The following is a 57,671-nucleotide window of genomic DNA, read 5'->3' on the forward strand; positions in this document are numbered from 1 at the left end:
TACATGCTGAAGAGCTTCCTTATAAAGATGAAATTAAATTTATGAAAACAAAACGTGTTTTTAATAACGCAAAAGTGGAAAGTCATAGTGCAATCATTCCAACCTATATGAAGCCGAAACGACTTTCAGCGGATGAAGGAATTGTGTATACAGCAATTAAAAACCGCTTTATTATGCAATTTATGCCAATTGCTGAATATGAGGAAACAAAGCTGACTACGAAAATTCTGGAAGTGGAATTGCCAGGTATGTTCCATTCAAAAGGAAAGGTTCAGCTTGTGGAAGGCTGGAAAAAAGTTGAGAAAATCCAATCAAAGGATACATTACTGCCTGCGTTGAACAAGGAGGAGCTTGTAGATGTAACAGGTGCTGAGGTCACTTCCCATGTAACCAAGCCGCCAAAGAATCATACGGAAAGAACCCTGCTGCGTGTCATGGAAACATGCGGAAAAAGCTACAAAGAGGATGAAAGTGAAGAGCTGCTGGGCAGTATATTAACGGGTTTTAGTATTGGTACAGCTGCAACAAGAGCGGAAACCATTAAAAAATTAAAAGATGTAGGCTATATTACAACCGAAAGCAAGCATCTGCTTTGCACAGAGCTTGGCAATCGTCTTGTTGAGATCTTTCCTGTGAAAAATCTGTTTGACTTAGAATTCACTGGACGTCTTGAAAAAGGATTATCAGATATTCAAAAAGGAAAAGCAAGTAAACAGGAGTTTCTCCGGCTTGTTTTTGATTTCACCACGGAGTCAGTTGAAACAATTAAAGATGGAGAAGACATTATTATTAATAAAGTAGCCTCCACACGGGCAACCAATGAAGTATTGGGGACATGCCCGGAATGCGGCGGCAAGGTGATAGATGGTTATAAAGCCTTTAACTGCAGTAATTGGAAAAAGGGCTGTTCCTTTGCGATTTGGAAAAATGATAAATATTTAGCGTCGATGCGGAAAAAACCGACCAAAACAATGGTGAAAAAACTATTGAAAGAGAAGAAAGTCTTTGTGAAGGGTCTGACAAGTAAAAAAGGCAAGAAATTCAATGCTTATTTAAGCTATGAGAAGAATAAGGAAAATGACTATTATAGCTGGAAAATGGAATTTTCCAAGTGAAATAACCTGTGATGGATGTGCGCATCCCCAAGTTTCCAAGCTTTTAGCCGGAATATAGTGTATAATGGAAGCAGAGGTAGCATTATTTTAATAAACGGAGATATAAAGAATTGTATTTACCATGCTAAATTTTCCTCTAGACAGGATGCCCAACATGAAAAAGGTTATCGTAAGCACAAAGGAAAATCTGGATTATGGTACATTAATATGGATTTACGCAAATAACCGTAAAGTATACCGCAGCAGTAAAAGCATTGATGCCGATACGCCATTCCACCGTTATGATTCGCATTATATGGGAATGGTTGAAGATCTGTACAGAGATCAGGAAAAACATCCCCTTTTATTTCAAAGGATGATTGAGAGATCGGACCGGATTTTTGGAGTATGCTTGAATAAACGGCGAAATAGTGATGGTACACGGGACACGATAGTTCTATTTTTTTCGGATTGGGACAGTGTGCAGGATTTTGCTGAAGATGTCTTCCCAAGGCTATTAAAAGAGGAAGTAAAGAGAAGAAAAGCAGCTAAACAAAAATGGCTGGAGAGAGGGAAGCTATTCTCTGAAAAGAAAAAAATGTCACAATAAATGTTTTGGTAATCAGATAAGCTGTCCATGAGGTGATGTCACTTCATAGGGCAGCTTTTTATCTGAATTCATATGCTCAGAAATTATGTCTCTTTTAACTGAAAATATTGCTTAATCTCTCCAAGAATATACCTTCCCGCTTCGAGGATCATAAAGAAGATCAATGAAATCGCCAGGGCTTGGCGGATATAGTAAACTGACAATCTGTTTTACCTCTCGCCGTATAAGGTCATGCTGATAGGTAAATTTGAAATACTTAAAAATGATTCCTTTTCACATAGCAGATTGTGTAAAAAGGCAGTATACTAAAAAGTAGCATTTATTATTTAAATTTTCTGGATTTCGAAAGTTTATCAGATTGTCATTCACAAAACAATAGAGGGGAGGCTATACGATTGGATAGGAAGTATAATGATTTAATTGGAGATATGATTAAAGAAAATGACTACAGCTATGAAAAAGATTTACCAGGCAAGGGGAAGCCTTTGGCTAAAGATTATATTCAAAAGGATACTTTTCAACAATTTCAAAAAATAGCGAAGGATGCCGGCTATTTGCCCCCATGGCTGAAGCTGCAAAAAGAAATCAGCTTATTAGTGCAAGAAGCGCAGACAGAAGGGGATATCAAAAAAATTAACAAGCAGATTAAAAAGCATAACCGAATTTGTCCGGCGCCATTGCAAAAGAAATTTGTCAGCTTAGCTGATCTGGAAGCAGCGAAGAAAGAGTGGTAATCATAAATTAAAACTGGACCTGCAGGATATAGCTTATCCTTACACAGGTCCAGTCGGATTTCTCTTATACTTATTCCACTTTCTTTCCTTTTTTGTAAACAATTTTATCAGCTTGGACAGCTTTTATATCTTCCATTGGGTTTTCTTCGATAATGATAAAATCAGCGAGTTTGCCTTCCTCAATAGATCCTGCATGATCGTCGATTTTTAACAGCTCTGCTGCGTTAACGGAAGCGGATTGTAATGCCTGCAATGGCGTTAAGCCGGCCTCGACCATATGTTCAAGCTCCTCGGAAGATCCATTTTCAAAATCATTATAAGCGGTTCCGGAATCAGTTCCCATTGCAATTTTAACTCCAGCTTTTGCCGCTTTGCCGATACTTACAATATGTGCTTCCTGAACAGCGAGAGATTTTTTAACCATAAAATCAGGTAATTTGTCCGGATGCTGATTAATCGCCCATGGCGCCATTAGTGTTGGCACGAGATAGGTATCGTTTTCCAGCATCATTTGTATCGCTTCATCGTCAAGATAAATTCCATGCTCAATGGAATCTACACCAGCACGGATTGCGTTCTTGATTCCTTCTGTTCCCTGGGCATGGGCACAGGCTGTATAACCTTTATGATGTGCTTCATCCACTGCAGCACGCATTTCATCAACACTCAGCTGAATATCATGCGGTGTTTCTCCATCAATACTTACGCCGCCGGTAGCCATTAATTTAATGTTTCGTGCACCATTTTTAATATTGGTACGGGCATTTTTACGAATCTCGTCAACACCATCAGATTCGAGTCCCAATTCAACACCGTGTCCGCCGGTCATCACAAGCGCGGGACCGGATCCGATAATTCCTGGTGCTGTAATTTTATTTTCTTTTTCTAATTTAGATAATTGTAAATCAATGTTGTCAGAAGAACCGACATCACGTATATATGTGACTCCATTTTTTAAAAGCTTGTTTAAGTTATCCACCGCAATATAAGTATTTACAACTGCTCCTGTTTTGACAGCATTCACGGAGGATAGACCGCCAATTTTGAAAAAAGGATCTAAAACAATATGTGTGTGGGCATTGATTAAACCTGGCATCACATATTTTCCTTTCAGGTCAATGACTTTATCTGCTGCTTTTGTTTCTTGATTGATAAATCGACCTGATTCTGTATCTACCGCAAAGTCAATTGCTTCAAAATCTGTGTTTTTACCGGTAAATACTTTAGCGTTTTTAAATAAAATCGTAGTCATTCTTGTCTCTCCTCATGATTGGTTTTTCTAATGTTGTATGAAAAATTTTAGAATACAGATAAATATATCATAAAAAAAGAGAGAATTGTGGGAATTTGTCTTAGAATTATTTTCTTGAGGAATTATTTACATGAAAATTAAAAAACAAAAGACACCCCTCAATTGGTCCACTGTAAAAGCAGTGAACCAATGAAAAGATTCCTCTATAAAAGCAGCTCTATTCTTCTCTGTCTGTCCAGTTCCAAAGTCTTGTTTCATCCAGCTGCAATGCATAGATTTCGTCATTTTCCCGCAGTTTCAGCAGTTCTTTTGTCGGCCCGGTGACAACCACACCATAATGATTGATCCCGTTCTCTTCAAAATATTGTATGGTTTCATCGATATGCAAATCATCCCAAACATATTTATTAGCCAGCTTTTCGTGGTTTGACAGGAAATGTAGTACTTTAAAAAATTGCTCATGCAGTATTTTACTGTCTCCATACTCATAAGTGGGAGAGGAGCTCGTTTCAGAAACAGTTCCTGAACCAAACCAACCTTTTTCTTCCTGTCTTTCTACGGTATGCATATCCTCCTCCAGCCAGATAGGACTGGCTGGAAATCCAAAAAAGAATGGATCGGGACTAGAAATAAAATCAATTTCATACTCATCCGACATGTCACCTTTTTGAACTCCGAACCAAAGAATTTCTAAATTATAGTTATCGAAGAGTTCATATACTTCATCTGTTTCAAGAAACTCATTGAAAGAAATATAAGCAGAGGATACTGTTCCTTCCGGTAAATTTTCAAGCTGCTCCCAATCAGAGTATTGTGCCTCTTCCTCACCAGGCAGATAAAAACCTGGCGATGCGGAATTGGCATTTGTAAATAAAGTATCATCCTGCCCTCTTAAATAAGAAAAGAAGAAGGACGATTTAGATTGACCGACTTCAAATATTTCATCTCCAACCTGTTTTCGCTTTGTTGTTTCTACATCCAATCCAAAGAATAAACCGCCCTGTGCTGAAGAATAGGACAAACTGCCATAGGGGTCTGTCAGTGCGGAAGTATAATCATTAACATTCATGATGATTTCTGATCTGTCCGGTGTCCCCCAGGAGTAATAGATGCCGGTACCTATCATGCTAATAAATAAAACACCAATAAATATAATAAAAACGAAAAAAGCTGTCTGAATCCGGGCTTTCCATTTTCCTCTCCGCAGGATTTTCTGCTCTTTTTTATTGAAAGAATTATTATTATTCTGCTTTTCTCCATTTTCAAAGATATTTTCCAGTGTATCGAGTTCCTTTTCAAATGCTTTTCTCTCTTCTTCTGTTAACTCGCCTTTTTCGTAGGCCTGTAATTTTTCTTCAAATGTTCTTTTCATTGGTTTTCATCCTTTCTCTGTCTGATTGCCTGTCTTCCTCGAAACAGCAATATTTTAAAATGACCGAGTTTTACATCCATTATCTGCGAGGCTTCTTTATAAGATAGCTCATGAATATCGTGAAGAATAATAGCGGTCCGCTGTTTATCCGGCAGCTGGTCAATGAGTGCTAAAACTTCTTGTACCTCTTCGCTTAAAATAAGCTGATGATGAATGTCTGCGTCATTTTTCTGTAGTTGCTGAAAGAAGTCCGTATCTGTAACGACATTTTTTCGATGCCTTCGATAATAATCAATATAAGTACGATAAGCTACGGTAAATAGCCAGGATTTTACGTTTTCATTATGATAAAATTCCAGATACAGATAAGCCCGCAAAAATGTTTCCTGCACCAGATCTTCAGCTGTATAATGGTCGCGGCTCAGAGAAAGAAGGAAGTGATAAACATCTCGAAAGTATAATTGATAAACCTGATCAATCGATTTCATGTGTTCCTCCTTTCCATCTACACATAACACGTTTCAAATTAAAAAAAGTTACAGATTTATTTCAAATTTAGTAAAATAAAATATATAATTGCCAGAATGGTATTATATATAGCAGCATTACCGTATTTCAACGATTGTCAGCTATTATGCGATAAATCCGTTAAAAACTTTGATACGATTAAAAGAATATATAAAATGAAAGCAGATTGAAACCTTATTACAAATAAAATTCCTATGTTTTAGGGGGAGAAAAATGAATGAACAAAGTAAAAGAAATAAAATTGCCTGGGAGTAGAGAGCTTATGAGTATTGGAATAAAAGATATGGAACGCCTCAAAAATTAGCTGGACAGATAGTGGAGAATTCGATTGCTCAATTGAAGAAGCATAAGGATTATTTTAATCATATAGAGGGGAAGAAGGTTGCCAATCTCTGCGGATCTAATGGCAAAAAAGCAGTTCCAATTGCTTTACTAGGCGCAGACGTTACTGTATTTGATATCTCGGAAGAAAATAAGCAGTATGCCTTGGAGCTTGCCGGATATGCTAAAACCACTATTGATTATATTGTGACGGATATTTATGAAATTGACTTATCTGCGTATCAGAGCTATTTTGACGTACTATATCTGGAGGGCGGGATTTTGCATTATTTTGATGATATTGAAAAATTGATGAGCATACTTTACGCACTTTTAAAAACGGATGGGAAAATGATTTTGAGTGATTTTCATCCGTTAAGAAAATGTGTCTTGGCTGATAGTAAAAAGGTAAGTTACTTTGAGAATAAGAATCTCCAATTAGGTGACTTAGCTTATAAAGATTTTTTTGATGAAGCTGAGCAGACTGATTTTCCCAATGTATCTGTCCGTTTATATACATTAAGTGACATTATTAATGCTGTTATCGGATCCGGTTTCCAACTGGAAAAATTTGATGAACACCGCAGCTGGGATGGCGAGGATATACCTTGGGAATTTACGATACTTGCGAAAAAGTATAAATAAAAAATTCATCAATCTAGAAGGGGAAACAAAATGATCATTTCTACAATTATATTAGGCTGGTCAGGTATTATATTATTTCTTATAACTGCATTTATATTTCCGAAAATGGCCAAAAATAACGAATTTGCTTTTATCCATTTTTTATTGGCATGGATGTATGCCTTTTGGCTTCCTGTTCCTTTAGTTTTAAATCAGTTGCTGGATTTTGACTATCTGCAAATAGGGATTATTTTTGGATTTATCTATTTGTTTATGCTGATTATTACAATGGTTCTTCAAACGGGTCATATTACATATATCGTAAAGAATAATACCGGACAGGCAATTACTGATAAAGAGAGTAAATATATGATGGCAACACTGTCTGACCCATTTGAAGCTTTTGCGAATGTTTTTAAAATTATATGGGCATTATTTTTAGCGATTGGTTTTTGGAATAATGGAGAATATGTGATGGGATGCCTTATGATTTTATTTAGTTTATTTGGCGTTTATTATTTATTTCTGATTCTGAATAATATCTTAGTAACCCCCGTAAAGCTATTTGCTAAAGTAAAACCGAATGTTTATGTAACTAACTTGGAGACCTTTTTCTTCTTTTTAATTTTACTGATCTATATAACCTAATTGGTTCAAAGATTTTTTTACTATTTAATTACCGCAATATCTGATTGGAGTGAACACCTATGAGTAACCCGGTTATTCTGATACTTACCAAGGAAATTGATCTTTATTATACGTTTCGCGATAATATCCGGGAGGTTTTCGGAAATGAAATCCGGCTGCGCAGCAATCATTTTTTACCGGTTCATCTGGAGGATGTGGATTTAATCCTGTCTTCGGCCCCGGATAGCCTGGTTGAGGATTTTATTGATTTTGAGAAGACAAAGGCACCTATGCTGATTGCCAATCGATCTATTGATTTTAAAAAGCTGGAAAAATTATTTGAATTGCCTAAAGCGACACGATGTCTGCTTGTCAGCAATGATGAGGCTATTGCTTATGAATCTGTAACGATGCTGAAGTATTTGGGCTTCGACTACTTAGACTTTTACGCGTACTCCCCTGATATGGAGAACCCTCCTGATATGAAAGGCATTGATGTGGCGATTACACATGGATTAGCAAACCTTGTTCCGGCAGAGCTGGAAGCAGTTATCGATTTAGGAAACAGACGTCTTGATCTGAGTACACTTTTTGATATTTCAAAAATTCTTAAGTGTAATTTTGATCATGCTCATCATATAACGATGGGCTATGTGAAAAATTTTGCCCGAATTGGCAGAGAGCTTGCTAATTCTGTCCGAAACGAGAATTATATTAACTCCAGTTTGCAAGCTGTTCTCAATGCTGTTCAGGATGGTGTTGTTTTTATTGACAGTGGAGGACATGTTTCTTTATTTAATGAAGAAGCGGGCAATATTTTAGGAATAGACGGACAGGATGCCTTACATAAGCACTATGCGGATGTGTTACATGAATTTCAAATTGATAAAGTTATGGAGACAAAACAGCCAATTCCCAGGCAACTGATTCAAGTACATGGAATGAATCTGTTAGTTACGCTAAATCCGATTTTGCTTGATGAGGCTTTTTCGGGAATTGTTCTTGTTTTTCAAGATGTAACGCATGTAGAACGGATGGAGCAGGAGATAAGGAAAAAGAAGCTGCAAACAGGATTAACCACAAAGTATTCCTTTGATGACAACATTGGCAACGGCTATATGATTACGGAGACACAGCATATAGCGAAAAGGTTAGCCAGAAGTGACTATACCATACTAATCACCGGAGAAAGCGGAACAGGAAAAGAAATTTTTGCACAATCAATTCACGAGTATTCTTCCAGAAACAAAGGTCCTTTTGTGGCAGTAAACTTCGCAGGGATTTCCGAATCACTCGCGGAAAGTGAATTATTCGGCTATGAGGAAGGGGCTTTTACAGGAGCAAGAAAAGGTGGGAAAGCTGGCCTTTTTGAGTTAGCGCAAAACGGGACAATTTTCCTGGATGAAATAGGAGACGCGCCATTAAAAATTCAAGCAGCTATTTTGAGAGTGCTGCAGGAAAGACAGGTTATGCGGGTCGGAGGAAATAAAGTTATCCCAATTAACGTCCGGATTATTGCTGCAACTAATAAAAGCTTAGAGGAGATGGTCAGAAATGGAGAGTTCCGTGATGACTTGTTTTACCGTTTAAATCAATTGCCATTAAGGATACCTTCTTTATCCGAAAGAAGGGAAGATATTCCAGATTTAATAAAGTATTTCTTAGCACAGAAAAATAGCCAGTTGAATTTTCCATCGGATGTTATGGAGCAGCTTTCCTCTTATAGATGGCCGGGAAATATCCGGGAATTGGAAAGTCTGGTTACTTATTTGTCAGTTATTGTGAACGGGCCGGAAGTGAGTCTGGCTGATTTACCATCCAAAATGAAGGATAATCTGTTTACAGATGTCCAGACGGATAAAATAATCAGACTGCTTGAGCACTCAGGAGATATAAATCTTTTTAAGAATATTCTAGAATGCTTATCTATTACAGAGAACGAGAATACAGGTATTGGCCGTTCAACATTACAGGCAATGCTTTCTGATAAAATTTCTGAGAGTAGACTGCGTACAAAATTGGAAGTGCTTAAAAAATACGGTTTAATAGAAACTGGAATAAAAAAGCAGGGAACAAGAATAACGGAGCTCGGAGCAAAAATGATAAAACTTATTTAAATTTAGGAGTGTTTATAGGGCTGTTTTGATCCTATAAATACTCCTAAATTTTGCTTGTTTTTGAAAAACAGCTGCTTGAAGCTTTATAATTTATTGGCATGTTTTTTGCATAAGGTACCTTATAGCGTTTTATTTAGAAGCAGAGCTTCTGTTAAATGTTTTTTCAGAAAATAAGTATTATTTAGCAAATGGAGGTCAGATGTATGATTACATTAATTAAAAATGCAGAAGTTTATGCTCCCGAGTCATTAGGGAAAGCATCTATTTTATTGGTTGATCAAAGAATTGCCAAAATAGGAGAAGTGGATGAGGAAGCGGTAAAAGGATTAGGTATTGACTATAAAATAGTAGATGCTGACGGCGCTTATGCTGTGCCGGGCTTTATTGATCCGCATGTTCATTTAATTGGCGGAGGCGGAGAAGGGGGCTTTGCGACCCGGACCCCGGAAATACAGCTGAGCGATATGATTCAGTCTGGAATTACAACGGTTGTCGGTCTTTTAGGTACAGATGGGACAACCCGTCATATGACTTCCCTTCTCGCAAAAGCTCGTGGACTGGAAGAGGAAGGAATGACAACATTTATTTATACAGGAAACTATGCGGTTCCTACAACGACAATAACGTCAAGTGTCAAGGAAGATATTATTCTGTTTGATAAAATTATTGGAGCTGCTGAGATTGCTATTTCTGATTCCCGCTCCGGACAGCCTTCCCTGCATGAGCTGGCTAAAATAGTAGGAGAAGCCCGTGTAGGCGGTATGCTCAGTGGGAAAGCAGGAGTAACGCATTTTCACACTGGTCCCGGGAAGGAATATTTATCACTCCTGCACCAGCTTTTAGAGGAGTATGAGCTTCCTGCTTCGAATCTTTATGCTACACATATTACCCGCAGTCAGGAGCTGCTGGATGATGCAATACGTCTGGCAAACAAAGGCAGCTATGTGGATATCACTGCTGATGATGAAACAGGTGAGTGGGTTGCGTACTATAAGAAGAATGGTGGCGATATGCAGCATTTAACGATTTCTTCAGATGGAAATGGCAGTCTGCCGAAATTTGATGAAGCAGGAAAAATGATTGGCTTTGGAGTAGCGAGTACCCAAACGTTGTACCAGCAAGTCATTGCCGCTGCGAAAAACCAAGCACTGTCTATAGAAGAAATTCTTCCGCTTGTAACGAGTAATACGGCAGAAGCATTGAAATTGAATAATAAAGGCGGCATCCAGGAAGGTAAAGATGCTGATGTACTTATTTTAGATAAAGAAACGCTGGCGCTTGAGCATGTATTTGCGAAAGGACGTCACATGCTGGAAAATAAAAAGCTTCTTGTAAAAGGAACCTTTGAAAAATAAAGAAATTTATACTGACAGATGAAGAGAGGAAGGATTTTACAGATGAGAAAACAACCCAATTTATTTGAAGCTTTTTCGCCTATTGTCGTGATGCTGCTGTTACTTGCTATCGGTTTTGGTGTGTATGGCTTCAGTCCGGAACCTCTGTTGATTTTAGCTTCTGTATATGCAGGGTTTATTGCATGGCGATTAGGATATACATGGGACGAAATGATGGAAGGTATTCAAGAAAAAATAAAGCAGGCAATGCCTGCCATCCTAATTCTGATTTCAATTGGAATATTGATTGGGACGTGGATGATTGCCGGTACGATTCCGATGATGATTTACTATGGCTTAAAAATAATTGATCCAACTTTTATTGTCCTGATTGCGTTTGTAGTTTCGGCGATTATTTCTATTGTTACGGGAACATCATGGGGGTCGGCAGGTACTGTCGGTGTGGCATTAATGGGGATTGCAACTGGGCTTGGAGCGAGTCTGCCTGCAACTGCAGGCGCAGTTGTTGCTGGAGCATATTTTGGAGATAAATTATCTCCGCTTTCAGATACAACCAATATTGCGCCGATAGCCGCCGGAAGTGAATTGTACGAGCATATTCGTCATATGCTTTGGACTACAGTCCCGGCAGCCATTCTGAGTATGATTGTATACTTTTTTGCCGGTCTTCATTTATCTTCCGGTAACGCAGCAACACCTGAAACAATGAATACGATGCTGCAAACACTCACAGAAATGTTCGATTGGAATATTTTGCTGCTGCTTCCACCGATAATTATTTTATATGGAGCCATCCGGAAAAAGCCTACGCTTCCGATGATTATCTTTTCATCTGCAGTTGCAGCAATTTTAGGAATTTTCATGCAAGGATTCAGTGCTGGTGACGTATTTGCATCTACGGTTTCAGGATTTGATGTAGCCATGGTGAATCGAGCAAATTTTGATCCTGATTCAGTTATCCCTGAAGTACTTAGCCTGGTGCATCAAGGTGGTATGCAATCAATGACCGGGGTCGTTTTAATTGCCTTTTCTGCTTTTATCTTTGCTGGTATTATCGCTAAATCAGGATCACTTGAAGTGATTATCCAAACATTGATGAAAGTGGTTAAACGAACAGGGGATTTAATTCTGACAACGGTTCTGTCTTGTATTACGATGGCCTTGGTTACAGGGAATTCATATCTTTCTATTATCGTACCCGGGGAAATTTTCAAAGATACGTATAAGAAAAAGAAATTACAGGCGAAAAACTTATCCCGTACTTTAGAGGACTCTGGTACTGTTGTAGTACCGCTTATCCCTTGGTCATCAGCAGGGGTGTTTATGGCCGGAACACTGGGCGTTTCTACACTGAGCTATGCACCATGGGCTGTATTATGCTATACAGGATTTATTTTTGCGATTATTTTAGGATATACAGGTATCGGCATCGCGAAAATACCGGATGAGGATTCTGTAGAAACTACAGAAGTTAAACCGGAACAGTAAATAAATCTTACCAGAAACATCCTCTTTTTTGAATGTTATCAGAATCAAAAAAAGAGGATGTTTTTTGTGAGTTAGTTTAAGAGATACTAGAGTCTTTGCATAGTAGTCCCAAATTCTAAGAATGAAAGAAATTACCAGTCTTGCTATGAAATTGTACTTGAGTTCCTTGCTCCCTTACTGAATTTTCGATAAACTTATGATGTAATTAAATAAAAAGCTATGAATGCATGCCAGTTCATGAAATCAGATTGTATATTCCTGGGCATTACCGTTATTTAGAGATGGCATCCGGCGATTTCAGTTCACTCCTGCTTAAAGGAATTGCTGCTGTTACAAAGGTAAAAGCTATTTCTGGAAAGACACACATCTAGGAGTATAGAGCAGTTTTCCTTATAAATATTATTGTTCGATGCATCATAATTATTACTGGTAAACTTGCTTTATAAAGAACTATTACAGGAGGTTATTTCATTGGCACAAAAAGCAATAAAAACATTGAAAAATTATGTAGGCGGAAAATGGATTGAAGCGAATACAGTAAAAACAGAAGCGGTAGTTAATCCGGCAACTGGAGAAGTGCTTGCTTATGTGCCGCTATCCTCTTTAGAGGACATAAATCATGCAATAGAAACAGCAGCAGAAGCATTTGAAACGTGGAAGGAAATCCCCGTACCAAAACGTGCACGGATTCTATTTAAATATCAGCAGCTCCTGGTAGAGAATCATAATGATCTGGCAAAGCTGATTACCCTTGAAAATGGTAAAAACTTTCCAGAAGCATACGGAGAGGTGCAGAGAGGAATTGAAAATGTAGAATTTGCGACAGGAGCACCATCATTGATGATGGGGGAGCAGCTTGCTTCGATTGCTACGGACTTAGAGTCCGGGATATATCGTTATCCAATCGGAGTCATTGGAGGAATTACACCTTTTAATTTTCCGATGATGGTCCCATGCTGGATGTTTCCAATGGCGATTGCTACTGGGAATACATTTGTTATGAAGCCTTCTGAACGTACACCGCTGCTTGCGAATCGTTTAGCCGAATTGTTGGAAGAAGCCGGCCTTCCGAGCGGCGTGTTTAATATCGTTCATGGCGCACATAATGTTGTAAATGGAATATTAGATCATCCGCAAGTAGCAGGAATATCATTTGTCGGATCGCAGCCGGTAGCAGAATATGTTTATAAACGCGGTACAAATAATTTAAAGCGGGTGCAGGCTCTGGCAGGTGCAAAGAATCATTCCATTGTGTTACATGATGCCAATCTTGATAATGCAACCACACAAATTATGAACGCTGCATTTGGTTCAGCTGGAGAGCGTTGTATGGCAGCTTCTGTAGTAGCTGTTGAGGAGAGCATTGCAGATGAATTTATTGAGCTTTTGACACAAAAAGCTAATGAAATTAAAATTGGCAATGGTTTAGATGAAGGAATTTTCCTTGGGCCGGTAATACGTGATAAGCATAAGGAGCGTACATTAAAATATATTGAAGCGGGTAAAAAAGAGGGAGCAAGCCTGGTACGGGATGGCCGTGAAGATGAGGCTGTGAAACAAAAAGGCTATTTTGTCGGTCCAACTATCTTTGATCATGTTACTTCGGAAATGAAAATATGGCAGGATGAAATTTTTGCTCCGGTTTTATCTATTGCTCGTGTGAAGAATTTAAGTGAAGCAATTGGGTTGGCCAATAAATCCCGCTTTGCTAATGGAGCATGTATCTTTACAAGGGATGGGGGAAGTGTCCGTCAATTTCGGGAAAAGATTCATGCTGGAATGCTTGGAGTTAATATTGGGGTCCCGGCACCAATGGCGTTTTTTCCTTTTTCTGGATGGAAGGATTCCTTCTATGGAGATTTACATGCCAACGGAAAAGATGGATTACATTTCTATACAAGAAAGAAAGTTATCACAACCAAATGGGTTTAAGGTAAAAGGAATTCACTGTATTTACAGTGGCTTTTCTAATTAACTGCCTATGTCATTTTCAAAAAAATGTGATGAGCTGGAATTTATGCATTTTATAAAATTCATGAGATACTGAAGCAAAGAAAATATATAAAATTTTTCAGAAGTGAGGAGAGGCAGAATATGAAAATACTATTAGTCGGAGCAACAGGATCGATCGGAGAAGTTGTATATGAAGAGCTAAAGGATGATGCGGAATTTATTCGAGCCAGCCGAAATTCTTCTGACTATCCAGTAGACATCACCTCTGAAGAGAGTATAAAAGCACTTTTTGAAAAGACAGGTCAGGTAGATGCTATTATTTGTGCAGCTGGTTCAGCACACTTTGCAACGGTGGATGAGCTGACTCCGGAGCAAAATATGATTGCTGTAAATAGTAAACAGTTAGGGCAGGTAAATCTAGTATTAATCGGTCTGCACTATCTGAAGGATAATGGAAGTATTACCCTGACAACCGGTGTCTTAATGGATGATCCATTGAAAACAGCATCCTCTTCTGCGATGGCCAATGGCGGTGTATCAGCGTTTGTGAAATCAGCAGCGATTGAAATGCCGCGTGGAATCCGGATTAATCATGTCAGCCCGTCTATGCTTGAGAAATCAAAAGAAAAGTATGGTAAGCTGTTCCAAGGATTTGAGCCTGTTTCTTCCAAACGGATTGGTTTGGCTTACAGGAAAAGCGTTTTTGGTGCGCAAACAGGGCAGGCTTATAAAGTATATTAAGTATAAAAAGCAGATCAAACAAAATGTTCGATCTGCTTTTCTCTTTTAACCCTGTATAAATAATTCTATTACATGTCCTTCGATTTCAAATGACTTCATTTCTTCCTTTTTCTCAAAATGAATGGAATCGAGAATAAGATGCTTATGCACCAGTTCAGTAAATTTTGTTAAAATACGCTGTGCAGCAGCATCCGTATGCACGAATAGTTGTACACGCTGTTCCACTGGCAGATTCAATTCTTTGCGGCAGGTCTGAACAGCACGTGCGAATTCCCTGACAAACCCTTCTTCTCTTAATTCGTCCGTTAAGCGAATATCCAGCAGCGTCATAAACATATTACCTTCAGCAAATGCAAACCCATCTATTCCTTTCTTTTCGATAAGCACATCCTCTGTAGTCAAAGTAATTGTTTCACCAGATTGCAGGGTAAACGGATATTCTTTGTCTGCAATAAATTTTTCTTTTTCTGTATTATCTAAGGCTTCTACTTTATTTTTTAATTCACCAACAGCCTTACCAACTTTGGGGCCGGCAACTGAAAAGTTTAATTTAAAAACAAATTGTAAAAGCTGATAGTCCATCTGTTTGAATAGTACATCCTTGACATTCAATTCTTCATTGATAATGGATTTGTAGTTTTCTAATGCAGACAGATCAATGTTTTCTTTTGGCATCACAATTAATTGTGATAAAGGGAGCTTTGTTTTTATTTCAACTGCATTTCGTAGAGAACGGCCTTGCTCGATAATCTGTAATACATCGCCCATATCTTTTTCAAGTTCTGTATTGATCTGTGTTTGATCAGCTTCTGGGAAATCAGATAGATGGACACTTGAGCCGTTTAAATTAGAGTAGATTTCCTCTGTCAAAAATGGTGCGTAAGGCGCCATGATTTGCGACAGCTTTGTCAGCACTTCAAATAAAGTATGGAATGCTGCCCGCTTATCGTCTGTCATTCCTTCACTCCAAAAGCGCTGTCTGGAACGTCTGACATACCAGTTGCTGACCTCATCGATAAATAACGAAATCACCCTTGCTCCTTTGGTAATATCATAGGCATCTAAGCTTTGTGTAACCTCTTGAATTACAGTATTTAAACGGGAAAGGACCCATTTGTCAAGCATAGTTGGATGGCCGGCTGCCTCTTTTTCCGGTTTAAAGTCATCAATTTTTGCATACATTTGATAGAAAGAATAAACATTTAGAAGTGTATCCAGTACTTTTGTTTTTGCCTGGCTGACTGTCTTTTTGGAAAAACGTTTATTATTCCATGGGGAGCTGTCGGCAAGTAAAGCCCATCTGAGAGCGTCCGCACCAAATTCATTGATTAAATCAATGGGTGATAGGGCATTTCCTTTACTCTTGGACATTTTCCGTCCGTTTTCATCTAAGATATGTCCTAGTGACAGCACGCGTTTGTATGGTGGTTTCCCGGTGAATAAGGTGGAAACGGCCAATAAACTGTAAAACCAGCCTCGTGTCTGATCAACACCTTCAATGACCACATCAGCAGGGTATTGGCTATCAAATAATGCTTCATTTTCAAAAGGATAATGATACTGGGCAAACGGCATGGATCCACTGTCAAACCAGACATCAATCACCTCACTGGTCCGGTGCATCTTTCCTCCGCAGTCACAGGCAAAATGGATGTTATCTACATAGGGCTTATGCAATTCAATATTCTCAGGGAGTGGATCAACTGACAGCTCTCTTAATTCTTTGATGGAGCCCGGTGATTTCTGTGCTCCGCAGTCATCACAGACCCAGACGTTAAGCGGCGTTCCCCAGTAGCGGTTTCGCCCGATATTCCAATCGACCATATTATCCAAGAAGTTGCCGAATCTGCCTTCTTTCATATGAGAAGGAAGCCACTCCGCCTTTTGGTTATTTTCTATCATCTTTTCTTTTACTGCCGTTGTCTTGATAAACCAGCCTTCCATTGCATAATAGAGAAGGGGAGTGTCACAACGCCAGCAATGCGGATAGCTGTGCTCGTATTTTTCTTTATCAAATAGAAGGCCTTTTTCAGCAAGCATTTTGATAATATCTACATCACAGTCTTTGACAAATTTACCTGCAAGCGGCGCAATCGCATCTTTATAGCGGCCTTTTGTATCGACAACATGAATAAAATCAAGATGATTATCCTGAACAGCTTTATAGTCATCCTCTCCGTGTGCCGGCGCTATATGAACAATTCCAGTACCGCTTGTATCTGTCACAAAATCTGCACCAATCACTACATGCCCGTTGGAAACATCTGCAAAATCAAATGGTGGATGATAAGAAATACCAATTAAATTATGTCCTTTGACAGCTTCTAAGACTTTATAATCTTCCTTCATCAGATCCTGGGCTAACGATTTTGCCACGATATATATTTCATTTCCCTGCTGCAAACGCACATAATCCATTTCCGGATTCACAGCGAGAGCTACATTGGCCGGCAGTGTCCACGGTGTTGTGGTCCAGCCTAACAGATACTCATTTTCTTTTCCTGTGATCTGAAACTTAGCAGTCGCAGATAAATCTGTAACATTTTTATACCCTTGAGCCACTTCATGAGAGCTTAAGGATGTCTCACAATGCGGGCAATAGGGAACAACACGATGTCCTCGGTATAAATAATTTTTCTTATGAATATGAGAAAGAATATGCCAGACTGATTCAATATAGTCATTATTCAATGTGATATAAGGATCCTCCATATCCACCCAATATCCGAGTGCTTCGGTAAATTGCTTCCACTCATTTTCGTAGGTGAAGACACTTTCTTTACATTTCGCGATGAAATTCTCAATGCCATATTTCTCAATCTGTTCCTTACCGCGGATGTTTAATTGCTTTTCAACCTCCACCTCAACCGGCAGGCCATGAGTATCCCATCCTGCTTTTCGTAAAACCTGATAGCCGGACATAGTTTTATATCTTGCTACAAAGTCCTTTATCGTTCTGCCAAGAGCGTGACCGGCATGCGGCAAGCCGTTTGCTGTTGGCGGCCCTTCGTAAAAGACAAAGGTTTCTTTTCCTTCTCTGTTGGAAATAGAACGCTCAAAAGTATGATCTTTTTCCCACTCTTTCCGGATTCTTAATTCACGTTCTGCACTTGATTCCTTCATTTTTCTCACCTCATTAAATTAAAAAATCCCGATTCTGCGCAGGAGAATCGGGATGGTTACATTCGTCATAAAAATAAAAAAACCAACATAGTAGTGGTTTCGAATGGATTTTCACTACGTACTATCATACGCGTTCCGGATATCGGTAGAATGCCGTCAAAGTTTAATGTACGGTGAAGCATTCAGGTACTTACCGTTTTCTTTTCAACTTTGCTTCTCAGGGAGGATTTTCATCATCTTTCTTAACATTGACTTTCAGCACATGGTCAACTCTCTGTAGATAAGAGGGGATAATTACTCTTTCCCGTCATCGAATTAGATTTTTAAATTAACAATAACAATAAACGATTAAAAATAAAAAGTCAACTTGTTTCAACTATTGGCTTTTTAGCAAATTGGTAAGTAGACTGTATAATAGGAAATAAAAGAAGGGGAGACCGGTTAAATGGATATTCAAAAAATAATAATCGTCAGTCCAATGATAAACGAATTAAAAGAATACATAGATCAGTATAATCTGGATCAAGAAATCCGTTACCTGACAGATGATAAATTAACAGAAGAAGACCTGGAATGGGCAGATGCTTTCTGCGGCTTTCAAATACAGAAAAATATAGACTACAGCAAAGTGAAATGGGTACATTCATTAGGTGCTGGTGTGGACGGATTTTTATCCGGCAGAAATTGGAATGAGAATGTATTATTAACACGGACGATTTGCTCGTTTGGACAACGGATTGGAGAATATTGCTTAAGCTATATTTTAAGAGATGCTCAGGCTCATCAGAAGTTTGCAGAGCAGCAAGACGAGAAAACCTGGAATGCAATTACTCCTGAATTATTGAGTAAGAAGAGGGCCGTTATCTATGGAACGGGAGAAATTGGTCAAAAAGTAGCAGGAATACTATCTGTATTTGGAATGAAGGTGTATGGGATATCTTTAAGCGGCAAACCAAAGTCAGCTTTTAACCAAGTAGCAGCTATTGATTCACATTTTTCGGTTATAAAAGAAGTGGATTATGTAATTAATACATTACCGTTAACAGATAAGACAGCTGATTTATTTGATAAAGCTTTTTTTGAACAAGTAAAAGGGGTTGGATTTATCAATACAGGCAGAGGGAAATCTGTAGTTGAAGCAGCCCTAATGGAGGCAGTAGAAAAAGGTCAGGTACGATTTGCTGTGTTAGATGTTTTTCGGGAAGAGCCGCTGCCTGCATCGCATCCATTCTGGGAGCATCCTGCTATCACAATAACACCACATATTTCAGCTGTGACAACTGCCAAGGAAGCAGTAGGCTGTTTTATTGATACGCTGGAAAAAGTGAAGTCAGGGCAGGTGTTGGAAAATAAGATAGATGTCCAAAAAGGATATTGAGGATAATATGATATTAGTGAAATGATTGTAAGGAGAAAAGTATCAGTTGTCAGATGCTTTTCTCCTTTTGTATGTTGCCTAGGTATTTTCTACGATGTCCATTTATTTTACAGGGATTTTTGTATTGTTGTTTGCTATAATACAAGAAAAAGAGAGAATTTTGTTAATATACGATGCATTTATAATGGAGCAGCGCTTGAGCAGTCAGATTCGCCATCAGCAGGGGTGAGCGTAAACTCTGCTGAAGGCAGCTGCTCTTTACTAATTGATGGCAAGGCGGTTGCTGCTATGAAAAATAAAAATATCTTAACATACCTTAAGGTTTTTAGCATTTTATTACTGTTTTTAACTGGTCTAATTAGTTTACGTTTCGTGTGGATCAATTACTATAACAAGGATGATCAGCCTGTTATTACAGATGGTGTCCTTGATTTAACAGGTTGGGATTTCTCTGACGAAGAGACAATTGCTTTAAATGGGGAGTGGATATTCTATCCGAATCAGTTTATAGGTACATCAGATATATCCTCGGCAGGGGATCAAACATTGATTCAGGTTCCCGGTGATTGGCGAAGCGAGCTAAGGACAGGTAAAGAAGAGTCTTCAGACAGCTATGGGTACGGCAGTTATTATTTAAAGGTGTTATTGCCGGAAACGAGTCCTTCATTTCTAGGGCTGCGTGTGAATAATATACAAACGGCTTTTAATATTATGGTCAATGATCAGCTGATTGAATCTATGAACCAGCCAGCTGCGGAGAAAATGGAGCAGTCACATATACGTGGACCAGTTACCAGTCTATTTTATGCAGACCCGGATAATAATGAACTGGAAATTATATTGCAGGTTTCTAATTATGAGCTTCCGTTTACGGGTGGAGTAGAGCGGACGATTTCTTTTGGAACGGCAGATGCTATCAATCAGGAAACGAATCTATCCCGGTTCCTTCAGTTAACGGTTATTATCATTCTATTCTTGCATGCCCTATACGCCTTTGCGATTTTCTTCATGAATAAAGGTAAACGGCAAACCGAATTAATTTATTTTGGATTCATGTCTTTACTGATTGCCATAGGTAATTTATTTGACGATGAAGTTTTTGTTCAATTGCCGTTTAGCGCAGATATCTCCTTTCGTCTGCTGATTGCAATATATATTCTGGTGTTATTTGTTTTAATAAAATTTATTCAGCATTTATATCAGATGCAGCAGAGGTTTATAAAGGCGTTAGGGGCAGGGGCGATTACATTTGCTGTATTGACTTTGACTGTCTTTTCGCTGGAGCATTTTACAGTCTTATCAATCATATTGTTTGTATATGATGCTATTGTTATTTCTTATCTTTTTGTTATCACACTCAGGCAAATTGTCCGCGGAGATAAGAATGGCATTCTGATTTTGCTCTTAATATGCAGCTACACATCTAATTTAGCCTGGGGAGCTGCGATACAAACAGGAAAAGCAGATTTTCCTTTTTACCCATTTGATTTCTTTGTGCCAATTGTTATCATTGCTATCCTGTTGATTAAGCGTCATATTCAATTAGCACAGCTGAGTGAGGAGCAGGCTGTAAGATTAATAGAGGAGGACAAGAAAAAAGATCAATTCTTAGCCAATACCTCTCATGAGATTCGCAATCCCTTACATGGGATGGTTAATATTGCGCAATCCATTATTAATAAACATAAAGATAGCTTAACTCCGGAAACGGTCAGTAATTTACAGCTGTTAGCTCGAATTGGCCATCGTTTAACATTTACATTAAATGATATTCTGGATATTACAAGATTAAAGGAGCAGCAGATTCAGTTACAGCAAGAGAAGTTTTCCCTGCATTCCATTACAAACGGTGTCATTGAGATGGTGCAATTTACAACTCCTAAACAATCAATTACATTACATAACGAAATCGATAGGGATTTTCCATCTTTATATGCGGATGAAAACCGGCTGATTCGTATTTTGTTTAATCTGATTCATAATGCCGTAAAGTATACAGAAAAAGGGGACGTTATTATTTCTGCTGTAAAACGGGGAGATATGGCCTTTATTACTGTCCGGGACACAGGAAATGGAATTGCTCAGGACGCCCTGGAACGAATCTTTCTTCCCTATGAGAAGCTCAGCAAGTCTGACGTAGATAGTGGGGGAATCGGGTTAGGACTAAATATTTGCAGACAATTAATTGAACTGCATGGTGGAGTAATTAGTGTAGATTCTGAGCTTGGCATAGGAACGGCCTTTACTTTTAGTATACCTTTGGCCTCTAAGAAAGGTCTTGCCCTTGCACAGTCAGAAATTGCGAAACAAGATATATTTTTTGAAGATTCTACTATTCATACAATTGGACGGTATGAACAGGCATCTGCATCAGACAAGCCTTTGCTGCTGGTCGTAGATGATGATCCTGTTAATTTGAAAGTAATGGAGAATCTTTTAGAACCGGATTATCAGCTGCATAGCACAACAGACCCTAGGGTAGTCATAGAATGGCTGGAGAAGCAATCCTATGATCTGGTTATCTCGGATGTGATGATGTCGCCATTCTCCGGTTATGAATTAACAAAGCGTATCAGGGAACGCTTTACTATTTCTGAATTACCTATTTTATTATTAACTGCCCGCAACCAGACCGAGGATATCTATACCGGCTTTATATCCGGTGCAAATGATTATATTTCAAAGCCTGTTGAAGCATTAGAATTACAGGCCAGGGTTAAGGCGTTAACAGATTTAAGCCGTTCTATTGATGAACAATTACGGATGGAGGCAGCCTGGCTGCAGGCACAAATAAATCCGCATTTTATGTTTAATACCTTGAACGCTATTGCTGCCTTAAGCAACATAGATATCGAGCGGATGATTAACCTGTTAAATGAGTTTGGCAAATATCTTTCCAAAAGTTTTCGAAGTAAAAATACGAAGCCGCTGGTATCATTGCGGGAGGAGCTGGAGCTAGTAGATTCCTATATCTATATAATGCAACAGAGATTTGCAGGGAAGCTGACAGTTCATAAGGAGTTTGATGACTCTGAACATATCCTTGTACCGCCGCTGTCTATCCAAACAATAGTTGAAAATGCTATTAATCATGGGATTATCTCACAAAATAAACCAGGTACACTATGGCTTAAAGGCAAGCAGATGGAGAACAGCTATCAAATTAAAATTATCGATGATGGCAAAGGTATCCCGTCAGAAATATTGGCAAAACTATTCAATAAAAATGATGAAAAAAATGGTGTTGGGCTACTGAATACTGAACAGAGATGGAAGAAGCTGTTTGGGCAGGGGATTGACATCAAAAGTATAGCAGAAGAGGGTACAGAGGTCACGATGTGGATACCTAAGAAATCATATGAATAAGACAATACAAACTATTCCATTCGTAATATACAACTATAGATGAGGTCTAATTTTTAGTAATAAATAACAGATAGAATTAAAACAGCAGTCAAACGGTTATCTCTTATTCCGTTTTTACTTTCCTTGGTTAAAATTTAATTTATCAGGATGTTTAAAAGCCTAAATAAAGGGAATTAATATAAGGTATGTAAATTTCATGATTTATTGAAGTAGTTCAAGGAGGAATTAAGATGAGAGTGCAAGATAAAGTTACACTAATCACAGGAGCTGGTACAGGTATTGGAAAAGAAACAGCTCACTTGTTTGCAAAAGAAGGCGCAAAGCTTATTTTGACAGATGTGAATATAGAAGGTGTAAGAGAAACAGAAAAAGAAGTAAAAGAGCTTGGAGCAGAAGCTATTTCCATAAAGCATGATGTCAGCGAGGAAGAAGACTGGCAAGTAGTTGTAAAAGAAGCGGTTAACCAATTCGGAACCATTGATGTATTGTTTAATAATGCAGGTATATATATTATCAAACCAATTACAGAAATTGAATTAGATACATGGAATAAATTAATGAATATCAATGTGACAGGTACATTCTTAGGTATGAAGCATGTGCTGCCTGTCATGCAAAAGCAGAAAAGCGGTTCGATTATTAATGCTTCTTCTGTAGCCGGTCTTGGCGGAGCACCTGGACATGCCTTATATGGCGCAAGTAAAGGTGCAGTGCGTATTATGAGTAAAGACGTTGCAATGGAAGTTGCCAAAGACCAGATTCGGGTCAACTCCATTCATCCGGGCTATATTGATACGCAAATGGCGGATTATGGGGCAGAGTCACAGGGGAAATCCACTGATGAAGTAGGTAAAACTTACCCGCTGGGCCGTTTAGGAAAACGGGCAGAAGTTGCGAAAACAGTGTTATTCCTGGCATCTGATGATTCATCTTATACGACAGGTGCTGAGTTCCCAATTGATGGTGGATCTACCAGCTCACTTTAGTTAAATTACTAATTATCCAAGAGACTGAGGCATAACAGCCTAAACTAACTTAAAAAAGGTTCTGATTATCAAAACTAGATACTCAGAACCTTTTTTGTTCGGGTTTTTTTATTCGTATCCATAGCAGTGTATTTCCTCAAGTTAACCGCCGTGAACGCTAATCCTGATTCACTTAATAAGTTTTGTCTCAATCTCTTTAATGAGAAGTTTTATTTATAAATTGAAAACAATTGGCATCCAGAAGTATACTGCGGCGGTAATAACCACAACGGATATGATGTTCAACCATACACCAGCTTTAGCCATATCTGAAACTTCTAAATATCCAGCACTGAACACTGCTGTGTTTGGCGGTGTCGCCACAGGAAGCATATAACAGGATCCTGCAGATAGCGCTGCGGCTGCCATCAGCGGAAGCGGATCGACACCAATAGCAATCCCGAGACCGACAGTCAGCGGCAGGATTAAATTCGATACCGCTGTATTTGAAAGTACTTCAGTAATGCTGAGCACAAATACAACCAGCAGCAGTAGTACAAAGATATATTGCATACCCTGAAGCATCTGCAATACTTCACCAATAGAATCATTTAATCCTGATTCACTAAATGCTGCTGCGATAGACATACCGCCTCCGAAAAGAATGAGAATTCCCCAGGGCAGCTCCTTCATATCCTTCCATTCCAGTATCCGTTTGGCTTTTTTTGAGCTTGGCAAAAAGAATAAGAGTGCTGCCCCAAAGATAGAAATGGTTGCATCATCCAGATTATCAAAGAATGCACCAATATTCTCCGATATGAATCCAATACTGGAAACAAATGGAGATATAATCCATAGTATTACGGTAATTAAAAAGACAATGCCAACCTTTATTTCGTCCGAAGTTAATTTACCAAGTTTATTGATTTCATCCTTCACGAACTTTAATGCACCATCGGCTTCTTCGGAGGCATTAACTTTGAATTGTATCTTAGTAAGATAAAAATATAAAATAACTAATAAGATAAGTGCCACTGGTCCCGCAAAGAAAAACCACTCGGCAAAGGTAACTGTCCGGTCAAGCTGTGAAGATGCAATTCCCGCCAAAAGGGCATTGGGAACTGCAGATACCAGCGTTGCAAGCCCACCAATTGTTGCTGCATATGCTACAGCAAGTAATATACCTTTCGAAAAATAATTGACATTTTGTCCTTTAAGTATTTCTTTATCCTTCACTTCATCAATAAGTGCGATAGCAACCGGCAACATCATCAAAGCAGTTGCTGCATTGGACACAAACATCGAAATCCCTGCCGTAGCAATCAGAATTCCCAATATCATCCGATTACTTTTTGTTCCGATCATTTTAATAACATTGAGTGCGATGCGTCGATGAAGATTCCACTTTTGTATAGCCAAGGCAATGACAAAACCGCCTCCGTACATAAAGATAACTGAGCTGCCATAGGCAGGTGCTACGATATCGATATCTGCACCATGAAAAGCAGGAAACAGAACTAGCGGCAATGCAGATGTTGCAGCCATTGGCACAGGTTCTGTGACCCAGAAAGTCGCGATTAAAAGTGTTACGCCCAGTACTATTTTCGGCTCATGCGGTAAAACGCTTTCGGGGATAAGGAAATAAACTAAAGCAAACAAGAGCGGCCCCAGGATAAGTCCAATCCAGTTGCGTGTTGTGTAGTGGGGGTTATTTTCTTTATTCTCTTTACTATCTTTGGATTCCATAATGCGCTGTCCCCCTATGCTTTATGTAAAGCTTGATAAAAAATCCTGATATCTGTTTATCACCTCAAATCTCCATTAGTTAAATAAAAATTTGTTTGCTGGGTTCTTGTACTATTCCCACAAGATTTATTTATAAAACTGGATAAAAGATATAACTAACATCTAATACATTTTGATAAAGCTAAGATTATAACAGTATTAATAATTTACTTATGGATGATAGATAACAATAGGGGATGTATTATTTGCGATAGACCAAGAATTTCTTTGTCTATCAATTTATCAATTTCTAAAGGAAATCAGCTGACTTTTTATGGTCAGCTGTATCTCTTTTACATGAAAGAATCAAAATTACGCACTAAATGTGAAAATCTCTCATTTCCTTTTTATTAAAATATTCTTGATAGATTAACTCCTTTATTTCTTTGATTACTAATTGAGGCTGATCTAAATAAATATCATGACCAGCACCTAAAGCAAAAAGCAGCTTGGCATTTTTGTAAATATCCTTTTGCTCCATAATCAATTGATGCCAGGTATCTTCTAACAACTCTGCTTCCTCCTTTGGAACCCCATCATCAATATAGTTTAATATACATTTCCTCTTATCACGGCCGATAATAGTTACCGGAAAGTTTCCTGTATATGATAAGGCTTTAATAATTTCAGCATCTTTTTCCCAATTTGAAATTTATTGAAGCATGGTTTTATATAACGAAGGATTTGTATAAAATGCAATTAATTTTTCCTGTGTTTTTTTCGGCAGTTTTTGCTGTTCTTTTGTTAAAACAGGGTCTAATAGTTTCAAAAGTTCTGTGGGAGACAGAGCTGCGTGTTCTTTACAGATTTCAATCCACGCAGCATCTGAATCATTTTCGTTTAGATAAGGTAAATCTAATTGATCCAGTTTATATAAATCAACAGAGGTGGAGTCAAATAGTAATAATCCTCGTATTCGATCTGGATATAATTTTGAGAAATGCTGTGCACATAACCCCCCGTAAGAGTGCCCTGCAAGGATGATCGGCTCTGTTATATTCAACTTCTCCAGTATTTGTATGATATCCTTCGTAACGTTTTCAGTAGTCCTTTTTTTATCGATGTATTCACTTTCTCCTAATCCCGGACGATGATACATAATAACCTGATTAGTTTCAGCAAGCTCAGAAGAGATTTCTTCCCATTCATAGAAGGGAGATCCCATTCCTGATAATATGAGAATTGCTGGTTTTCCTGTTCCTTTTGATAAAATTTCAATCTTTTGACCATTGATTTCGATAAAATTCAAAAAATAGCCCCCTTATAGAAATCAAAATTTGATACTGAATCCTAAATGAAGCATATCATACAATTATAAATTGATTGTGCCTCAAATCGAATAAAATACTTCAAGACTGCAATTTCATTATTCATGACAAACCGGATGTATATCCTATATAGTATAAATAGAGACATGTCTAACGTGATAAGAGGCGAGATAAGATGACAAATAAAGAACCCAAACTGACAAAAAAACAAATAGCGATATTAGAGGCGGCAACGGATTTATTTGCGGAGAAAGGATATGCAGGGACCTCAACGAGCGAAATTGCAAATAAAGCAGAGGTAGCAGAAGGAACAATTTTTAAGCATTTTAAATCGAAAAAAGGCTTGCTGCTGGCAATTGTTTCTCCAATGATGGTGAAATTGGTTGCGCCAATGATAAAAAATGATCTGAATAAGGTGCTTGACCAGGAATTTGAATATATTCAAGATTTTATTCGTGCCATGATTGAGAATCGGAAAGAATTTATTCATAATAATTTGCCGATGTTAAAAATATTAGTTCAGGAAATTCCTTTTCATCCAGAATTGAAAGAACAGTTTATTGAGTATGTCGGGAAGGATATTTTTGATAAGCTGAGAGAAATTATCAAGTATTATCAAGATAAGGGCCAACTAGTTAATATGAAGGCAGAAGTGATTATGCGTACGGTTGCAACGTCTATCTTATCCTATATTGTAATGCGCTATGTGTTTCTTCCAGAAGCAAACTGGGATGAAGAAGAGGTGGAAACAGAAAGAATTATTCAAATACTGGAAAGTGGAGTTATACAGAAAAATTAAAAGGATACTCTACGTCTATGGAAAGCAGGCTGATCTCATTTGTTGGAATGGCAGTCTGCTTTTTTATAGTTTTGAGATAATATAAAAATCTGTTATGCTTTATCCCATAGAAAGCAAGAATGCCTGTTATTTCAGTATTGAAAATACAACTAAAAAACGAAAAGGAGCTATTATTGTGCTTGATTACAATAATTCCATTGCTTTACATATACAATTAAAAAATATTATTGAGAAGAAAATAGAAGAGGGGATATTTGCAGACCAGATTCCAAGTGAAAGACAGCTTATGACAGATTATAATACAAGCCGAAGTACGGTCAGAGAGGCTGTTAATCTTTTAGTTCGTGAAGGAATATTGGAGAAGAGACATGGGAAAGGTACATTTGTTTCTTTAAAACCGATTCAAGATTGGCTGGGGAATTTAAGCAGTACGACGGCAACTATTTTACAGATGGGGAAGAAACCGGGGGCAAAGTTAATTGCATCTTATTTGATGGAAACTCCGCATTATATTCAGGAAAAGACCGGCCTTCAAGAGGCATATTTTATTAAACGGATTCGCTATGCCGATGACACGCCAATCGGTATAGAACAGCATTACTATCCAGTCCATATTGGAGAGAAATTAATAAAGTATGATCTAAATGATGTAACCTTGTACGATTTGTTGGAAAATGATCTGGGAATCATACTTGCTGAAGCGGGCCAGACAATAAGCAGCGGCGCCTTTTCTGATGAGGATAAGGAAAATTTGGAATTGGCAGATGGAACCAATGCCCTGATTGCTGAACGTATTATTAAGGATCGGAATAATGAAATTATTGAAATGGAAAAGGCATTTTATAGAAGTGATTTGTATACATTTAAATTAAACCTGTCGCGTAAGTTTGGGTAGAGGGAGCAGTTGAAAATCGCAAATTAAAATGGTGGTGATTAGGCTTATTTCTCATGTTAGAAAGTTTTGATATAAAATAGGACCCGTTGAACGCATGAATGCAGGTTTATTAAGAACAGTGATAAGACTTATTATTTTTTCAAATAACTGAATATATTGAATTAGGGGTTAGGCTGGATTATACTATGAGCAGACCTATTATATTACAACTGGTTCGGACGTCAGAATCTTTATGAAGGGATTAGTTTGTCTTCTGTAATTTTTGAAGTATGAGGGAGGAAGCAAAGAGAATAGTTGGCGGTGCTGCAAACGGGATAAAATATAACGACTTTTGTGTTGTGACGGCTTTTTTTGATGTTATTTTGAAGTGTTTAAGGGGACATTGGATGCTTAGAATAGTTCATTAAAGGAGAGCGGTCTTTTTATTGTGTGAATTCTTCACTGGCCAAATACTGCACTGGGCTTATAAGACATAAACTGGCTGCACTGATAAAGGATGTATAACCTGGAGGCGTTCCCTCATATGCTATAGGACTGGTTATTTGAAACTCAAAATAGTTGTACCGTACACAAAATGGCATAACAATCGATTCAACCGGTTCCTGGATTTTCAGTTTCTTCTTAAGTTTATAGTTTTTCAGATTCATAATCTTAGATAAATGAGGAGGTATGAAGGATGAAAGTTGAAAAAGAAATGAACAATCGGCTTGAGAAAAAAGAATCGTTATTGTGGAATGCGATGCACCGTTTTAATCCAGAAGCGGAGCAGGTTGTTGCTGTAAAAGGGGAAGGCTCGTGGTTTACAGATGAAACCGGGAAAAAGTATATGGATGGAGTTTCCGGGCTATGGTGTTTAAATCTTGGTCATGGCCGTGAGGAAATAGCCGAAGCGGCAGCGGAGCAAATGAAAACCCTCTCCTATTTTCCTTTAACGATGAGCCATCAGCCTGCAATCAAACTGGCTGCTAAGATTAGTGAGTTACTTGGTGAGAAATATCAGACGTTTTTTGCAAATAGTGGCTCGGAAGCAAATGAAACGGCATTTAAAATCGCCAGGCAATACCATAACCAGACCGGCAACCCGCAGAAATATAAAATTATTTCCCGTTATCGGGCTTATCATGGTTCAACCTTAGGGGCACTTAGTGCAACAGCACAGGCCAACAGACGAGTCAAATATGATCCGACAGTGCCCGGATTTTTGCATGTATATCCGCCATACAGCTACCGCTCCATTTTTAATGGAAGTGCAGAGGAGTCAGATCTGAAAGCGGCACAGCTGTTGGAAGAAATGATTAATTGGGAAGGTGAAGAAACCATAGCTGCCTTTATTATGGAGCCCTTTATTTCCGGCGGCGGGGTTATTATTCCGTCAATGAAATATATTCAACGCGTATCTGAAATTTGCAAGCAACACAATATCCTTTTAATAATGGATGAGGTTGTGTCAGGCTATGGACGCACAGGGAAAATGTTTGGGTTTCAGCATGCAGCAGGAGTACAGCCTGATATTGTAACAATGGCGAAAGGACTGACCAGTGGCTACCTGCCTTTGGGGGCTACTGCGGTTAAAACTGAAATATATAATGTATTTCAAAAGGACGGGAAGGACTCGCATTTTCGGCATGTTTCCACATACGGCGGGCACCCGGCAGCGTGTGCGGTAGCGCTGAAGAATATTGAAATCATTGAAAATGAGAATATCATTGAGCGTGTAAATAACCTTGCACAAACTAAATTGGCAGACTTGCATCAATTAATCGACCATAAAAATGTGGGGGAAGTCAGGCAGACTGGTTTTCTATTGGGGATTGAGATGGTAGAAGATAAACAGTCCAAAATGCCGTTAGCTGATGAAAAATTAGCCAAAATAATTGGTTTGTGTAAAGAAAAAGGGCTAATTATTGGAAAGAATGGAGATACCGTCCCGGGTCACAACAATGTTATTATCGCTGCACCTCCATTAACAAGTACGGAGGAAGATTTAGAATTTTTAATTGATACATTGCAGTGGGCAATCCGCAACAGCGGTTAACCTTTGGAACATCCATGATTTTATTATTGTTGGCGTATGTTTATTTAGCTATTTTAAGCATACCTTACGCATTAATGCTTATACCTGATGAGGCAGCTCCACTTGTCGTTGAGATGGGTAATAATAGTTCCGGATTTTTCGGCTTTGTGTTAAGTCTATTCGGTGTTTTGCTTACATGGAAAGCAAGTTACCCAGTTATAGTAACTGGTTTAGGCCTCTTGCTGATGTTTCTATTGTCTATTGGTGTTGCATGGTTGTTCTTGTACGTGAGTGCGAAGCGGATCAATCGTGGTGTCACTATCGATATAGTGAGCGGAACAAGTGGAAAGACTAAGTTTAAATGGAAATCTGGCGGCAGCTTGTATTAAGCTTTGTTCTTTTAAGTGAAAAATTCAATTTTTCCGATAGATGAAGCGGTATTTAATGAGAATATAACTATTTTATGTTCGGTAAACATAAATCTGATAAATCAGATGTGTATCCGCAGTAATAATAGATAATATTATCAGAAAAATTTTTTCTTTATTTATCGATTAATACTTTAGTGTAGTATTACCAAAGAGGCTAGTATTCTCCTAGCCTCTTTGAGTATTTTCTTTAATCATACTCCCCGGCCCAATATACTCAGAAAGTGGCCGGAAAATCCGATTATTTTCAGCCTGTTCAAGAACATGAGCACACCAGCCGGCAGCTCTGCTGGCAGTGAATGTAGGAGTATACAGCATCTCAGGCAGATCTACAGCTTTAAATACAGCAGCTGCATAAAATTCAACATTTGTATAAAGCCTTCGTCCAGGTTTGTACTCTTCCAACAGACGGATAGCTGTATCCTCCACATGTCTGGCAAGTAAAAACCAATCGTCATCGGCCGATAAACTTTCCGTTACATCTCTCAATGCTTCAGTCCGGGGGTCATTGGTTTTATAAACACGATGACCGAATCCCATCAATTTTTCCTTGTTATTCAGTTTTTTCCTTAACCAATCTTCAGTATCTTCCGCTGTTTCTATTTCGTTTAGCATGGATATGACACCAGTTGGCGCGCCTCCATGCAACGGCCCCTTCATGGCACCGATAGCTCCGGTAACTGCAGAGAACAAATCAGATTCAGTAGATGCAATCACTCTTGATGTGAAGGTGGCAGCATTCATGCCATGCTCTGCTGTAAGGACAAAATAAGCATTCATCACCCTTACATGTGCATCTTTAGGTTTTTGGCCAGTAAGCATATATAAATAATTGGCAACATGATCTAATTGATGATTCGGCGGAACAAATTCTAAATGATGTAAAGATCTGTAACGATAAGCAAGTATCGTTGGTATCACAGCAGTTATATGGACTGCCTCTTCTAATGTTGGCGGCCATTCCGGTTTTGCTTTTAATGCAGATATACATGTTCTTAAAACAGCCATCATTTCCATATCCTCCGGTAATTCATCGATAATGCGAACGATATCTGCCGGTAATTTTCTTGCTTCATGAAGCTGCTTTTTCAACTTTTCTAATTCATTTTTGCCGGGTAAATAGCCATACCAAAGTAAATGGACAACTTCTTCAAATGCATGCTTGCGAGCTAATTCATCTGCATGATAGCCGCGAAAAATCAAACGTCCATTCTCACCATCTATAGAACTTAAATTGGTTTGCACGGCGATAACGCCTTCAAGACCAGGTCGAAAACTCATAAAAACCCTCCAATTTTGTTGTTGTTTATATTATAAATGATATATATAATAATGAATATTAGTTATTTAGTTAATAATTGATTAAAAAACATAATCAATTGAGGTGATAATATGAATATTAATTGGTTACGGACTTTTATCATAGCTGCAGAAAATGAAAATTTCAGAAAAACAGCAGAAAAACTGTACATGGCTCAACCCACCGTAACAGCACATATTAAGCAGCTTGAAAGAGATATAGGTACACAATTTTTTAGGAAATCTGGACGCAGTATCGTTCTTACAGAAGCCGGTCGCCGATTCTTGCCCCATGCCCGATCGATATTGGCATCCTATGACCGGAGTACGCATGATTTGCTGGCCTGGGAGCAGGGTTATAAAAGAAAACTGAACATTGCTGTTTCTCCATTACTGGCAGCCACGATTCTCCCGTATATTATTAGACAATTTATGGAGCGGCATGTAGATGTTGAAGTTATCGTGCAGGTGAAGGATTCCAAAGAAATTAGTGAAATGATTGAAAGAGGAGAAGCTGATCTGGGGCTGCTGCAGATGAAGCCTTTACAAAAAACATTATATGTAGAAAAAATAAAAGAAGATAAGGTAGTCTGTGTATGTCCACATGATGGCGGTGATCTGGAAAGCAGTCCGCCAATTGATATCCGCGACCTGTTCGAAAATCAGACATTATTCACTTATAATCACCCAGAGTACTGGGATAATCTATTGAGTGCCATCCATGCAAAGTATCCTAAGGTGCGTACCATGGTCGTTACACAGGTTCATATTACAAAAAGATTTATTGAAGAGGGACTGGGTTTTTCTTTTCTCCCAAAAATATCTCTGAATCGGGAGCTGATGGAAGGGCGTCTGCTGGAAGTAAGAACACCGGAATTAAAGCTTCCAAGGGCATCTACTTATATCATTACTCGTGAGGATACAGAAGAAAACAGGTTATTCCGATCTTTTCTCAAAGAATATTTCACATATTAGCCCGGCATTTTCTGGCATCGGAAGATAATTATTAGAAAAAATATTTTCCATTCAATTGGAGACCCTTTTTAAGACAACTTATTACCGTTTGTATTCTCATAGTTTCAAGTAACCTATTTTATAAAAGTATTCACTCTCCATATAAACTTGACAATAAAAATGATAATATATACAATAAAGGCAACTACTTGGTTATACAAAGTAGTGATAAAATAATTTATTATGCTAATGGATATACAGATCATTAGCTTTTTTTACAAACAGCTATCTTGTTAAACAATATAGTATTTGGAGTTGATGTGATGTCGATACGGAGTCAGCTGTTAAAAGGGATTTTAGATGGCTGTATATTAGCTGTGATAGCAGAGGAAACAGTATATGGCTATGAGCTTTCAAGGAAGTTACAGCAGGTTGGATTAAGCGATGTGAGCGAGGGGACGATTTATCCAGTTTTATTACGCCTGCAAAAGAATGGCATGATCGAAGGAGAGATGAGACCTTCCGATTCTGGTCCGAATCGTAAATATTATGATATTACCGCACAAGGTGAAGAAGCGCTTGAAATGATTCAGGAGGAATGGCAGATTTTAGTAAATCCAGTCAACGAATTATTGCAAAGGGGGAAAATAAATGAACGCGAAACAGATGATTGAGGAGAATAATCAAAAGCGGGAGCAATTAACCGTTGATAATGAAAAATATTATTCGGATCTTATGCTGTATATTCGGACAAATTGGCAAGTATCCGAACAGCATACAGAAGAGTTACTTCTTGAATTGCTTAATCATTTACTTGAAGGACAGCAAGAAGGGAAGACCGCAATCGATATATTTGGCGAGGAACCTAAAGAATATGCTGACCAATTGATTGAGCAGCTTCCTGAAGAGGAAAAAAGGTCATGGTTTACCTTTTTTGCCTCCCTGTTTCTTTTTCAAATCGTACCATATGTTTTGATTATTCGAGGTGTGGTATTACTGGTGCTGCCGCTATTTACAGAAGTAAATGACCAGGTGAATATTTTTAAATTGTTAATTACAGCTATATTATTAGGTGTCATGGCAATGGGAGTAGTACGTTATATTATGAATGTAATCCATCGTTCTGTTTTTAAAAAGAATCATGCAGAATGGAAAGATTCTGTGAAAGTAGGGGCAGTAGCTGCTGCAGGTATGGGAGCTTTTATTTTAATCAGTGTATGGCTGCCTGAAATCGGTCCGTCTTTCCGTTTTACTTGGTGGTTATCCCTTCTTTTAGGAGGAGTGATATGGGGTATGTCCAAGGTGGTTAAAAGTAACTAGTGAATTATAGAAGTTCTACATTGTCCCGCCTATTTAATGTGAAAAGAGGAACGTGTTAATACAGTTTTAAAAATTTACACATCGCCTCTTAATCAAAAAAACCAAAAGTAAGGCAACAAAGAAATCAATCAGTCAGAAAACATTCTTGGAATATAAGAATAATCAAGAAAAAGTGACTTCCTGTCTTAAATGTGGAAGTCACTTTTTCTGTTTTACCAGGCTTTGTCTTGGAATTATATACTATTGGGGAGAACCATCATTTGGCGTTGCATCCTCATCTGGCATTTCGCCATTATTTGGCAGACTGCCGCTATCAGGTATCTCACCATTATTCGGCATTGCACCATCATTTGGTATCATACCAGGAGCGTCTCCCATCATGCCTCTTTGTGTTGCTTCTTCACCAGTATCCGTAACATTGGTGATTGTATCTGCAAGCGTCAAGGCACCTAATTCTATGCCATTAACGATACTTCCATCTTCATAGTAGCCATTTTTCTCGGAATTATCGGCTTCTGTTCCTTGAATAAGCGTATAGGTTTCACCAACTTTTAATTCGGGTGAGGAAATAACCAGATGCTGGAATGCTTTACTTGGCTGATAGGTTGCAATCACATTTCCACTGCTGTCTTGCAGACTGATAATTGTTCCCGCTTCTTGCGCTTCCGTAAAGTAAATCCCGAAAGAAGCTTGAGAAGAAGACTCTGAAACATTCATTGCCATACCATTACTTCCAGCAGTAATCAATATACCGCCACTTAACTCAAAAGTGCCATCGTAATCCAACGCGCCATTTCCATTATCCGTTGGTCCATCTACTGTAACGGTTCCGCCTGACATCTCTATGTTTCCATTGCTGTCCAATCCGTCTCCCTGTGCATCGACTGCCAAGGTCCCGCCGTTAATGACAATCATTTTGCTTTCATCTGCCTGTTCAGCACCAGGACCACCAAATGAATCGCTGACTGATGTTTCTGATTCTTCTGTCGCACCGCTATCACCACTGGCATTCAATCCATCATCGCTGGCAGTAATTTGGATATCACCGTCATTGATGGTAATAACACCTGCTTCCAAACCTTCATAAGAATCAGTCACCGTAAGATTTCCGCCATTGATCGTCAAATTGTTGTCAGCGTGAATCCCATCATCTTCAGAAGCTAAAAGAAGATCGCCACTTTCTATCGTAATATCCCCATCACTGTGCAAGCTGTCATCTGCAGAATTAATGTCGTAACTGCCGCTTTGAAGCAACAGCTCTGTTCCAGCTTTGATACCTTTGTAGCTTTCTTCACTGGAAATAGTATCTGCTCCTGTTTGGATATTTATATCAGCTGCCTGCAGACGGGCCGCCGTTTCAGCCTGAATACCATCCCGTCCGGAAGTAATTGTGAAATTACCGCCGTCGATGGCAATAAATCCTTTTGTTTCGTCATCACTGTTATTCGCTTGAATCCCGTCTCCTTCTTCTGTAGTCAGCATATAGATGCCATCTAAAATTTGTACAGAATCTTTTCCTTTTAAGGCATTGTTTTTGGCATTAATTGTATAACTTCCAGAAATTAAAATTAAGTCATCTTTACTGCGAATCCCGTTATTGTAGTTCCCGTTGACAATCAGTTCGCCTTCCCCATTAATCACCAGATCCTCTTTACTAAAGAAGGCTGCATCGTATTCTGTTTCGTCATCAGCAAGCTGATAATCTGTGCCATCTGTTAAGGTATTCGATGTGCCATCTGCTAAAGTTGTAATAATTTTTTCTGCCTGCTCAATTAAAATGGCAGGTCCTTGAGAATTGGTAATGGTTACGTCTTTCAGTACTAAATGAACCTTTTCTTCCTTGTCCACATTTACAATGACCTGACCGTCAGCGAGTTCTCCGCTTAAAACATACGTACCTGCTTCCGTAATTGTTACAGTTTGCCCGTCAACGGTGGTGCCTTCTGAAGATGTCATATCCTCTGATAATTCGATCGTGGCGGCAGAATCATCATAGCTGGTGTCTATATCTTCCTCTTCGTAGCTTCCGAAGGTATCGCCAGCCGCTGCTCCCTGGCTGGTTGAGACAGCAGTTTCATCGGATGATTGAGATAGACTGTTATCTCCTGTAGCTGTCGTATTCTGAGAACAGGCACTTAATAGTAGAGCAGTTATAAGAGAAACATAAATTATTTTTTTCATCGGTTTCCACTTCCTTTTTTATAATTCGTCGCGGTTTGCAGCGACTTTTCCTAAAATGATTGGTAAATTGCCATTGCGGACACGAATGGCATCAATGAACGCTTTTTCCTGCTGTTGATCTTTTAAATGTACAATGTAACGTATTTCGTATAAACTGCCCATCGTTGTAGTACGAACAGAATCTAAATGGTGGTTATAAGCAAATTCGTCAAAAATATTATCGAATAGATTTGGATAATCTAAATCTTCCGGAATAGTGATTCTCAGCTCTCGTTCTGCAGATTTGATATTACCAAATTTAGTGTGATAGATAAGTAATAAAAAGGCAGCGACAATCACGGAGAATACAGCGATATAAGAAACATAGCCCATTCCGGTTGCCAGACCAATACCCATGGCCCAAAAGATACTTGCAATTTCCCGGGCGCCCCCAGCAACGGAACGGAAACGAATTAGACTAAATGCTCCCAATACGGCAATTCCTGTGCCAATATTACCGTTTACCAGTATGATGACGGATTGGACCAGGACAGGGAGTACTGCTAAGGTAATCACAAAATTTTTTGTGTAAACATTACGATACATATGCGTGAAGGCAACTAAAAACCCTAAAATAATAGAAGCAAGAATACAGACTAGCAGCTCGCTCAAGGGAATGGATGTTGCGCCTTCTGTAAATAGACTAGATAACATGGAATAGTTCCTCCTTAAATAAATGACGTTGATAAGTTTGTGCGTATTTTGAAAAACTTCCTTTTTGAATATGATATTTTGTTAATAATCCCACAAACCATAAAGGGTAGGCTCCCATTGCTTTAACTTCCATTAAAACATCCAGCTCTGGAGCAACGAACACACCCCGTGCTGCATCTAAATTTAATTTTCTATCCTGATAACGAATGTTTTGGTCGAAAGTTACCCGGAAATCCTCTTCGACTTCGGAAAAAAGAGAGAAACGATCGTAGGAAATTAAAACTTTCGGTGACAAATCTGGATGTTTAAAAAACAGCCAGGCAATTTCTTGTCCAATTTGAGATTGATCGATATTTTCTGGTAAAGCTCCTGTATGCTGCCAAAAAAGGTATGCTTCATAACTGATTGGTAATCGTCTTTTATAGACAATCCCTTTGATTTTCTTTTTAATTTCTAAAAAGATAACACTATCAGGTCTGGGTGTACCGTAACTGCGAATCCGGAATTTTTCCTTATATATGGGCTTATCCATAGAATGTCGAATGAATCGATAATCCGCTGTGTCATAATAGAGGGAACGGATGGTATGCAATCCGTATTGATCTACAGACATATGTGCTTGCAATTCTTCAAAAAAGCTGGAGAACTGTGTTTGATTCAATAAATATTTGGTTTCTTTTCGCTGAAAAACTTTTTTCAAGCTCATGTGAATTCCTCCTTGTTTGCTGGTGTGATAAAAGAATAATTCACGAACCTTAAAGTTAGCTTAAGCAGGTAAAAATTTTTCCATTCCTTGTATTAAGGTTTCTTTAAGTTAAAAATGATATGATACAGCTAAAGAAGGTGAAGATAATGATTAATTTTCTGCTGATAGAAGATGATATGGTGCTGTCTGATACGATTAAGGAAATTGTATTAGAATTAGGCGAGGTAACCCAAATATATGATGGCAGTGAAGGGCTCTATGAAGCTTTATCGGGAGTGTACGATTTAGTTATTTTGGATTTGATGCTGCCTGAGATGAATGGCTATAAAGTGCTGGCAGAATTAAGAAAACAAGTACAAACCCCTGTACTTATATTAACCGCAAAGGACGGCCTGGAGGATAAAATCGAAGGCTTTGAAAAAGGAGCAGATGATTATTTGACTAAACCATTCCATCGGGAAGAACTCCTCGTGCGAATCAAGGCAATATTAAAACGCTCATTGGGTTTATTCGATGAAAATACATTAAGCTACAAAAATATCGTATGTCATTTAGCAGCAAAAGAAGTGTGTTTTGGTGAAAAAGTTTTACCGATTCAAGGAAGAGAGTTTGATTTACTAACCTATTTTCTCCAAAACCAAGGGGTGATTCTTACAAAAGAACAAATTTTTGATCGGATTTGGGGCTTTGATTCAGAGACGACATTAACTGTGGTGGAAGTATATATGAGTAATTTACGAAAACATCTGCGGCAAACCGGTTTGGATAAAGAATTCCGCACGTTACGTAATGTAGGCTATATGTTGAAGGGAGCGAACAATGAATAAAAACCTTTCCAGTAAACAGCGAAGTGCATTTTTCTTCATGAACCTGAGTGCTTTTGCTATCATCTTTATTCTTCTGGGAATCATTATTTTGCAAGTATTAAGTCAAACAGCTTATCGTGAAACCGATGAAACCTTAGTAGAAATGACCCGAAGATCAGAATTTATTCAACAGGAAATTTTCCGCTATCAAGCAGATTCGTTGATTTTTCCGACAAGTGAACAGCCGAAGGAACCGCCTCGAAGTCCGTCCAGTAATTCATTCAACACACAAATTATTTTATGGTCGAAAGAAGGAGAGATTTTAAACAAAGAAGCATTAGGCGGACGTTTTTCTGAACTGGAGAACCTTCGTTTGGAAACGGCCAATCTGGAGGAGGTTGAAACCCTTGCTTTACAAAGCGATGTTGAAAATGAAGAATTAATTTTTCATTCTATCACACAGTCGTACGATGACAATGAAATTGCATATGTTCAAATCGTTTCAAATGTTAACCAAATCCAGCACTCCTTACAGAATTTCCGCATCATTGTCATAGGTTGTATGATTGCTTTTTGGTTATTCTCCATTGGCGTGAGTTATTGGTTATCCACCAATTCTATGAAACCTGTGCTAAAAGCATGGCAGAAGCAGCAAGAGTTTGTTGAAAATGCTTCGCATGAATTACGAACACCATTAACAATTATTCAAAATCGTCTGGAAGGGCTGTTTCGTAAACCAGATCATACCATTATTGACGAATCAGAAAATATAGCTCTGGCCTTAAACGAGACCAGAAGATTAACTGGTTTGACAACGGATTTGTTAACAATTGCCAGAAGTGATGCCAATCAACGGACTTTGGATAAAACAGCAACAGACACAACTGAATTTTTAACAGAATTAGTCACCCCTTTCAAAGAAATGGCAGAAATTGATGATAAGACATTGGATTTAATAACGAAAAATACATTAACAGTTCATTTTGACCAAAAGAAAATATATCAAGTATTTGTGATTCTGCTAGATAATGCTTTAAAGTATACCAAGCCGGGAGATAAGATTCAGGTAATTTCTACGAAAGAGTATAAAAGCTGGGAAGTCCATGTAACAAATACTGGGCCATCCATTTCAAAAGAAGCGCAGGTGCATATTTTTGATCGTTTTTACAGGGAGGATAAATCCCGTGCGAAAGAAACAGGCGGCTATGGTTTAGGGCTTTCTATCGCAAAACAAATTGTTGAAGAACATAAAGGAGAAATTACTGTTGAGAATCTTTCTCCACAGGGGGTAGATTTTTGTATCAAATTTCCAAGAAACGTGAGGTGATAAAGGATTAGAGAGCGATTGTTTGTAAAAAATCGTCGCAGGAATCTGTTTTTGAGCCAAATAATGGGCAGTTTTTTAGTTCCGATTAAACCAAACTAGTTCATGCAGTTCTTAACGACCAAATTCTCGGAGGAAATCTAGAGCTGATGTATAAAAAACTCTTTCCCGCAAAAATGGAGAAAGAGTTTTTTATAACTGGTTATTACTTTTTATAAGTAATTTGAATTTAATCCTACAATCCAACGAGAACTTAATTCCTACACCTTCCGATAACGCCGCATACCTAAAATATTCAGCGTAACAAAAACAACAATAAATAAAACTAAAATAGATAATGGAGCTATTATCTCCCCAAGTGTGAATCCTTTTAAAACAACATCAATCATCGTATTTCCTGCATAGTACAATGGCATAATCGGTGCAATCCATTGCAGCCAGGGTTCCATTGTATCTACGTTCAGCATACCAGAGAAGAATATCTGCGGAATAATTACAAGCGGAATGAATTGAATCATCTGGAATTCGCTGCTGACAAATGTAGATAACAGAAGACCAAGTCCTAGTGCAACAAAGCTTAATAAAATATTGATAATAAACATGTTGGTAATTGAACCGGCGATTTCCATATCTAAAATGTACACGGAGTACAAAATAATAACAGCCGTCTGCAAAATAGCAAAAATCCCATATCCAAATAAATATCCAAATACAATCTCAGATTTTCGGATTGGCGTAGACAGCAATTTCTCCAATGTGCCGCTGCTTCTTTCCTTCAGCATTGACATGCCGGCAATTAAGAATACAAAAAAGAATACAAAAAAGCTGACTAAAATTGGATTTAAAATTTCAAAAAAGGTATAGCTCTCATCACCATAAATATATTCTACGGTAATCGGGTCTTCGTCCATATTGATTTCCGAATCTATTTCGGTATCAACATCTGTGTCTACACCCAAGTCCGTATTTATATCCAGGTTCTGAGCTGCTTCAGGTGGAAGCTGGTCCATCATTTCATTGATACTTTCTACCATATCTTCTACACCAGCTGACATATCTTCCATATTATTTATCATGTCATCAATATTGTCGGAAAGGTCATTTAAATTCGTTTCCATTATTGCCTGTGAGCTTCCCTGGATAGCAGGACCTTCATCCATCGGGTTGTCATTAAGGATGGTTAATGTCCATTCTCCATTCTTTTCCTCCAAAACACCACTGGCATTTCCATCTTCCAAATAAGACTTTATATTAATCTCGTTTTCTTGTTTTACAATCATATCATTATCTTCCAAAATATCAATTACATCATCACTGACATTGACAACGGCAACAGTTACTTCATCATCAGGGTCAGGAAAAATATAATTCAGCAATGTAATCACAAAAATAGGAGCCAGAAATAAAAGTGCGAGGGTACGTTTATCACGCAGGACTTGTTTGCAAATCCGTTTAATTAGCTGCAGCATTCTCATATTCTTGTTCCTCCAATTTCAAAAAGACCTGATCAATATCGCTGACACCAAAGTTCTCTAGTATTTCCTGAGGGCTGCCGCTTGCTGCAATCCCTTTATTTTTCATTAATAAAAGCTGATCGCACTTCATGGCCTCATCCATAATGTGCGTGGTAATAAGCAGAGTGCTGTCCTTTTTTAAATCATGCAGCTGATTCCAGATGCTTAATTTGAGAACAGGGTCAATTCCGACAGTCGGCTCATCTAAAATTAAATACTTGGGCTGATTGATTAGGGCAATCGCCAGAGATAGGCGGCGTTTCATCCCGCCGGAATAATGCTGAACTAATTTCTTTTTATCTTGCTCAAGCTGGACTAAATCCAAGATAGATTGAACATTCTGTTTCGAGATTTTATTGCCATACATATGAGCGAAAAACTGGATGTTTTCCAGACCGGTTAAATCATGGTATAGTGAATCACTTTGAGCCATATAGCCGATTTTGTTTAAGAGTTTACGGTTTGGAACAGCTGTATCGTCAATTTGGATAGAGCCAGTATCGTATTTTTCCATTCCCATTAAGCATTTAATCAATGTTGTTTTACCTGTACCTGATGGACCAATCAAACCGGTAATTTGGTTCACACCAATATCTACGGATACATTCTGCAAGATAGTTTGTTTACCAAAGCTTTTAGACATATTGGATAGTTTAATCATTTCTTGCTGTCTCCTCTCTAAAATATATAGTGAGTAATCACTCACTATATTAACAGAAAAAATAAATGATGGCAATTCTTCTTTTGAAAATCCATAATAAATTAAAAAAAGGGGAAAGCTGAATCACAATTTTAGACGATGAGAAGCAGGATTCTAATGTAGAAGCTGCAATAGTATCCTGCTTATACTAGTTTTGATTATTAATTTTAAGTATTAAAGAAAGAGAGATTTCTTATTTATGAGTTACGGTGTCTTTTGGGAAAAAACACAGGACAATAAAGGTCAGTGTACCAATTAAAAATAAGCCAAAAAATACGGTGTGAATAGCATACGTTAATCCATCCTGCATGAGAATAAGCGTCTCTGACGGTATCTTTTCTCTTAAACCATCATTTAAGATAGCGTCAGTATCAGGCATATCATTGTTTCCTGCCTGCTGATAATATTGCTGAAGGCGAAGATTCAGAATTCCTCCCAGCAGAGCAGTGCCAATCGCGCTGCCGATAATACGCATAAACATATTTAAAGAAGTCGCTGAGCCTCTTTCTTGCCAGGATACACTATTTTGAATAGCTACGATAAATGTTGTCGAAGTCAACCCCATACCTATTCCGACGATAAAAGAGCTGAATCCAGCATAAATGGCTCCTTTTTCTGCATCGAGCAGGAAAAAGAGAAATGTACCAATAAACAGGGCAATTCCGCCAAGAAATGCAGTTCTTCTAAAACCGATTCGTAATACAAGATGTCCGGCAATTGTCGAGGAAATTGGCCAGCCGATGGATAAAGTACTCAAAGTAAAACCGGCTGCAACAGCTGTCTCACCCATGACTCCCTGCACATAAGTAGGGAGGAAGGTGGTTAAACCTAAAATAATCATTCCAGAGAGCAAGGTGGCAATATTGGCAACGACCATTAATTTATTTTTCCATAAATATATAGGCATCATTGGTGCAACGCATCTTTTCTCCTGCCATATAAATAAGGAAATACAAATAATAAACAGAGCAATCAGTCCAATTGTTTCCAGTGATAGCCAGGACCAATTCGTACCTGCTTGTACAAAAACGATAATCAACGAGGATATTGCTATGAAAAAGAAGCTAGTTCCAAGATAGTCAATGGTTTTCTGCTCTTTATCCACTTTTTCATGAAAGAACAGGATAACCCCGGCCAAACCAATTAAGCCTAATGGAATATTGAGCCAGAAGATCCAAGCCCAATCAATGTATTGTACAATCATTCCTCCCAATAGAGGACCGGCAACGGAGGATATTCCCCAGACACTTGCTAAATATCCTTGTACTTTGGCACGTTCTTCGACATTATACATATCTCCGACCATAGTAGTTACCATCGGATGAATGGCGCCGGCCCCCAGACCCTGAATAAGACGGAACACAATAAGAGCAGTCATTGTTTCAGCGAATCCACATAATAGGGAACCAGTCAAAAAGATAACTACACCGATGATAAAAACAGGTTTGCGTCCGAATAAGTCTGCTAATTTACCATATACCATAATCGTAACTGCCTGCATTAATAAAAAACTGGAAAAGACCCAGCTATATAATGTAAATCCGCCCAAGTCCGATACAATATCAGGCATAGCGGTGGCAATAATTGTTCCTTCAATCGCCGCCATAAACATAGATAATACCAGAGCAATAAGTACGATAGGGCGTTTTGTTTGTTTATGTATCATCGATTTATCTTCCTTTATATCAGCTAATGGTTTCTTCGAAATGATATAATTATTTTGAAAATAAAAGATATTTTCAGCTAACAGAAATAACTTCAGGTGAAATTTTGTTTTATAATCTAATTAACTTTATTGTAGCAGATGCTTTCTTATTTTGTTAGAAAGGTGCTGCTGAGTAAATATCAGGGGGGATCAGCAGGAAGGCTTCCCAGCACAGATATACTATCTCTACTGGGCTCCAAGTGCTGCAGTGAAAACATATTTCTTATTTTAAAATAGAGGGAGGATGGATCATTGAATCTGCCGGAAGTGAAATTAAGAGAGTTAAAGCTGGAGGACGCAGCAGATCGTTATAAATGGTGTTTGGATAAAGAAGTAACAAGGTATTTAAATGTTCCCGATACATTTCCGCCATTCACTATGGAAGAAACAGAAAATTGGATTCAAAAATGTACAGATAAAACAAATGGTTATGAACAAAAAGCAATTCTCTCTGGTAATGGAAAGCATATTGGCTGGGTGGATTTAAAAAATATCGATACATTCAATAAGCAAGCCGAACTAGGAATTACTATTGGAAATAAGGATTTTGGGGGAAAAGGATATGGAGCTGCAGCGATGAAGGCAATGCTGCTGTGGGGATTTCAGGAATTATCTTTGCATAAAATTTGGTTGAGGGTGGATATTGATAACCTGCAGGCGATTAAATCATATAAAAAATCTGGTTTTATAGAAGAAGGTATTCTAAGGGAAGACCGTAAAAGAGGTAACGGGTTTGTTGACAGATTAAGAATGAGTATTCTTCGATCTGAATTTTTTTTAAAGGGATAAAACAGTATACTTGAAAAAATCTGAAATTTATTTAATGGTATGTTAAGTGTTATCTGTAAAAAAGGGGAGTATCTGCTTCTGTGTTTGGTAACAATAAAGGGGTAAACCCTTTATTGTTGTTTAAACCAATTCAATTTTATAAACTCCACGATCTGTAGTAATAAAAAATTTCTTGCCATTAAACTCATATAGGGAGTCATCCTGCAAGGGGATTTCATAAGTAGATGATGGAAGCGGCTCATTATCCATCGCAGTCAATGTTTCAATTTGCCCGTCACCGTTCAAAAGTAAGCTGTGTTTTGGTACATAGCCGTCTGTACTGCGCATGTTCTGATCATAGGATATATTTTGCAGATTTATTATTGTTTGATCGATATCATTTATTTCATGTTTTGTAATTTTGATTTTTTCCCCGTTCCATTGCTGAATCAATGTATTAAACTCCTCAATTGATAAAAAACCATTCTCCATAGAAAATCCCTCCTAAGTATAATTTCTCCTGAATTCAACGAAAATATACGGTGAGGACAGTAAAAATAAAGGCAGAATCATAACAAAGCGATTCAATTTAATCATCGAATCGCTTTGTTATATTAATTATTTCTTGTGTGCTCGTTTATCGGCAGCCCGGCTTCTTGCTTGAGCCTCTCTATCATCTGCATCAGCAAGCTCATCTGAAAATTCGACATCAATGCCGTCTGTTTTCTGATTTTTAGGAGTTTGTGCTAAATAGTTATTTTTTCTCTTGTTATGCTCATCTCTACCCATTTGAATCACTCCTTTTGATTGTATACAACAGGTTAGTCTATCGTTGCCAGAATTAGGTCGGTTAAACTTTCAGCACATTGAGACACCTTATGACGATGGTCATGCTGCACCTACATTATTCACAAACAACAAAAGAAAAACCAGTGTTTATACATCTGTATTTTTAACTGGTTTACGATACTTATTCATTTTATCAGCAATAAGTTCCCCATTTTAGGAATGGAGCGAATTCGAATATGACCCATCAACAGGTAATGGTCCGATTCGTTTGGATTTAAATGTTGCGAATTAAGCCTTTGCTTCTTAGGCAGTTGGGGATGATAAGACCTATTGAATTATACTTATTAGCATCTTTTGAGTCTGAGGTAGTAATACGTAGATGTGAAAACAGAATTTTTTGCATAATGATGTTTAGCAACTCAAAAAGAAAGGAAAAGGAATAAAAAAGACAATGAGGTGAGAGGTAAATGGGTAATGAAGATAAACGTGCTTCAAAGAGCAGAAATTCGAAATGGAATGAAGAGCGAAGAACAAAGCTGGATAAACATGAGGAACAAAAATTTGTAGATGATATTCCGATGGAAGATTTAAAAATAGAAGCACAGGATGAGAAAAAGAAAACAAAGTCTAAGGATGATTCACAGAGCGAAAGAAAGTATAAAAAGAAAGGGGGACTCTGAGCGTAATAGCTGAGAGTCTTTTTCATGGATGTTGACCAAAAGATACGAAATAGCTAATGGAATGGTTCTGGAATTAAATCTCCATCATTTTTGATTAAGAGTAAATGTGGATAATCCGAAGATGAATGAGAAGAGAAATACAAAAGAATAATTATTCGTTTAAATGTATAATTATTAGTTAATTAGGTTCATTTATTTTCCTTCATTCCATGATAGAATAAGGAACATAAAATTTATTTGCAATTTGATAGTTGTAAATCTGTTTTTATTTTTTGAGGTAAAAAATGAAGCCAATGAATTTGAGCTACATATCATTCGTAAATCTATGATGGACGCATTTGGGAGGGGAGATAAGGTGGAACACATGGGATGGTTATCACTTATTCCGCCGGTTTTGGCAGTTATTTTAGCGATTATTACAAAAAACGTTATTATTTCATTGTTTTTAGGTGCTTTTACTGGTGTTCTTATTATTGTAGGAGGAAATCCTTTAACGGCAACAACAGAAACTATAGGTAATTTTCTGTTTCCTCAGGTAGCAGATAGTTACAATGCAGCCGTGCTTGTGCTGCTGTTTTTTATCGGGGGCTTTGTTGCCTTAGTGGAAAAATCAGGTGGAGGAGCTGCACTTGCTGCAAGAACAGTAAAATCAATCAATTCGAAGGTGAAAGCACAGTTATCTGCCTGGTGCGGGGGGTTAATTATTTTTTTCTCAGACTTAGGAACACCCTTAATCGTCGGACCGATTTTTGAAAAAATCTTTGATAAAGCAAGAATTTCCAGAGAGAAACTGGCGTATATTATTGATTCCACATCTTCTCCAGTTGCAGTATTAATCCCTTTTATCGGCTGGGGTGTTTATATCATGGGACTGATAAAGAGTGAATTCGACGGTCTGGGGATAACGGCATCAGAATTTGATACATTTGTACAAGTTATTCCGTTTCAATTCTATGCTATTTTGGCAGTGTTAATGGTACCGTTAATGGCCATATTAAAGTTGGATTTTGGACCTATGGCCAAGGCTGAACAAAGGGTTAGAGAGACAGGCAAGCTGTATTGGAAGGATTCTAAACCGCTGCGCAGATCAGACAATGAAGCCGATGCTGATCAAGAAAGTAAAGCAATTTTAATTTGGCTGCCTTTATTAGTATTGTTCGTTACTTTGTTTGGATTATTATTAACAAAAGGTTTTCCTTTTGAACCGGTAGACGGAAATGATTTCCGGGTATCTTTAATAACTGCTTATTTATTTGCAGCAATTTCTATTTTTATTTTATTAATTGCCTTCCGTCTGAAAAAATTTGGAGATATTTTTGATATATACACTTCAGGAATGCAGAAAATGGTTTATGTCGCAGTGACACTCGTATTGGCATGGTCACTTGGAACAGTGATTGGTGAGATGGGAACAGCTAATTATATTGTAGAATTGATGCAGGGAAGAGTCCCGGCATTTATTATTCCAGCACTGCTTTTTATTATCGGAGCAATTGTTTCTCTTGCTTCCGGTTCTTCTTGGGGAACTTTTGCAATTATGCTTCCAATTGCTATTCCGATGGCAGTAGCACTGGATGCACATATGCTTGTCTGTATCGGTGCCGTATTATCAGGAGGCATTTTTGGGGACCATAGTTCACCAATTTCTGATACAAGTATTTTATCATCGACAGGGGCTGGCGCAGATCATATTGACCACGTAAAAACACAATTCCCTTATGCATTGACTAATGCGGTGATTGCATTAATCGGTTTTATTGCAGCAGGATTGACCGGAAGTCCATGGACAGTAGTATTAACAGTAATACTGCTTGTTTTAGCAGTAGTTGTTTTATCAAAGCTTACAAAGAAAAAATATGAATCAAATATAAACGTATAAAGAAATATGCCTTGTACATCAGCAAGGCGTGTTTTTGTTTGCTTCTTATAATAAAATAGAAGATATAATTATTTTCGGATCAAAAAATTTACATCTTTTTATGAAAGAGGGGAAATAAATAATGAGATGGGAAAAAGCAGCTAAAAAAGATTATAACAGCTTAATTCAATTATGGGAGAAATCCGTTTTGGCAACACATGATTTTTTAAAACAAGGTGATAGAGAAGCGATTAAAACAGAAATTCCTACATATTTTCCACAATTAGAATTAAAAATGTGGTATCAGGATGACAGGTTCATTGGGTTTTCCGGCGTGAATGAAAAACATTTGGAAATGTTGTTCTTAGATCCTGGAGAAACAGGGAACGGATTTGGCAGCAATATTTTAACGTCTTTGATAGAAAATGATGGTATTAAGTCAGTGGATGTAAACGAGGATAATAAGCAGGCAGCTGCTTTTTATCTGAAAAATGGATTTCAAGTAATTAGTAAATCGAAACAGGACGATCAGGGAAGAAATTATCCAATTTTGCATTTGGCTTTGAAAAAGTTATAAAATTAGAATAATAGGTTGGATGTGTAGTTGGAAACCTTTGTTTATTTCTTTTACAATAAATTTTATTAAACCACTTAGAAAGGACAGACATCATATGGAAGAGTCAGTAGTAGTAAAAAAAGGTGGACTTTTTAATAAATATCGTACAATTCAACAAGGAATAGATGCCGTTTCTGATGGAGGTACAGTCTATATAGAGAATGGTCAATATTCAGAAAATATAACAATTGATGGAAGAAGTGTAGCGCTAAAGGGAAAAGGACACGTCGCTATTTCAGCTTCATCAAATATGCCTTTATTAAAAACAATAGATGCAGCTGTAACACTTCAAGGAATTGCATTTCATCAGACAGGACATACCAATGCAATTTATGTAAAGGAGACTTCTGAGGTTAACATAGAGGATTGCAGAATTGAAGGCGAAAATTATCAGGATGTAAAGACAACTTATCCGGCCCTATGGATTGGTTTAGAGTCAAAGGTGCATGTGAAAAACAGCACGCTTATCGGTCATACATCCAATTCCCTTCATGCAGAAGAATCCGTAGTAACCTTAGAGAACTGTGATGTGAAAGGTGTTGGGATTTATGCCGGCTTTGGCAGCAGGCTGACTGCAGAGAATCTGATAATAAAAAATCCCAGCAACTATGGAATTTTTGCAAAAGAAGCAGAGCTGAACCTGCACGAAGTAAGTATGACTGGTGGTGGTGTAGCTGTTATCTTAGAAGATAGCAAAGGTTATATAAATTCCCTGACAACCAATCATACATACCGGGATGTGCTAAGGGTGGATCACAGTGAATTAACTGTTGAAAAAGCGGAAATGAAAAACTTTTGCGAGATAAAGAGAAAAGATGAGAAGGCTGGTTACCCGGCTGTCTATATAAAGAATCGTTCCGTTGTAAAATTAGATGATGTGCAGATTCACGATTCTCTATTTGATGGGATTCAAGTCTATCAGTCTCAATTGGAGCTTTCAAATGCCTTTTTGAAAAAACTGTTTATGGGAATTTATATTCGTGAACAATCTACAGTAAAATTGGAGAATGTTGAAATGACCAGATTGGAATATAATGCAGTCAGCTCTGCAGGCCAATCGAATGTAATGATAAAAAATAGTACGTTTGATCATTGTGTAGATGAACATGAAAAGAATTATCCGGTTATTTTTATAAAGGAGGAGGGAAGTCTGCATTTAGAGGAAACAACAATAAAAGGTTCACTTCATGATGCTGTTTATTTAGATGGAGTTCAAAACACATACTTAGATAATGTGACATTTGATGCGGTAAATATAGGGATTTATATACAAAAATCTATTTTAAATGCCAATCAGCTGACGATAAAAAATTGCTATAAAAATGCCTTGATACTTCAAGATGGCGAGGCAGATATTCGTAACAGCTATTTAGAAAATAATAATCTGAATAGTTCGGCAACCTACGAAAAAAATTCAGATATACCAAAAGCGGTAGATGCGGCCATTTCAATTGCTAATGCCAGGGTAGTTTTGGATAGTGTAGAGGTGATTGATAAGACAGCAGCTGTTTCTTTACGGAAGCGGAGCAGTCTGAATGCAAGTTCACTGCAGCTTTCCGGAGGGGTTTTTTCGATGGATAGTATTATTGATATTTCTTACCTGACATTCAGGAATATAGAGAAAGAAGCTGTTCACTTTAAATTATTAAGAGGCACTGCTGCCAAGGTTCAGTTTGATGATCCAAGTGTAAGAGTGTGGCTGCAGAAGGATAAGGGCAGCCGGTTTTCATCTAATTTAATACACTCTCCGCATATGGTATTATCGTATGATTTTACAGAGAAAGCAACAGGACCAGTGCCAGTCAATGATGCCATTCCATTTGAAATGAAAACGAAAGAGTCCCAGCCTAAGGATAAAGAAACTGTTCAAATGGAAAGCCTGATCGGCCCGACAGCTTATAAAGAAGTGATGAAAAAATTCCTGAAAGAAATTACTTTATATAAGGTCCGGACTGCCCAAGGAATCTCAATGGATCAGCAGTGGGGAATGCTGTGGCTGCAAAAAGGGATGAATGATCTCACTCCATTTTTTGATCAAACCCGAAACTTGCTTATTGAAACGGAGCTAATAAAAGAAAACGAATGCTTTCGATTTTCTGAAATGTCTTCATTAAATGATTTAGAACAGATAAGTAGCGGTTTGTTATGGATAGATCAGCTGGAAAAAATAGAAAATGACACTAACCTGATGACGTTATTAGAAAATAAATTTCCTAATCACAAACTCGTTATCATTATTTCGGGTAAAGAAACAGAAATTAACCGATTGAAAAATTTTGCTCCAAAATTGATAGAGCAATTAAACTATAAGTCTGTATTTGGTTTGTATACAGCAGAGGAAACAGCAGAAATTGTCCGTCAAATCTTAGTGAAACATCAATTTGTATTTGATTCAACCTTTCTTAAGGAAGCTGTTAACGATAATTATCCGTCATCAACAGATGAGCGTATAAATCAATGGCCTGAAGAAATTGTTAAATCTATTATTCAGATGCAGTCTGAGAGATTAATAGACCAACCTGAGTTATCGCTTGAAAAAGAGCAGATTATCAGTTTAACACAAACAGATATATTAAAAGGGATTATGGCCGTGAAATAACTAGAAAAAGGCTGGTTATAGGTAAATTTGCTTTTCAAATTTCTATAAAAAATAACTTTAGAATGGAATCAGCACAATATCTGATAGGCGGGATAGCCAGTTCATTTTATGAAGCCGTTTGTTTCTGGGGAATTTGGGAAACAGACGGCTTGATTTATGATAAATTATTATTTACTAGTTCATAGCAATTGTAATATTTTTATAGATACAGGTAATACTTCAAGCTGTTTTTTGTTTTCCTACAGCCACATTGACAGGGTCAAAGCTCGCATGTTTTTCTCGGACTGTAACAAAGGCGATAGCTCCAATCAGACTAGGTATAGCAAAGGCCATAAACGCATGCTGCGGGTCTAAATTGGTTGTCAGTAAAAGTGCAATGGCCACCGGTGCCATGATTCCTCCAATCCGCCCGACGCCGACAGCTATACTTAATCCGGTCGTACGAATCTCCCTTGGATAAAATTCGGAAATATATGGATTGACTAAGTTTTGTGTTCCCACTGTACAAGCACCTGTTAATGTAATGATAAGATATAGTAAAAGAGAATTTGTTGTTATACTTAACATAACAAAACATAGTGATCCGATAAAAAACATCAGGATTAAGACAGAACGATGTCCGAGACGGCTTACTAACATTCCGCCAAATATAGAGCCCGAAATTTGTCCGACAGCAAGCATCAGGTTAAAGGACAGGCTGGATGTAAGACCGTGACCTGATTCAACCATAATTTGCGGCAGCCAGGTTGTTAGTCCGGATATAACGAGCATCGAGCAAGTGACTGCAATCCAAAATGCAAGTGTACTGCTGGTTCGTTTATTTGAGAAGACCTTTTTAATTGGGAATTCTTTTGTACTCTCATTAAATGTTTCGTATTCATAGTTATCAGCCGCTTGATAGTTACCACAGGGATCAACTTTATTAAGAATCTCTGCAATTTTATCTCCTTTTTTCTTTTTAAGATAATAAGAAACAGATTCAGGAAATTGCTTTAAGAACCAAGGCAGCGTGATAAGGGGAATAATACTAATCCAATATAATAACCTCCAGCTCGTCAATTCCATCAAATACATTCCAATTAAGGAAGCGATAATTGCTCCGATAGAATAGCCGCAGTACATTGTAGCAATCGTCAATGCGCGTTTCTTCACCGGAGAATACTCTCCCATAATTGCAACAAGGATTGGCATAATTCCGCCTAAACCAAGTGCAGCAATCACCCGCATAATCATAAATAAGGTAGGCTCCTGTGCAAAGCCTGCTAAAAAGGTGAAAAGACTAAATAAGGTTAAACAAATGGCTATTGCTTTTTTACGGCCGATAAGATCTGAAATAGAGCCTAACAGAAAAGTACCGATCATGGCACTGATAAGGGTATAGCTGCTTATTGCCCCGGCTTCTACTCTGCTGATATTAAAATCCTCCATCATTAATGGTAATCCAATTCCATATATGGCAACATCAAAGCCATCAAAGCCGATAGCGAAAAAACACCAGAGAAAAATAAGTAAATGAAATTTATTAAATTTACTGTTCCCCAAAACTTGAGTTGTTTGAACCGTCCGCATAATTTTAAAACTTCCTTCCGTTTAATTAAATTTCACAATGTAAATGATTAAACAGAATGTTACCATGAAACAGCAGTTATAAGGTAATTGTAAAAATGTATCGTTTGCTATAGGAAAAAACTATATGGAAGTAGATTAATTATTATCTTCTTGTTCAAGTCCGTTATCATAAGGTGGCACACCGAGAACAAGAGAATTTAAATTAACAAATAATAGCGGGCTTATTCCAGGGAAATATACGCCTCTTTGAAATAAGCCCGCTAACTTTAATGATAGCTGGTAATAATTTAATAATAATTCGAGAAATCCTGTTTATTTTTGATCACATTCGTACAATAACAGCTCCGCCGCCGCTTCCCTGAACACATTTGGTATCTTCCTGATCATGTATTGACTGTAACAGACGATTATTCTGTATAATCAATCGATTAAGCTGATCCATTTGATTTTTGAGCTGAGTTATTATTTGCATCATGTATTGTATATCCGGTGTTATACCGTGATAAGCACTGACAGGATATGTTGAATAGGTATTATATTGGCTAGTTCCTAACCCCTGACTATTTGTATCCCGGACAGAAAGTGTATTATGCCCAGACAACATTCCTGTTCCATATGCAGTACCTTGAATTTGTGTTTCCACATTTTGATTTCCTGAATTGTTCCTGTTATCAAAATGCAGATAGTTATCCTGCTGAATATTATCTCTATGATTTTGATGATAAGATTGCCAGCCGGGCGAGGGGTGATTGTGAAAAGACATCCGATAACCTCCTTTCATCCTACATCCAGTTTATTCGCCTTTTCTTTCCGTGTGTGTAGCAATCTGAAAAGGATTGCTTTGCTGCAGCTGCGTCAGTCCATAATTTAGTCTGATTATAATTATATAAAAGCTCTTTAATGAACTATTATTCTTTTAAAGCTTAAAAAATCGCCTGATATGAGTTTTTTTCGTATCAGGCGATTTTTAAGGCTTGTTATTCAGTTAATAGAGGGTAGAAACCTTCTTCATTATGTGTTTCTGTTCCCACTAACGGCGGGTTGAATACACACACCATACGCATCTGGGTACGTGCGCGAAGACGGTGCTTATCATTTTCATCTAAAAGATACATTGTACCAGGCTTAATCTGGTACACATCTCCAGTTGATATCTTCTCAATTTCTCCTTCACCTTCGATGCAGTAAACTGCTTCAATATGATTTTTATACCAAAAGAAATTATCTGTTCCTGCTTTAATTATTGTATCGTTCATACTGAAACCGACGCCGTCCTTCTTTAAAATAAAACGACGGCTTTCCCAGTTTTCAGATTTTGTTTCAGCTTCTGTTCCAAGTAAATCCTCCAGTGATTTTACGATCATTTATTTTTTCTCCTCTCTATTAATAAATCTCTATCTATTTTTATCGTTCAAGTACGTGTTTTATACTGTCTTCAAGCAGCTCCAGTCCTTTTTCCAAACCTTCCTGATCAATAATCAACGGCGGGAGAAACTTGACTACTTCATCATCTGGACCGGAAGTTTCAACAATCAGGCCACGATTAAAAGCTTCGGCACAAATTTCTCCTGCCAAGCCTTCTTTTTCTATGGCAATTCCTTGCATTAAGCCTCTGCCTCTGGCTTCACCCTGTAATTCAGGATATTTTTCAATCAGCTTATGCACTGCTTTTTTCAAAAATATGCCTTTTTCCTGTACGTCATTACTGAAATCATCCGTTTCCCAATTTTTCAATGCTTCAGTCGCAGCAATAAACGCCATATTGTTGCCGCGAAAGGTTCCGTTATGTTCACCGGGGCCCCATTGGTCATACTCTGATTTAATCAGTGTAATTGCCATTGGAAGACCAATTCCACCGATAGATTTGGATAGACAAACAATATCTGGTTTAATTCCTGCGGGTTCAAAGCTGAAGAAGGTGCCAGTACGACCATTTCCAGCCTGTACATCATCAACAATCAGGAGAATGTCCCAGCGTCTGCACAGCTCTTCCACTTTTTTCAGCCATTCCATTCGAGCAGCATTAATTCCGCCTTCTCCCTGAACGGTTTCCAGAATAATTGCGGCAGGCAACGCTACGCCGCTTCCGCTGTCATCTAAAAAGCGATCCAGATAAGCAATGGAATCATGATCCTCAACATAATTATCAAATGGCATAGATACAGCATGATGCAGCGGAACACCGGCTCCATGGCGCTTAAAGGAATTTCCTGTTACAGAAAGTGACCCGATTGTCATTCCATGAAAAGCGTTGGTAAAACTGATTACGGTCTCCCGGCCAGTCACTTTTCTGGCAATTTTCAGCGCGCTTTCTACGGTATTTGTTCCGGTAGGGCCAGGGAACATAATCTTGTAATCAAGATTTCTCGGCTTGAGTATAACTTCGTTGAAGCGTTCCAGGAAATTTTCTCTTGGGGGAGTCCCCATATCGAGGCTATGGATAATGCCATCATTTTTGATATATTCAATTAATTTCTCCTGCATCACATTATCGTTGTGACCATAATTCAATGTGCCTGCACCTGCAAAGAAATCAATATATTCTTTTCCGTCGGTATCCCACAGCTTATAGCCTTTTGATTTTTCAAAAACAGTTGGCCATCCTCTGCTGTAGCTTCTTACTTCTGATTCTAAATTTTCAAACGTTTTCATTTTCGCATTATTTAATGTTGCAGTTGTCAATGAAATCATTCCTTTAATTATTTATTTTCTGCAGTAATTGGTCCAATCGTAAACAGTAACTCATCCTCGTGTTCTTTCTCCTCATCCGGGAAATCTTCCGCAATAAAATAATCATTGATATGACAATCTGTATCAAGCTTTTTAGCAAGGCCTCTGAATAAAGATTGTGAAGGTTGATTGGACGGAGAAACAGTTGCCTCAACATAATCAATATCTTTACAGGCTTCGCGCTTTAACAATTGGCGCAGCATTTTCGTCGCTAATCCGTTACCTCGAGCGGAAGCATCTACAGCAACCTGCCAGATAAATAACTTATTCATATTATTCGGATTTTTATACCCGGAAATAAAACCGAACGTTCTCCCGTCTTTTTCTGCAATGATCGAGGTTTCAGAAAAAATATCACACCACATTAAATAACTGTAAGATGAATTAAGATCGAGTACCTTGGAATCTTTAATCAATTCCCAAACAGCAGCTCCATCATCTTTTACGGGCTTGCGAAAATAAAAATCGTTTTCAAAACCAACAGTTAATGTCGTTTCATTTTTATTTTTGGTGTTTGTGTTAATGCTCTCACCTCCTGAGTGGATTTTTTTACTTACCATATTAGATTAACATAAGCAGAAATAACGTCAAAACGCATAAAGTGGAGAATAAAGTGATTATTCGTGATAAGAAGGGGTGAGCATGAAATGATTGCTATTTACTATAAAAAGCTTTGAATATAATAGAAATAATCCGTTTTTTAATGCTGGGGGAAATAAATGGGTAAAACATTTTCCAGAAAGGAGATTGATGATTAAAAATATTTAATTCATTACAGGGGGATAAAACAGCTGTCCACTCAAGTTTGATGTTTAGGGACAGCGGTTATATAGCCTGTATCTGTTAATTTTCTTTTAACTTTTCATCTTTTTCCATCATTTCAGATACTGTAATGGTTTTATATTGGTTTTCAGCTAAATAATCGAGAATTAGCGGGAGAGCTTTAACTGTTTGTTCCCTTTTGCCTCCTGCATCATGAAACAGCACGACATCTCCTGGAGAAATATTGTTGATGACATTGTCTGCAATGGTTTTATAATCTATACCGTCCCAGTCTTTAGTATCCTGATCCCAGGACCATAGCGCAACATGCAGCTGGTTCTCTTCGGCTCTCTTTACAATCGCATCATTATAACCACCGCCGACTGGACGGAAGAGCTTTGGTCGGCTTCCGGTGATGGCATAAAGGATGTCTGAGGTTTCTTTCATTTCTTGACTGAGTCTGCTTAGTTTAGTGGTGTGATCATAAGTATGATTGCCAAGTTCATGTCCTTCCATTACTTGCCGGTGAATGATATCCGGAAATTTTTCAGCGTGGGCTCCCAGTACAAAAAAAGTGGCTTTGGCTTCATATTCAGCTAAAATATCCAATATAGCAGGGGTGTATTTTGAGTGCGGTCCGTCATCAAAAGTTAAAGCAATCACTTTTTCCTCTGTTTCTGCATCCCAGAAAATATCCCCATCTTCCTCAAAATCAAACCTGTCTTTCGCATATATCTGTTCCTGGATTAACAAGAAAAAACAAGAAGTCAGAAGCAGGTAAATAATCGTATAAAGTATTTTTTTCTTCATTTTACACCTCTCATTTCTAAAAATTAAATTAATCTTTAAGTATGATTTATAACTATTATTTACTAGAAGGATTTTTTTATCATATGCGAATACATGAAAATTTTGGAGAGGCAAAAGGTTATGCTGATTAATCTGTTTCTTCATTTTTACAACTGTTATAACAAACAATATGTATTGCGAATTGTTTATTCAAAGACGTTGTTCATATTGGGGTTTAGGAATTTATTCATAAGAAAGATACCTGAATCGGGGATTTTTCAGTTCTCCAACGATTCAGGTATCTTAAAAGCAATGTTACCTATTTACGGTTATTGCGTCGTTCGTTGTTGCGATTGTCATTTTCTTTGAAGGTATTTTCGTCAATAAACTCATTCTCATTTGCAAATTCCACGTTATTAATTTCTTGATTATGATTGTTCTCATTATTACGGTTTCTACGTTCATTGCGTTT

Annotated in this window: 50 protein-coding genes (2 of these 50 only partly in view); 27 read left to right on the top strand and 23 right to left on the bottom strand. The window is 37.9% G+C overall.

The genetic code is table 11. The annotated features are described in order from the left end of the window. From MKY30_RS15390 to MKY30_RS15400, 3 genes are all read left to right on the top strand, one after another. Positions 1 to 1,115 carry the 3' portion of a DNA topoisomerase gene (locus MKY30_RS15390; RefSeq protein WP_339285656.1) on the top strand. It extends 1,051 nt beyond the left edge of the window, so 1,115 of the gene's 2,166 nt are visible here — the last part of the coding sequence; its start codon lies off the left edge, out of view; the stop codon is at positions 1,113 to 1,115. Between the two features lie 154 nt (positions 1,116 to 1,269). Beyond that, entirely contained in the window at positions 1,270 to 1,704 is a 435-nt protein-coding gene (locus MKY30_RS15395; RefSeq protein ID WP_077603521.1) for a hypothetical protein, read from the top strand. Positions 1,705 to 2,099: 395 nt separating this feature from the next. After that, positions 2,100 to 2,438: a DnaJ family domain-containing protein gene (locus tag MKY30_RS15400; protein ID WP_077603520.1), complete on the top strand. Its 339-nt coding sequence runs from the start codon at positions 2,100 to 2,102 to the stop codon at positions 2,436 to 2,438. Between the two features lie 70 nt (positions 2,439 to 2,508). Here MKY30_RS15400 and MKY30_RS15405 read toward each other — a convergent pair whose 3' ends face one another. From MKY30_RS15405 to MKY30_RS15415, 3 genes are all read right to left on the bottom strand, one after another. Further along, positions 2,509 to 3,690 carry a metal-dependent hydrolase family protein gene (locus MKY30_RS15405; protein WP_341084589.1) on the bottom strand — a complete coding sequence of 394 codons (1,182 nt, stop codon included), beginning with the start codon at positions 3,688 to 3,690 and terminating at the stop codon, positions 2,509 to 2,511. A gap of 217 nt (positions 3,691 to 3,907) precedes the next feature. Further along, positions 3,908 to 5,062 (bottom strand): anti-sigma factor, encoded by a 1,155-nt coding sequence (locus tag MKY30_RS15410; RefSeq protein WP_341084592.1) that lies wholly within the window; start codon positions 5,060 to 5,062, stop codon positions 3,908 to 3,910. After that, entirely contained in the window at positions 5,059 to 5,550 is a 492-nt protein-coding gene (locus MKY30_RS15415; protein ID WP_341084594.1) for a sigma-70 family RNA polymerase sigma factor, read from the bottom strand. Before MKY30_RS15415 ends, MKY30_RS15410 begins: the two co-directional genes overlap by 4 nt. A gap of 355 nt (positions 5,551 to 5,905) precedes the next feature. On the opposite strand from MKY30_RS15415, the gene MKY30_RS15420 reads away from it, so the two are divergent. The 7 genes from MKY30_RS15420 (at position 5,906) to MKY30_RS15450 (ending at position 14,816) form a co-directional block, all read left to right on the top strand. Next, complete coding sequence (locus MKY30_RS15420) at positions 5,906 to 6,556, top strand: class I SAM-dependent methyltransferase (protein ID WP_341084596.1); 651 nt, start codon at positions 5,906 to 5,908, stop codon at positions 6,554 to 6,556. Positions 6,557 to 6,586: 30 nt separating this feature from the next. Further along, positions 6,587 to 7,183, top strand: coding sequence for a hypothetical protein (locus MKY30_RS15425; protein WP_341084598.1), 597 nt, complete (start codon positions 6,587 to 6,589; stop codon positions 7,181 to 7,183). A 59-nt stretch (positions 7,184 to 7,242) separates the two neighbouring features. After that, positions 7,243 to 9,279, top strand: coding sequence for a sigma-54 interaction domain-containing protein (locus MKY30_RS15430; protein WP_339285666.1), 2,037 nt, complete (start codon positions 7,243 to 7,245; stop codon positions 9,277 to 9,279). Between the two features lie 203 nt (positions 9,280 to 9,482). Further along, positions 9,483 to 10,634 (top strand): beta-aspartyl-peptidase, encoded by a 1,152-nt coding sequence (gene iadA / locus MKY30_RS15435; RefSeq protein WP_339285668.1) that lies wholly within the window; start codon positions 9,483 to 9,485, stop codon positions 10,632 to 10,634. A 42-nt stretch (positions 10,635 to 10,676) separates the two neighbouring features. Continuing rightward, complete coding sequence (gene nhaC / locus MKY30_RS15440) at positions 10,677 to 12,122, top strand: Na+/H+ antiporter NhaC (protein ID WP_341084602.1); 1,446 nt, start codon at positions 10,677 to 10,679, stop codon at positions 12,120 to 12,122. Positions 12,123 to 12,593: 471 nt separating this feature from the next. Continuing rightward, a complete protein-coding gene (locus MKY30_RS15445) occupies positions 12,594 to 14,054 on the top strand; it encodes a CoA-acylating methylmalonate-semialdehyde dehydrogenase (RefSeq protein ID WP_339285672.1) in 1,461 nt (486 codons plus the stop codon). A 162-nt stretch (positions 14,055 to 14,216) separates the two neighbouring features. Beyond that, positions 14,217 to 14,816: a short chain dehydrogenase gene (locus tag MKY30_RS15450; RefSeq protein WP_156985549.1), complete on the top strand. Its 600-nt coding sequence runs from the start codon at positions 14,217 to 14,219 to the stop codon at positions 14,814 to 14,816. Positions 14,817 to 14,861: 45 nt separating this feature from the next. On the opposite strand, the gene ileS is transcribed toward MKY30_RS15450, so the two are convergent. Next, positions 14,862 to 17,939: an isoleucine--tRNA ligase gene (ileS, locus tag MKY30_RS15455; protein WP_341084606.1), complete on the bottom strand. Its 3,078-nt coding sequence runs from the start codon at positions 17,937 to 17,939 to the stop codon at positions 14,862 to 14,864. A 445-nt stretch (positions 17,940 to 18,384) separates the two neighbouring features. Between ileS and MKY30_RS15460 the strand changes: the two genes are divergently transcribed. The 3 genes from MKY30_RS15460 (at position 18,385) to MKY30_RS15470 (ending at position 23,669) form a co-directional block, all read left to right on the top strand. Next, the gene (locus tag MKY30_RS15460; protein ID WP_341084609.1) at positions 18,385 to 19,317 is read left to right on the top strand and encodes a D-2-hydroxyacid dehydrogenase; all 933 of its coding nucleotides are present in this window, start codon (positions 18,385 to 18,387) and stop codon (positions 19,315 to 19,317) included. 288 nt (positions 19,318 to 19,605) lie between these two features. Further along, complete coding sequence (locus MKY30_RS15465) at positions 19,606 to 22,683, top strand: ATP-binding protein (protein WP_341084612.1); 3,078 nt, start codon at positions 19,606 to 19,608, stop codon at positions 22,681 to 22,683. Between the two features lie 230 nt (positions 22,684 to 22,913). Next, positions 22,914 to 23,669 carry an SDR family NAD(P)-dependent oxidoreductase gene (locus MKY30_RS15470; protein WP_339285682.1) on the top strand — a complete coding sequence of 252 codons (756 nt, stop codon included), beginning with the start codon at positions 22,914 to 22,916 and terminating at the stop codon, positions 23,667 to 23,669. Between the two features lie 213 nt (positions 23,670 to 23,882). Here MKY30_RS15470 and MKY30_RS15475 read toward each other — a convergent pair whose 3' ends face one another. The 3 genes from MKY30_RS15475 to MKY30_RS15485 form a co-directional block, all read right to left on the bottom strand. Next, on the bottom strand, positions 23,883 to 25,394 hold the full coding sequence (locus tag MKY30_RS15475; RefSeq protein WP_341084615.1) for an SLC13 family permease: 1,512 nt from the start codon (positions 25,392 to 25,394) through the stop codon (positions 23,883 to 23,885). Positions 25,395 to 25,752: 358 nt separating this feature from the next. Next, complete coding sequence (locus MKY30_RS15480) at positions 25,753 to 25,944, bottom strand: hypothetical protein (protein WP_341084618.1); 192 nt, start codon at positions 25,942 to 25,944, stop codon at positions 25,753 to 25,755. Positions 25,945 to 26,085: 141 nt separating this feature from the next. Then, positions 26,086 to 26,682: an alpha/beta fold hydrolase gene (locus MKY30_RS15485; protein WP_341084621.1), complete on the bottom strand. Its 597-nt coding sequence runs from the start codon at positions 26,680 to 26,682 to the stop codon at positions 26,086 to 26,088. Between the two features lie 194 nt (positions 26,683 to 26,876). On the opposite strand from MKY30_RS15485, the gene MKY30_RS15490 reads away from it, so the two are divergent. From MKY30_RS15490 to MKY30_RS15505, 4 genes are all read left to right on the top strand, one after another. After that, positions 26,877 to 27,500, top strand: a complete 624-nt coding sequence (locus MKY30_RS15490; protein ID WP_341084624.1) for a TetR/AcrR family transcriptional regulator — start codon at positions 26,877 to 26,879, stop codon at positions 27,498 to 27,500. A 175-nt stretch (positions 27,501 to 27,675) separates the two neighbouring features. Next, entirely contained in the window at positions 27,676 to 28,395 is a 720-nt protein-coding gene (locus tag MKY30_RS15495; protein WP_341084626.1) for a GntR family transcriptional regulator, read from the top strand. A gap of 676 nt (positions 28,396 to 29,071) precedes the next feature. Next, the gene (locus MKY30_RS15500; protein ID WP_341084629.1) at positions 29,072 to 30,430 is read left to right on the top strand and encodes an aminotransferase; all 1,359 of its coding nucleotides are present in this window, start codon (positions 29,072 to 29,074) and stop codon (positions 30,428 to 30,430) included. Then, positions 30,406 to 30,798: a hypothetical protein gene (locus MKY30_RS15505; RefSeq protein ID WP_341084631.1), complete on the top strand. Its 393-nt coding sequence runs from the start codon at positions 30,406 to 30,408 to the stop codon at positions 30,796 to 30,798. Before MKY30_RS15500 ends, MKY30_RS15505 begins: the two co-directional genes overlap by 25 nt. A 207-nt stretch (positions 30,799 to 31,005) precedes the next feature. On the opposite strand, the gene MKY30_RS15510 is transcribed toward MKY30_RS15505, so the two are convergent. Continuing rightward, positions 31,006 to 32,118: a citrate synthase/methylcitrate synthase gene (locus tag MKY30_RS15510; protein ID WP_341084634.1), complete on the bottom strand. Its 1,113-nt coding sequence runs from the start codon at positions 32,116 to 32,118 to the stop codon at positions 31,006 to 31,008. A gap of 111 nt (positions 32,119 to 32,229) precedes the next feature. On the opposite strand from MKY30_RS15510, the gene MKY30_RS15515 reads away from it, so the two are divergent. The 3 genes from MKY30_RS15515 (at position 32,230) to MKY30_RS15525 (ending at position 34,410) form a co-directional block, all read left to right on the top strand. Next, positions 32,230 to 33,111 (top strand): LysR family transcriptional regulator, encoded by an 882-nt coding sequence (locus MKY30_RS15515; RefSeq protein ID WP_341084638.1) that lies wholly within the window; start codon positions 32,230 to 32,232, stop codon positions 33,109 to 33,111. Between the two features lie 302 nt (positions 33,112 to 33,413). Beyond that, a complete protein-coding gene (locus tag MKY30_RS15520) occupies positions 33,414 to 33,764 on the top strand; it encodes a PadR family transcriptional regulator (RefSeq protein ID WP_341084641.1) in 351 nt (116 codons plus the stop codon). Next, positions 33,742 to 34,410, top strand: coding sequence for a DUF1129 family protein (locus MKY30_RS15525; protein WP_341084643.1), 669 nt, complete (start codon positions 33,742 to 33,744; stop codon positions 34,408 to 34,410). The genes MKY30_RS15520 and MKY30_RS15525 overlap by 23 nt, the downstream gene beginning before the upstream one ends. 240 nt (positions 34,411 to 34,650) lie before the next feature. On the opposite strand, the gene MKY30_RS15530 is transcribed toward MKY30_RS15525, so the two are convergent. Genes MKY30_RS15530 through MKY30_RS15540 form a run of 3 tightly spaced genes read right to left on the bottom strand, consistent with a single transcriptional unit; the run spans position 34,651 to position 37,990 of the window. Continuing rightward, positions 34,651 to 36,591, bottom strand: coding sequence for a carbohydrate-binding domain-containing protein (locus MKY30_RS15530; protein ID WP_341084645.1), 1,941 nt, complete (start codon positions 36,589 to 36,591; stop codon positions 34,651 to 34,653). An 18-nt stretch (positions 36,592 to 36,609) separates the two neighbouring features. Continuing rightward, positions 36,610 to 37,284, bottom strand: a complete 675-nt coding sequence (locus MKY30_RS15535) for a DUF4956 domain-containing protein (RefSeq protein WP_341084647.1) — start codon at positions 37,282 to 37,284, stop codon at positions 36,610 to 36,612. Beyond that, positions 37,274 to 37,990 carry a VTC domain-containing protein gene (locus MKY30_RS15540; protein ID WP_156985535.1) on the bottom strand — a complete coding sequence of 239 codons (717 nt, stop codon included), beginning with the start codon at positions 37,988 to 37,990 and terminating at the stop codon, positions 37,274 to 37,276. Before MKY30_RS15540 ends, MKY30_RS15535 begins: the two co-directional genes overlap by 11 nt. 146 nt (positions 37,991 to 38,136) lie before the next feature. On the opposite strand from MKY30_RS15540, the gene MKY30_RS15545 reads away from it, so the two are divergent. Further along, entirely contained in the window at positions 38,137 to 38,817 is a 681-nt protein-coding gene (locus MKY30_RS15545; protein ID WP_341084651.1) for a response regulator transcription factor, read from the top strand. Beyond that, a complete protein-coding gene (locus MKY30_RS15550) occupies positions 38,810 to 40,123 on the top strand; it encodes a sensor histidine kinase (RefSeq protein WP_341084652.1) in 1,314 nt (437 codons plus the stop codon). Before MKY30_RS15545 ends, MKY30_RS15550 begins: the two co-directional genes overlap by 8 nt. 257 nt (positions 40,124 to 40,380) lie before the next feature. Here the strand turns inward: MKY30_RS15550 and MKY30_RS15555 are convergent, their stop codons facing one another. From MKY30_RS15555 to MKY30_RS15565, 3 genes are all read right to left on the bottom strand, one after another. Continuing rightward, positions 40,381 to 41,595 (bottom strand): ABC transporter permease, encoded by a 1,215-nt coding sequence (locus MKY30_RS15555; protein WP_341084653.1) that lies wholly within the window; start codon positions 41,593 to 41,595, stop codon positions 40,381 to 40,383. After that, a complete protein-coding gene (locus tag MKY30_RS15560) occupies positions 41,573 to 42,295 on the bottom strand; it encodes an ABC transporter ATP-binding protein (protein ID WP_341084654.1) in 723 nt (240 codons plus the stop codon). The genes MKY30_RS15555 and MKY30_RS15560 overlap by 23 nt, the downstream gene beginning before the upstream one ends. 232 nt (positions 42,296 to 42,527) lie before the next feature. Continuing rightward, positions 42,528 to 44,000 carry a DHA2 family efflux MFS transporter permease subunit gene (locus MKY30_RS15565; RefSeq protein ID WP_156985530.1) on the bottom strand — a complete coding sequence of 491 codons (1,473 nt, stop codon included), beginning with the start codon at positions 43,998 to 44,000 and terminating at the stop codon, positions 42,528 to 42,530. A 291-nt stretch (positions 44,001 to 44,291) separates the two neighbouring features. On the opposite strand from MKY30_RS15565, the gene MKY30_RS15570 reads away from it, so the two are divergent. Beyond that, positions 44,292 to 44,828: a GNAT family N-acetyltransferase gene (locus MKY30_RS15570; RefSeq protein WP_341084657.1), complete on the top strand. Its 537-nt coding sequence runs from the start codon at positions 44,292 to 44,294 to the stop codon at positions 44,826 to 44,828. 120 nt (positions 44,829 to 44,948) lie between these two features. On the opposite strand, the gene MKY30_RS15575 is transcribed toward MKY30_RS15570, so the two are convergent. Both MKY30_RS15575 and MKY30_RS15580 read right to left on the bottom strand, forming a co-directional pair. Next, positions 44,949 to 45,299: a hypothetical protein gene (locus tag MKY30_RS15575; protein ID WP_147208538.1), complete on the bottom strand. Its 351-nt coding sequence runs from the start codon at positions 45,297 to 45,299 to the stop codon at positions 44,949 to 44,951. 126 nt (positions 45,300 to 45,425) lie between these two features. After that, positions 45,426 to 45,596 carry a YfhD family protein gene (locus tag MKY30_RS15580; RefSeq protein ID WP_147208534.1) on the bottom strand — a complete coding sequence of 57 codons (171 nt, stop codon included), beginning with the start codon at positions 45,594 to 45,596 and terminating at the stop codon, positions 45,426 to 45,428. Between the two features lie 467 nt (positions 45,597 to 46,063). Here MKY30_RS15580 and MKY30_RS15585 point away from each other — a divergent pair, with 467 nt between their 5' ends. From MKY30_RS15585 to MKY30_RS15600, 4 genes are all read left to right on the top strand, one after another. After that, complete coding sequence (locus tag MKY30_RS15585; protein WP_156985526.1) at positions 46,064 to 46,276, top strand: hypothetical protein; 213 nt, start codon at positions 46,064 to 46,066, stop codon at positions 46,274 to 46,276. Between the two features lie 364 nt (positions 46,277 to 46,640). Beyond that, a complete protein-coding gene (locus MKY30_RS15590) occupies positions 46,641 to 48,155 on the top strand; it encodes a Na+/H+ antiporter NhaC family protein (RefSeq protein ID WP_341085655.1) in 1,515 nt (504 codons plus the stop codon). Positions 48,156 to 48,276: 121 nt separating this feature from the next. Then, positions 48,277 to 48,711 (top strand): GNAT family N-acetyltransferase, encoded by a 435-nt coding sequence (locus MKY30_RS15595; RefSeq protein WP_156985525.1) that lies wholly within the window; start codon positions 48,277 to 48,279, stop codon positions 48,709 to 48,711. A gap of 94 nt (positions 48,712 to 48,805) precedes the next feature. After that, positions 48,806 to 51,349, top strand: a complete 2,544-nt coding sequence (locus MKY30_RS15600) for a right-handed parallel beta-helix repeat-containing protein (RefSeq protein ID WP_341084662.1) — start codon at positions 48,806 to 48,808, stop codon at positions 51,347 to 51,349. A 219-nt stretch (positions 51,350 to 51,568) separates the two neighbouring features. Here the strand turns inward: MKY30_RS15600 and MKY30_RS15605 are convergent, their stop codons facing one another. The 7 genes from MKY30_RS15605 to MKY30_RS15635 all read right to left on the bottom strand — a co-directional run. Next, positions 51,569 to 52,918, bottom strand: a complete 1,350-nt coding sequence (locus tag MKY30_RS15605) for an MFS transporter (protein WP_341084663.1) — start codon at positions 52,916 to 52,918, stop codon at positions 51,569 to 51,571. A 322-nt stretch (positions 52,919 to 53,240) separates the two neighbouring features. Continuing rightward, complete coding sequence (locus MKY30_RS15610; protein ID WP_341084665.1) at positions 53,241 to 53,681, bottom strand: hypothetical protein; 441 nt, start codon at positions 53,679 to 53,681, stop codon at positions 53,241 to 53,243. 214 nt (positions 53,682 to 53,895) lie between these two features. After that, positions 53,896 to 54,282, bottom strand: a complete 387-nt coding sequence (locus MKY30_RS15615) for an ectoine synthase (RefSeq protein ID WP_147208518.1) — start codon at positions 54,280 to 54,282, stop codon at positions 53,896 to 53,898. 40 nt (positions 54,283 to 54,322) lie between these two features. Next, positions 54,323 to 55,609, bottom strand: a complete 1,287-nt coding sequence (gene ectB / locus MKY30_RS15620; protein ID WP_147208515.1) for a diaminobutyrate--2-oxoglutarate transaminase — start codon at positions 55,607 to 55,609, stop codon at positions 54,323 to 54,325. Positions 55,610 to 55,617: 8 nt separating this feature from the next. Further along, positions 55,618 to 56,208, bottom strand: a complete 591-nt coding sequence (gene ectA, locus MKY30_RS15625; RefSeq protein ID WP_147208512.1) for a diaminobutyrate acetyltransferase — start codon at positions 56,206 to 56,208, stop codon at positions 55,618 to 55,620. Between the two features lie 283 nt (positions 56,209 to 56,491). Next, positions 56,492 to 57,220, bottom strand: coding sequence for a polysaccharide deacetylase family protein (locus MKY30_RS15630; RefSeq protein WP_156985520.1), 729 nt, complete (start codon positions 57,218 to 57,220; stop codon positions 56,492 to 56,494). 298 nt (positions 57,221 to 57,518) lie between these two features. Continuing rightward, on the bottom strand, positions 57,519 to 57,671 hold the 3' portion of the coding sequence (locus tag MKY30_RS15635) for a hypothetical protein (RefSeq protein WP_198048580.1). The gene runs 24 nt beyond the window's last position; 153 of the gene's 177 nt are visible here — the last part of the coding sequence; its start codon lies off the right edge, out of view; its stop codon occupies positions 57,519 to 57,521.

The sequence above is a fragment of the Oceanobacillus sp. FSL W8-0428 genome, assembly GCF_038004405.1.
In the GTDB taxonomy this organism is placed as follows: domain Bacteria; phylum Bacillota; class Bacilli; order Bacillales; family Amphibacillaceae; genus Oceanobacillus; species Oceanobacillus sojae.

What these genes read in the sequence shown, in the direction of transcription:
- MKY30_RS15460 (WP_341084609.1), top strand. Translation starts at nt 18,385, where the DNA reads ATGGATATTCAAAAAATAATAATCGTCAGTCCAATGATAAACGAATTA.
- MKY30_RS15430 (WP_339285666.1), top strand. Translation starts at nt 7,243, where the DNA reads ATGAGTAACCCGGTTATTCTGATACTTACCAAGGAAATTGATCTTTAT.
- MKY30_RS15575 (WP_147208538.1), bottom strand. Translation starts at nt 45,299, where the DNA reads ATGGAGAATGGTTTTTTATCAATTGAGGAGTTTAATACATTGATTCAG.
- MKY30_RS15600 (WP_341084662.1), top strand. Translation starts at nt 48,806, where the DNA reads ATGGAAGAGTCAGTAGTAGTAAAAAAAGGTGGACTTTTTAATAAATAT.
- MKY30_RS15585 (WP_156985526.1), top strand. Translation starts at nt 46,064, where the DNA reads ATGGGTAATGAAGATAAACGTGCTTCAAAGAGCAGAAATTCGAAATGG.
- MKY30_RS15590 (WP_341085655.1), top strand. Translation starts at nt 46,641, where the DNA reads ATGGGATGGTTATCACTTATTCCGCCGGTTTTGGCAGTTATTTTAGCG.
- MKY30_RS15510 (WP_341084634.1), bottom strand. Translation starts at nt 32,118, where the DNA reads ATGAGTTTTCGACCTGGTCTTGAAGGCGTTATCGCCGTGCAAACCAAT.
- MKY30_RS15535 (WP_341084647.1), bottom strand. Translation starts at nt 37,284, where the DNA reads ATGTTATCTAGTCTATTTACAGAAGGCGCAACATCCATTCCCTTGAGC.
- MKY30_RS15595 (WP_156985525.1), top strand. Translation starts at nt 48,277, where the DNA reads ATGAGATGGGAAAAAGCAGCTAAAAAAGATTATAACAGCTTAATTCAA.
- MKY30_RS15500 (WP_341084629.1), top strand. Translation starts at nt 29,072, where the DNA reads ATGAAAGTTGAAAAAGAAATGAACAATCGGCTTGAGAAAAAAGAATCG.
- MKY30_RS15395 (WP_077603521.1), top strand. Translation starts at nt 1,270, where the DNA reads ATGAAAAAGGTTATCGTAAGCACAAAGGAAAATCTGGATTATGGTACA.
- MKY30_RS15515 (WP_341084638.1), top strand. Translation starts at nt 32,230, where the DNA reads ATGAATATTAATTGGTTACGGACTTTTATCATAGCTGCAGAAAATGAA.
- ectA (WP_147208512.1), bottom strand. Translation starts at nt 56,208, where the DNA reads ATGGTAAGTAAAAAAATCCACTCAGGAGGTGAGAGCATTAACACAAAC.
- MKY30_RS15465 (WP_341084612.1), top strand. Translation starts at nt 19,606, where the DNA reads ATGAAAAATAAAAATATCTTAACATACCTTAAGGTTTTTAGCATTTTA.
- MKY30_RS15405 (WP_341084589.1), bottom strand. Translation starts at nt 3,690, where the DNA reads ATGACTACGATTTTATTTAAAAACGCTAAAGTATTTACCGGTAAAAAC.
- MKY30_RS15615 (WP_147208518.1), bottom strand. Translation starts at nt 54,282, where the DNA reads ATGATCGTAAAATCACTGGAGGATTTACTTGGAACAGAAGCTGAAACA.
- iadA (WP_339285668.1), top strand. Translation starts at nt 9,483, where the DNA reads ATGATTACATTAATTAAAAATGCAGAAGTTTATGCTCCCGAGTCATTA.
- MKY30_RS15630 (WP_156985520.1), bottom strand. Translation starts at nt 57,220, where the DNA reads ATGAAGAAAAAAATACTTTATACGATTATTTACCTGCTTCTGACTTCT.
- MKY30_RS15520 (WP_341084641.1), top strand. Translation starts at nt 33,414, where the DNA reads ATGTCGATACGGAGTCAGCTGTTAAAAGGGATTTTAGATGGCTGTATA.
- MKY30_RS15410 (WP_341084592.1), bottom strand. Translation starts at nt 5,062, where the DNA reads ATGAAAAGAACATTTGAAGAAAAATTACAGGCCTACGAAAAAGGCGAG.
- MKY30_RS15425 (WP_341084598.1), top strand. Translation starts at nt 6,587, where the DNA reads ATGATCATTTCTACAATTATATTAGGCTGGTCAGGTATTATATTATTT.
- MKY30_RS15605 (WP_341084663.1), bottom strand. Translation starts at nt 52,918, where the DNA reads ATGCGGACGGTTCAAACAACTCAAGTTTTGGGGAACAGTAAATTTAAT.
- MKY30_RS15475 (WP_341084615.1), bottom strand. Translation starts at nt 25,394, where the DNA reads ATGGAATCCAAAGATAGTAAAGAGAATAAAGAAAATAACCCCCACTAC.
- ileS (WP_341084606.1), bottom strand. Translation starts at nt 17,939, where the DNA reads ATGAAGGAATCAAGTGCAGAACGTGAATTAAGAATCCGGAAAGAGTGG.
- MKY30_RS15545 (WP_341084651.1), top strand. Translation starts at nt 38,137, where the DNA reads ATGATTAATTTTCTGCTGATAGAAGATGATATGGTGCTGTCTGATACG.
- MKY30_RS15450 (WP_156985549.1), top strand. Translation starts at nt 14,217, where the DNA reads ATGAAAATACTATTAGTCGGAGCAACAGGATCGATCGGAGAAGTTGTA.
- MKY30_RS15560 (WP_341084654.1), bottom strand. Translation starts at nt 42,295, where the DNA reads ATGATTAAACTATCCAATATGTCTAAAAGCTTTGGTAAACAAACTATC.
- MKY30_RS15470 (WP_339285682.1), top strand. Translation starts at nt 22,914, where the DNA reads ATGAGAGTGCAAGATAAAGTTACACTAATCACAGGAGCTGGTACAGGT.
- MKY30_RS15540 (WP_156985535.1), bottom strand. Translation starts at nt 37,990, where the DNA reads ATGAGCTTGAAAAAAGTTTTTCAGCGAAAAGAAACCAAATATTTATTG.
- MKY30_RS15550 (WP_341084652.1), top strand. Translation starts at nt 38,810, where the DNA reads ATGAATAAAAACCTTTCCAGTAAACAGCGAAGTGCATTTTTCTTCATG.
- MKY30_RS15525 (WP_341084643.1), top strand. Translation starts at nt 33,742, where the DNA reads ATGAACGCGAAACAGATGATTGAGGAGAATAATCAAAAGCGGGAGCAA.
- MKY30_RS15610 (WP_341084665.1), bottom strand. Translation starts at nt 53,681, where the DNA reads ATGTCTTTTCACAATCACCCCTCGCCCGGCTGGCAATCTTATCATCAA.
- MKY30_RS15580 (WP_147208534.1), bottom strand. Translation starts at nt 45,596, where the DNA reads ATGGGTAGAGATGAGCATAACAAGAGAAAAAATAACTATTTAGCACAA.
- MKY30_RS15490 (WP_341084624.1), top strand. Translation starts at nt 26,877, where the DNA reads ATGACAAATAAAGAACCCAAACTGACAAAAAAACAAATAGCGATATTA.
- MKY30_RS15415 (WP_341084594.1), bottom strand. Translation starts at nt 5,550, where the DNA reads ATGAAATCGATTGATCAGGTTTATCAATTATACTTTCGAGATGTTTAT.
- MKY30_RS15530 (WP_341084645.1), bottom strand. Translation starts at nt 36,591, where the DNA reads ATGAAAAAAATAATTTATGTTTCTCTTATAACTGCTCTACTATTAAGT.
- MKY30_RS15565 (WP_156985530.1), bottom strand. Translation starts at nt 44,000, where the DNA reads ATGATACATAAACAAACAAAACGCCCTATCGTACTTATTGCTCTGGTA.
- nhaC (WP_341084602.1), top strand. Translation starts at nt 10,677, where the DNA reads ATGAGAAAACAACCCAATTTATTTGAAGCTTTTTCGCCTATTGTCGTG.
- ectB (WP_147208515.1), bottom strand. Translation starts at nt 55,609, where the DNA reads ATGATTTCATTGACAACTGCAACATTAAATAATGCGAAAATGAAAACG.
- MKY30_RS15555 (WP_341084653.1), bottom strand. Translation starts at nt 41,595, where the DNA reads ATGAGAATGCTGCAGCTAATTAAACGGATTTGCAAACAAGTCCTGCGT.